The 57,671-nt window shown below is 70.5% G+C and carries 50 protein-coding genes (1 of these 50 running past the window's edge); 29 read left to right on the forward strand and 21 right to left on the reverse strand.

Going from position 1 to position 57,671, the window contains the following annotated elements:
• Positions 1-321: 321 nt before the first annotated feature.
• A complete protein-coding gene (locus ACIG5F_RS08945) occupies positions 322-1,797 on the forward strand; it encodes an FAD-dependent monooxygenase (RefSeq protein WP_396516900.1) in 1,476 nt (491 codons plus the stop codon).
• Between the two features lie 45 nt (positions 1,798-1,842).
• Here the strand turns inward: ACIG5F_RS08945 and ACIG5F_RS08950 are convergent, their stop codons facing one another.
• Positions 1,843-2,499 carry a response regulator transcription factor gene (locus tag ACIG5F_RS08950; protein WP_396516901.1) on the reverse strand — a complete coding sequence of 219 codons (657 nt, stop codon included), beginning with the start codon at positions 2,497-2,499 and terminating at the stop codon, positions 1,843-1,845.
• Entirely contained in the window at positions 2,496-3,626 is a 1,131-nt protein-coding gene (locus ACIG5F_RS08955) for a sensor histidine kinase (protein WP_396516902.1), read from the reverse strand. Before ACIG5F_RS08955 ends, ACIG5F_RS08950 begins: the two co-directional genes overlap by 4 nt.
• A gap of 86 nt (positions 3,627-3,712) precedes the next feature.
• On the opposite strand from ACIG5F_RS08955, the gene ACIG5F_RS08960 reads away from it, so the two are divergent.
• Positions 3,713-5,158 carry a DUF1349 domain-containing protein gene (locus tag ACIG5F_RS08960; RefSeq protein WP_396516903.1) on the forward strand — a complete coding sequence of 482 codons (1,446 nt, stop codon included), beginning with the start codon at positions 3,713-3,715 and terminating at the stop codon, positions 5,156-5,158.
• Here ACIG5F_RS08960 and ppk2 read toward each other — a convergent pair.
• Complete coding sequence (ppk2, locus tag ACIG5F_RS08965) at positions 5,137-5,931, reverse strand: polyphosphate kinase 2 (RefSeq protein ID WP_396516904.1); 795 nt, start codon at positions 5,929-5,931, stop codon at positions 5,137-5,139. The two genes, ACIG5F_RS08960 and ppk2, sit on opposite strands and share 22 nt — an antisense overlap.
• A gap of 69 nt (positions 5,932-6,000) precedes the next feature.
• Positions 6,001-6,447: a cyanase gene (gene cynS / locus ACIG5F_RS08970; protein ID WP_396516905.1), complete on the reverse strand. Its 447-nt coding sequence runs from the start codon at positions 6,445-6,447 to the stop codon at positions 6,001-6,003.
• Positions 6,448-6,558: 111 nt separating this feature from the next.
• Between cynS and ACIG5F_RS08975 the strand changes: the two genes are divergently transcribed.
• Positions 6,559-10,440, forward strand: coding sequence for a molybdopterin-dependent oxidoreductase (locus tag ACIG5F_RS08975; protein ID WP_396516906.1), 3,882 nt, complete (start codon positions 6,559-6,561; stop codon positions 10,438-10,440).
• Here the strand turns inward: ACIG5F_RS08975 and ACIG5F_RS08980 are convergent.
• Positions 10,437-11,810: a DUF4041 domain-containing protein gene (locus ACIG5F_RS08980; RefSeq protein WP_396516907.1), complete on the reverse strand. Its 1,374-nt coding sequence runs from the start codon at positions 11,808-11,810 to the stop codon at positions 10,437-10,439. The genes ACIG5F_RS08975 and ACIG5F_RS08980 overlap by 4 nt on opposite strands.
• A gap of 273 nt (positions 11,811-12,083) precedes the next feature.
• Complete coding sequence (locus ACIG5F_RS08985; RefSeq protein ID WP_396516908.1) at positions 12,084-12,638, reverse strand: hypothetical protein; 555 nt, start codon at positions 12,636-12,638, stop codon at positions 12,084-12,086.
• Positions 12,639-12,741: 103 nt separating this feature from the next.
• Between ACIG5F_RS08985 and ACIG5F_RS08990 the strand changes: the two genes are divergently transcribed.
• Genes ACIG5F_RS08990 through ACIG5F_RS09005 form a run of 4 tightly spaced genes read left to right on the forward strand, consistent with a single transcriptional unit; the run spans position 12,742 to position 16,966 of the window.
• Entirely contained in the window at positions 12,742-13,317 is a 576-nt protein-coding gene (locus ACIG5F_RS08990; protein ID WP_396516909.1) for a TetR/AcrR family transcriptional regulator, read from the forward strand.
• Positions 13,314-14,735, forward strand: coding sequence for an amidase (locus ACIG5F_RS08995; protein ID WP_396516911.1), 1,422 nt, complete (start codon positions 13,314-13,316; stop codon positions 14,733-14,735). The genes ACIG5F_RS08990 and ACIG5F_RS08995 overlap by 4 nt, the downstream gene beginning before the upstream one ends.
• A 3-nt stretch (positions 14,736-14,738) precedes the next feature.
• Positions 14,739-15,614: an alpha/beta fold hydrolase gene (locus ACIG5F_RS09000; RefSeq protein ID WP_396516912.1), complete on the forward strand. Its 876-nt coding sequence runs from the start codon at positions 14,739-14,741 to the stop codon at positions 15,612-15,614.
• Complete coding sequence (locus tag ACIG5F_RS09005; protein ID WP_396516913.1) at positions 15,611-16,966, forward strand: MFS transporter; 1,356 nt, start codon at positions 15,611-15,613, stop codon at positions 16,964-16,966. Before ACIG5F_RS09000 ends, ACIG5F_RS09005 begins: the two co-directional genes overlap by 4 nt.
• Here ACIG5F_RS09005 and ACIG5F_RS09010 read toward each other — a convergent pair.
• The 5 genes from ACIG5F_RS09010 to ACIG5F_RS09030 are packed head-to-tail and all read right to left on the reverse strand — an operon-like array spanning position 16,956 to position 27,850.
• Positions 16,956-20,675, reverse strand: a complete 3,720-nt coding sequence (locus ACIG5F_RS09010; RefSeq protein ID WP_396516914.1) for a glycosyl hydrolase family 28-related protein — start codon at positions 20,673-20,675, stop codon at positions 16,956-16,958. The two genes, ACIG5F_RS09005 and ACIG5F_RS09010, sit on opposite strands and share 11 nt — an antisense overlap.
• 17 nt (positions 20,676-20,692) lie before the next feature.
• On the reverse strand, positions 20,693-22,504 hold the full coding sequence (locus ACIG5F_RS09015; protein WP_396516915.1) for a DUF2264 domain-containing protein: 1,812 nt from the start codon (positions 22,502-22,504) through the stop codon (positions 20,693-20,695).
• Positions 22,501-25,449 carry an alpha-mannosidase gene (locus tag ACIG5F_RS09020; protein WP_396516916.1) on the reverse strand — a complete coding sequence of 983 codons (2,949 nt, stop codon included), beginning with the start codon at positions 25,447-25,449 and terminating at the stop codon, positions 22,501-22,503. Before ACIG5F_RS09020 ends, ACIG5F_RS09015 begins: the two co-directional genes overlap by 4 nt.
• 17 nt (positions 25,450-25,466) lie before the next feature.
• A complete protein-coding gene (locus tag ACIG5F_RS09025; protein ID WP_396516917.1) occupies positions 25,467-26,726 on the reverse strand; it encodes an enolase C-terminal domain-like protein in 1,260 nt (419 codons plus the stop codon).
• Positions 26,723-27,850, reverse strand: coding sequence for a LacI family DNA-binding transcriptional regulator (locus tag ACIG5F_RS09030; RefSeq protein ID WP_396516918.1), 1,128 nt, complete (start codon positions 27,848-27,850; stop codon positions 26,723-26,725). Before ACIG5F_RS09030 ends, ACIG5F_RS09025 begins: the two co-directional genes overlap by 4 nt.
• 181 nt (positions 27,851-28,031) lie before the next feature.
• Between ACIG5F_RS09030 and ACIG5F_RS09035 the strand changes: the two genes are divergently transcribed.
• From ACIG5F_RS09035 to ACIG5F_RS09070, 8 genes are read left to right on the forward strand one after another with little or no spacing between them, the layout of a single operon-like run.
• On the forward strand, positions 28,032-29,402 hold the full coding sequence (locus ACIG5F_RS09035; RefSeq protein WP_396516919.1) for an ABC transporter substrate-binding protein: 1,371 nt from the start codon (positions 28,032-28,034) through the stop codon (positions 29,400-29,402).
• A 4-nt stretch (positions 29,403-29,406) separates the two neighbouring features.
• Positions 29,407-30,315: a carbohydrate ABC transporter permease gene (locus ACIG5F_RS09040; protein ID WP_396516920.1), complete on the forward strand. Its 909-nt coding sequence runs from the start codon at positions 29,407-29,409 to the stop codon at positions 30,313-30,315.
• Positions 30,312-31,124: a carbohydrate ABC transporter permease gene (locus tag ACIG5F_RS09045; protein WP_396516921.1), complete on the forward strand. Its 813-nt coding sequence runs from the start codon at positions 30,312-30,314 to the stop codon at positions 31,122-31,124. Before ACIG5F_RS09040 ends, ACIG5F_RS09045 begins: the two co-directional genes overlap by 4 nt.
• On the forward strand, positions 31,124-31,936 hold the full coding sequence (locus ACIG5F_RS09050; protein WP_396516922.1) for an NAD-dependent epimerase/dehydratase family protein: 813 nt from the start codon (positions 31,124-31,126) through the stop codon (positions 31,934-31,936). Before ACIG5F_RS09045 ends, ACIG5F_RS09050 begins: the two co-directional genes overlap by 1 nt.
• Positions 31,933-32,532 carry a ThuA domain-containing protein gene (locus ACIG5F_RS09055; protein ID WP_396516923.1) on the forward strand — a complete coding sequence of 200 codons (600 nt, stop codon included), beginning with the start codon at positions 31,933-31,935 and terminating at the stop codon, positions 32,530-32,532. Before ACIG5F_RS09050 ends, ACIG5F_RS09055 begins: the two co-directional genes overlap by 4 nt.
• Positions 32,517-33,584 (forward strand): Gfo/Idh/MocA family protein, encoded by a 1,068-nt coding sequence (locus ACIG5F_RS09060; protein WP_396516924.1) that lies wholly within the window; start codon positions 32,517-32,519, stop codon positions 33,582-33,584. Before ACIG5F_RS09055 ends, ACIG5F_RS09060 begins: the two co-directional genes overlap by 16 nt.
• A complete protein-coding gene (locus ACIG5F_RS09065; RefSeq protein WP_396516925.1) occupies positions 33,581-34,684 on the forward strand; it encodes a Gfo/Idh/MocA family protein in 1,104 nt (367 codons plus the stop codon). Before ACIG5F_RS09060 ends, ACIG5F_RS09065 begins: the two co-directional genes overlap by 4 nt.
• Entirely contained in the window at positions 34,684-35,685 is a 1,002-nt protein-coding gene (locus tag ACIG5F_RS09070; protein ID WP_396516926.1) for a sugar phosphate isomerase/epimerase family protein, read from the forward strand. The genes ACIG5F_RS09065 and ACIG5F_RS09070 overlap by 1 nt, the downstream gene beginning before the upstream one ends.
• Positions 35,686-35,895: 210 nt before the next feature.
• Here ACIG5F_RS09070 and ACIG5F_RS09075 read toward each other — a convergent pair whose 3' ends face one another.
• Both ACIG5F_RS09075 and ACIG5F_RS09080 read right to left on the reverse strand, forming a co-directional pair.
• Positions 35,896-36,552, reverse strand: a complete 657-nt coding sequence (locus ACIG5F_RS09075) for a LuxR C-terminal-related transcriptional regulator (protein ID WP_396516928.1) — start codon at positions 36,550-36,552, stop codon at positions 35,896-35,898.
• Between the two features lie 92 nt (positions 36,553-36,644).
• A complete protein-coding gene (locus ACIG5F_RS09080) occupies positions 36,645-37,205 on the reverse strand; it encodes a TetR/AcrR family transcriptional regulator (protein ID WP_396516929.1) in 561 nt (186 codons plus the stop codon).
• A 46-nt stretch (positions 37,206-37,251) separates the two neighbouring features.
• On the opposite strand from ACIG5F_RS09080, the gene ACIG5F_RS09085 reads away from it, so the two are divergent.
• Entirely contained in the window at positions 37,252-37,689 is a 438-nt protein-coding gene (locus ACIG5F_RS09085; protein WP_396516930.1) for an SRPBCC family protein, read from the forward strand.
• A gap of 54 nt (positions 37,690-37,743) precedes the next feature.
• Here the strand turns inward: ACIG5F_RS09085 and ACIG5F_RS09090 are convergent, their stop codons facing one another.
• The 4 genes from ACIG5F_RS09090 to ACIG5F_RS09105 all read right to left on the reverse strand — a co-directional run bounded on the left by ACIG5F_RS09090 (position 37,744) and on the right by ACIG5F_RS09105 (position 43,599).
• Positions 37,744-39,150 carry an ankyrin repeat domain-containing protein gene (locus ACIG5F_RS09090; protein ID WP_396516931.1) on the reverse strand — a complete coding sequence of 469 codons (1,407 nt, stop codon included), beginning with the start codon at positions 39,148-39,150 and terminating at the stop codon, positions 37,744-37,746.
• A gap of 57 nt (positions 39,151-39,207) precedes the next feature.
• Positions 39,208-40,476, reverse strand: a complete 1,269-nt coding sequence (locus ACIG5F_RS09095; RefSeq protein ID WP_396516932.1) for a glycosyltransferase 87 family protein — start codon at positions 40,474-40,476, stop codon at positions 39,208-39,210.
• Between the two features lie 80 nt (positions 40,477-40,556).
• Positions 40,557-42,830: an FtsX-like permease family protein gene (locus tag ACIG5F_RS09100; RefSeq protein WP_396516933.1), complete on the reverse strand. Its 2,274-nt coding sequence runs from the start codon at positions 42,828-42,830 to the stop codon at positions 40,557-40,559.
• Positions 42,831-42,897: 67 nt separating this feature from the next.
• Positions 42,898-43,599 carry an ABC transporter ATP-binding protein gene (locus ACIG5F_RS09105; protein ID WP_396516934.1) on the reverse strand — a complete coding sequence of 234 codons (702 nt, stop codon included), beginning with the start codon at positions 43,597-43,599 and terminating at the stop codon, positions 42,898-42,900.
• 148 nt (positions 43,600-43,747) lie between these two features.
• Here ACIG5F_RS09105 and ACIG5F_RS09110 point away from each other — a divergent pair, with 148 nt between their 5' ends.
• The 4 genes from ACIG5F_RS09110 (at position 43,748) to ACIG5F_RS09125 (ending at position 47,994) form a co-directional block, all read left to right on the forward strand.
• Positions 43,748-44,929: a sensor histidine kinase gene (locus tag ACIG5F_RS09110; protein WP_396516935.1), complete on the forward strand. Its 1,182-nt coding sequence runs from the start codon at positions 43,748-43,750 to the stop codon at positions 44,927-44,929.
• The gene (locus ACIG5F_RS09115) at positions 44,926-45,576 is read left to right on the forward strand and encodes a response regulator (protein ID WP_396516936.1); all 651 of its coding nucleotides are present in this window, start codon (positions 44,926-44,928) and stop codon (positions 45,574-45,576) included. Before ACIG5F_RS09110 ends, ACIG5F_RS09115 begins: the two co-directional genes overlap by 4 nt.
• A gap of 173 nt (positions 45,577-45,749) precedes the next feature.
• Positions 45,750-47,222 (forward strand): sigma-70 family RNA polymerase sigma factor, encoded by a 1,473-nt coding sequence (locus ACIG5F_RS09120; protein WP_396516937.1) that lies wholly within the window; start codon positions 45,750-45,752, stop codon positions 47,220-47,222.
• A gap of 118 nt (positions 47,223-47,340) precedes the next feature.
• On the forward strand, positions 47,341-47,994 hold the full coding sequence (locus ACIG5F_RS09125) for a response regulator transcription factor (RefSeq protein WP_396516938.1): 654 nt from the start codon (positions 47,341-47,343) through the stop codon (positions 47,992-47,994).
• A gap of 44 nt (positions 47,995-48,038) precedes the next feature.
• Here ACIG5F_RS09125 and ACIG5F_RS09130 read toward each other — a convergent pair whose 3' ends face one another.
• From ACIG5F_RS09130 to ACIG5F_RS09145, 4 genes are read right to left on the reverse strand one after another with little or no spacing between them, the layout of a single operon-like run.
• Positions 48,039-48,680, reverse strand: a complete 642-nt coding sequence (locus tag ACIG5F_RS09130; RefSeq protein WP_396516939.1) for a hypothetical protein — start codon at positions 48,678-48,680, stop codon at positions 48,039-48,041.
• 14 nt (positions 48,681-48,694) lie between these two features.
• Positions 48,695-49,156 carry a papain-like cysteine protease family protein gene (locus ACIG5F_RS09135; protein WP_396516940.1) on the reverse strand — a complete coding sequence of 154 codons (462 nt, stop codon included), beginning with the start codon at positions 49,154-49,156 and terminating at the stop codon, positions 48,695-48,697.
• A gap of 1 nt (position 49,157) precedes the next feature.
• Positions 49,158-49,550, reverse strand: a complete 393-nt coding sequence (locus tag ACIG5F_RS09140; protein WP_396516941.1) for a PAAR domain-containing protein — start codon at positions 49,548-49,550, stop codon at positions 49,158-49,160.
• Complete coding sequence (locus ACIG5F_RS09145; protein WP_396516942.1) at positions 49,550-50,092, reverse strand: Pvc16 family protein; 543 nt, start codon at positions 50,090-50,092, stop codon at positions 49,550-49,552. The genes ACIG5F_RS09140 and ACIG5F_RS09145 overlap by 1 nt, the downstream gene beginning before the upstream one ends.
• 182 nt (positions 50,093-50,274) lie before the next feature.
• Between ACIG5F_RS09145 and ACIG5F_RS09150 the strand changes: the two genes are divergently transcribed.
• The 9 genes from ACIG5F_RS09150 to ACIG5F_RS09190 form a co-directional block, all read left to right on the forward strand.
• On the forward strand, positions 50,275-51,780 hold the full coding sequence (locus tag ACIG5F_RS09150; protein WP_396516943.1) for a phage tail sheath family protein: 1,506 nt from the start codon (positions 50,275-50,277) through the stop codon (positions 51,778-51,780).
• Between the two features lie 30 nt (positions 51,781-51,810).
• Complete coding sequence (locus ACIG5F_RS09155; protein WP_211766989.1) at positions 51,811-52,272, forward strand: phage tail protein; 462 nt, start codon at positions 51,811-51,813, stop codon at positions 52,270-52,272.
• Between the two features lie 73 nt (positions 52,273-52,345).
• Positions 52,346-52,735: a phage tail assembly protein gene (locus ACIG5F_RS09160; protein WP_396516944.1), complete on the forward strand. Its 390-nt coding sequence runs from the start codon at positions 52,346-52,348 to the stop codon at positions 52,733-52,735.
• A gap of 17 nt (positions 52,736-52,752) precedes the next feature.
• A complete protein-coding gene (locus tag ACIG5F_RS09165; RefSeq protein ID WP_396517349.1) occupies positions 52,753-52,896 on the forward strand; it encodes a DUF6760 family protein in 144 nt (47 codons plus the stop codon).
• A 430-nt stretch (positions 52,897-53,326) separates the two neighbouring features.
• Positions 53,327-55,120 carry a DUF4157 domain-containing protein gene (locus ACIG5F_RS09170; RefSeq protein WP_396516945.1) on the forward strand — a complete coding sequence of 598 codons (1,794 nt, stop codon included), beginning with the start codon at positions 53,327-53,329 and terminating at the stop codon, positions 55,118-55,120.
• A 10-nt stretch (positions 55,121-55,130) separates the two neighbouring features.
• A complete protein-coding gene (locus ACIG5F_RS09175; protein WP_396516946.1) occupies positions 55,131-55,595 on the forward strand; it encodes a phage tail protein in 465 nt (154 codons plus the stop codon).
• A 5-nt stretch (positions 55,596-55,600) separates the two neighbouring features.
• Positions 55,601-56,053, forward strand: coding sequence for a phage tail protein (locus ACIG5F_RS09180; RefSeq protein ID WP_396516947.1), 453 nt, complete (start codon positions 55,601-55,603; stop codon positions 56,051-56,053).
• The gene (locus ACIG5F_RS09185) at positions 56,050-56,838 is read left to right on the forward strand and encodes a LysM peptidoglycan-binding domain-containing protein (RefSeq protein WP_396516948.1); all 789 of its coding nucleotides are present in this window, start codon (positions 56,050-56,052) and stop codon (positions 56,836-56,838) included. Before ACIG5F_RS09180 ends, ACIG5F_RS09185 begins: the two co-directional genes overlap by 4 nt.
• On the forward strand, positions 56,835-57,671 hold the beginning of the coding sequence (locus tag ACIG5F_RS09190) for a phage baseplate assembly protein V (RefSeq protein ID WP_396516949.1). The gene runs 1,098 nt beyond the window's last position; 837 of the gene's 1,935 nt are visible here — the first part of the coding sequence; its start codon is at positions 56,835-56,837; its stop codon lies off the right edge, out of view. The genes ACIG5F_RS09185 and ACIG5F_RS09190 overlap by 4 nt, the downstream gene beginning before the upstream one ends.

Genomic DNA, 57,671 nt, shown 5'->3' on the forward strand with positions numbered 1-57,671 from the left:
GTCTGCCCACGCATCGTCAAACGGGCCATCTCCAAATACCAGGCCAGAGGACCGAACATCGACCGGACCAGCTACAAGGCCACCGTGGGCATCGACATCCTGACCCCGGCAGACCCTTGACAATCACCACAACCGCCTAACTACACGGCCTTGGGGCTAGCGCTGCGAGGGCTACGACCTGTACCGATCCGTTCAGGTCTCGGTCGAAGGGGCGCTCGACGGCGTGATCGAGTCCTCCTCGCTGGTTCTTGACCCGGCCTCGCGTTCGCTGCTACACAGGAATCGGACTTGTTCAGTGACCAAATCTGGAGGGTGGTCGGCATGGTCGACGTCACGATTGTCGGAGCGGGGCCGGTGGGCCTGTGGGCGGCTGCGGAGCTGGCGCGCCGGGGGGTCGAGGTGGTGGCGATCGAACGGCTGGACCGGCCGACGCCGTACTCGAAGGCGCTCACCGTCCATCCGCGCACGCTGGAGGTGTTCGGGCAGCGCGGCATCGCGCGGGAGGCGATCGACGCGGGCGTCAAGATTCCGAACGGCCACTTCGGGAACCTGAAGGACCGTATGGACTTCAGCGTGCTCGACACGCCCTACCCGTTCACCCTGCTGTACGCCCAGGAGGACACCGAGATCCTCTTGGAGCGCACGGCCCGCGCGCTGGGGGCGGACATCCGCCGTGGGCAGGAGGTGATCGCGGTGGCGGACAAGGGCGACGTCGTCGTCACGACGGTGCGTTCGGGGGACTCGACGTACGACATCGAGTCCACCTACCTGATCGGGGCCGACGGGGCCCACAGCTTCGTGCGCAAGACGATCGGTGTCGACTTCGAGGGCACGAGTCCGGCCAGGTGGGGCTATCTGGGGGATGTCGCCCTCGACAACCCGCCCGACCGGCTGCCACTCAGCGTGGCCAACGAGCGCGGCAACGTGCTGCTGGTGCCGCTGCCGAAGGACGGCCTGTACCGGTTCGTCGGCAACTCGACCACCCTGCCCGAGGACAACAAGCTGACGCTCGAGCAGTTGCGCACGGCGGTCGCCGACATCACGGGCGAGGACTTCGGGATTCGCGACCCGCTCTGGCTGTCCCGCTACGGGGACGCGGCCCGGCTCGTCTCGTCGTACCGGGTCGGGCGGATCTTCCTGGCCGGCGACGCGGCCCACATCCACCTGCCGGCCGGCGGCGTCGGCATGAACGTGGGCATCCAGGACGCGGCCAACCTCGCGTGGCGGATCGCCGACGTGATCGAGGGCCTGGCCCCCGACTCGTATCTCGACCAGTACCACGCCGAGCGGCGGCCGGTCGGCGTGGACCTGCTGGTCGCGACGCGGGGCCAGTCCGTGCTGTTCAACTACCGTGACGACGACGTCCTCGCGCTGCGCGAGCTGTTGTCGCACTTCATCGTCACCGTTCCCGCGTTCTCCAAGGCGCTCGCCGAACGCCTGGCCGGCTTCTCCGTCAAGTACGACCTGCCCGGGCACCCGCTGGCCGGCTCGCGGGCCCAGGACCTTCCCCTGATCGGCACCACGTTGTTCGATGCCCTGCACGACGCGCGGCCGGCGCTCGTCGCGTTGCCCGAGATCGCGGTCGACGACGACGAAGCGAAGGCCGCCTTCGCCGCACACGGGGTGGCGGCGTATTCGCTTGCCCCTCAGGAACGTCCCGAGTGGGCCGGGGTCACGGCGGCGCTGATCCGTCCCGACGGCTACGTCGCCTGGGCGACCGAGACCCGCGACTCCTCGGTGCGGTCGGAGATCCGCGACGCCGTGGTCACGCTGCGGCCGGGGCGGGTGCGTCAGTGAGGCCGAGGTGTTCATTTGCCCTGTGAAATTGGTCGTCGACCAATTTTAGGTGATGCGGTAGCCGATCCCCGGGGTCGTGGTGATGATGGGCGGGCTGCCGAGCTTGCGCCGCAGCCGGCCCACCGTCACCGTGACCGTGTTGGTGAAGGGGTCCGCGTTCTCGTCCCAGACCCGCTCCAGCAGGGTCTCCGTGCTGAGAAAGCCCGGGCTGGCCCGCAACAGGGCCTCCAGCACCGCGAACTCCTTCACCGACAGCGCTAGCTGCCGCCCGTCGCGCACCGCCGTGCGGCGCACCGGGTCCAGCTCGATGCCGGCCACCCGCACCGTCCGGGGCCGCGCGTCCGGCCGGCGGCGGGCCAACGCTCGGATGCGCAGGATCAGCTCCGGGAAATGGAAGGGCTTGGCCAGATAGTCGTCGGCCCCCAAGGTCAGCCCGCTCACCCGATCGCCCGGCGCCCCGGCGGCGGTCAACATCAGGACCATCGGCCGCACGGCTCGCTCGGTGATCATCTGGCACAGCGTGTCGCCGTGCAGGCCCGGCAGATCCCGGTCCAGCACCACCACGTCGTGCGTTGCCAACTCCAGTTTCGCCGCCGCCTCCAGGCCGTCGTGCGCGAGGTCCACGGCCATCCCCTGATCGCGCAGGCCCTCGGCGACGACCTCGGCCAGGGCATGGTCGTCCTCGACGACGAGGATCCTCATGCCGCCGCCCCCGGCAGCGTGACCGTGGCACGAAGGCCGCCTTCGGTGCGGGCGACCAGGGCGAGCCGGCCGCCGTGGGCCAGCGCGATGGCGGCCACGATGGACAGTCCGAGCCCGGCCGAGCCGGTGCGCTCGCCGCCGAGGCGTTCGAACGGCTGGGTCAGCCGCTCGACCTGACGCTGGTCCAGTACCGGGCCGCCGGTTTCCACGGCCAGCACCGCCTCGGCCTCCCCGGCCGAGCCGGTGATCTTGATCCAGCCGCCGTTCTCGTTGTGCGCCACGGCGTTGTCGACGAGATTGCCGACCAGCCGGGCCAGCAGCGCCGGGCTGCCCCTGGTGACCGTCGCGGCCGGCACGTCCACGTCCACGGCGAGGCCCTTCCGCTCGGCGTCGGCGGCGCGTTCCCGCAGGGCGGCGTCGACGAGATCGCCCAGGTCGACGGGATCGGCGTCGGCCATGGCGCCGTGCTGGGCCCGGGCCAGCATCAGGAAACCGTCGAGCAAGTGGTCGATCCGGTTCAGTTGCGGACGCAGCCGTTCGGCCAACGCGAGCGTGGAGGCGGCGGGGTCGGGCTTGGCCGCGGCGACGTCCAGCGACGCCCGCATCGTGGCGAGCGGCGTGCGCAGCTCGTGGGAGGCGTTGGCGACGAAACGGCGCTGCGCCGCGAACGACGCCTCCAGCCGTTCGAGCAGTTCGTCGATGGTGTCGGCCAGGTCCTTCACCTCGTCGGCCGGGCCGGCCACCGCCAGCCGCCGGTCCAGGCTGTCGGCGGAGATCCGCCGCGTCGCCGTGGTGATCAGCCGCAGCGGCCGCAGCACCCGCTGCGCCAGCGCCCGCCCGAGCAGCACGGAGACGACCGCCATCACGGCCAGCGCCAGCAGCGAGCCGGCCAGCAGCTGCCGGGTCTGCTGCGTGTGCACGTCGTCCAATTCCGCTTGCAGGGCCCGAATGTGCTGGAAAGCGGCGTCGAGATCGGGCCGTGTCGGGGATTCCGGGGCCATGGTCGTCATGCCGCCCCGGGACAGCAGGAAGGTCAGCACCAGCAAACCGACGCCGGACAACAGGAACACCACGGCGTACAGGAGGGTGAACCGGACTCCCACGGTCCCGCTGCGCAGCCTGATCACGCCACCAGCATGCCTCGGCCGGCCTAACACCGGGATGACAACGCCGGTTCGGGCCCTGCTATGCGCCGATCCGTAGAACCGGGGCCATGTCGACCACCGAACTCCTCCGGCGGGAGTGGTCCGCGTTCCGCCGTCCCGGCCGCCTTGTCGCCCTGGCCGCCGCCGCGCTCGCGATCATCGGCCTGGGCCTGCTGTACGCCGTCGCCACCCGCGCGTCCTGCGAAGGAACCTGCCCGGCCGCCCCCGTCGCCGCCGACGGCTCCGTCGTCAGCGACCGGTTCTGGTTCGTGCACCGGGATCTCGGCCGCCAGGGCAGCGTCACCGTGCGGCTGGCCTCGATGACCGGGACCATCACCTATCCGCCGCCCGACCACGACCAGATCGTGCCCGGGCTCGTGCCGTGGGCCAAGGCCGGCGTCATCGTCAAGGACGGTGTGCGGCAGGGCTCCGCCTACGCCGCGCTTTCGATGACCGGCAGCCACGGCGTGCACTTCCAGCACGACTACCGGTACGACGTCGCCGGCAGCGCCGGCAGTTCGCCGCGGTGGCTGCGGCTGACCCGCTCCGGCGACACCATCACCGCCTTCGATTCCGTCGACGGCCAGCAGTGGCACACCGTCGGGACCGCCACCCTCGCCGGCCTGCCCGACACCGCCCAGGTCGGCCTGTTCGCCACCTCTCCCGGCGATCTCACCGTGGACGGCCCGGTCGACCAGTTCCGCTTCTCCCAGGCCGTCGGCGTCTTCGACCATCTCGCCGTCACCGGCGGCTCCAGGGCCTGGCGCAGCGAGGCCGTCGGCGAGATGAACCACACCGACTGGGAGAAGCACAGCAACCCCTCCGGCTCGGTGGAGAAGGACGGCGTCACCACCGTCAGCGGCACCGGCGACATCGGCCCCCTGCCCGAGGACCCCGCCTTCGGCCCCCGGTCGCTCCTCCCCGGCCTCCTGATCGCGCTGATCATCGTGCTCATCACCGCCGCCGCTTACGGTGCGAAAACCGCGAGAGACAGAGCCGCGACTGCCGATGCTCGAGCGGCGCGGGCGGCGGTGATCGGGCTGGCCGCCTTCCTCACGACCCTCCTGTCCGCCGGCATCGTCGTGCCGGTTGGCCTGGCGATCCTGCGGGGCAACGGCATCGCGGTGCAGTCGGTGTCGGTGCTGACGGGGGCGGGAGTCGTGGTCGGGCTGGCGACGGTGGTGGGGCTGTGCGCTGTCTTCGCCTTCGGGCTTGGGGTGTGGTTGCGCCGGGGATGGGCGGCGACGGTGGTCGGGCTGGCGCTGGTCGCGGTGCCGTACGGGGTAACGGTGTTGCCGTTACTGTCCGACTCGGCGGCCGAGTGGCTGCTGCGGCTGACGCCGGCGGCGGCGTTCGCGGTGCAGCAGACAAGCACGGAGTATCCGCAGGTGACGGCCCACTACGCGCCGGCGGCGGGGTACTTCCCGCTGCCGTGGTGGCTGGGGCTGGCAGTGCTCTGCGGGTACACGGCGCTGGTCGGGCGAAGGGTGGTTCAGGCCAGCGAGGCGGCGTGATCGGGGACGAAGGTCTGGCTGTCCCTGGGCGGCCGCTGGTAGCCGGTTGACGGGGGCCGATCCGGCAGGCGCATCTTGGACCGCTTGATGTCGTGGTACGGGATCGAGGACAGCAGGTGGGCGATCATGTTGATCCGGGCCCGGCGCTTGTCGTCGCTCTCGACCACCAGCCACGGCGCCTCGGGGATGTCGGTGCGGGCGAACATCTCGTCCTTGGCCCGGGAGTAGTCCTCCCAGCGGGTGATCGACTCGGCGTCCATCGGCGAGAGCTTCCAGCGCCGCATGGGGTCGTCCAGCCGGTCGTGGAAGCGCTTCTCCTGCTGCTTGTCCGACACGGAGAACCAGTACTTGCGCAGCAGCAGGCCGTCCTCGACCAGCAGCCGCTCGAAGATCGGGGCCTGGCGCAGGAAACGCCGGTGCTCCTCAGGCGTGCAGAAGCCCATCACCCGCTCGACGCCGGCCCGGTTGTACCAGGAGCGGTCGAACAGCACGATCTCGCCGGCCGCCGGCAGATGGGCGACGTAGCGCTGGAAATACCACTGCGACCGCTCACGCTCGGTCGGCGCGGGCAAGGCGGCGATGCGGGCGACGCGGGGATTGAGGAACTCGGTGACCCGCTTGATGGCGCCGCCCTTGCCGGCGGCGTCCCGACCCTCGAACACCACGGCCACGCGCGCCTTCTCCTCGCGCACCCACTCCTGGAGCTTGACCAGTTCACCCTGCAGCCGCAGCAGCTCCGTCTCGTACAGCTCGCGGTCGAGTTTCTTGCTCATCCCGACATATCACCGCAGACGCGCCGGCCACGCCACCCGACACCCGGGCGGCGCGGCCGGCCGGCGGTGTCAGCCCCACTGGTACTTGAGGAACTTGCCGTCCAGGGTGACGACCACGCGCTCGCCGCCCGGGTCCTCCCGGCGGTCCACGTCGATCTTGAAGTTGATGGCGCTCATGATGCCGTCGCCGAACTTCTCGTGGATCAGCTCCTTGATGGTCGGCCCGTAGACCTGGAGCACCTCGTAGAACCGGTAGATGGTGGGATCGGTGGGCACCGGCTGGTCCAGCGCGCCCCGGGTGGGCTGGGCGACGAGCCCGGCGACCTCGTCCGGCCCGAGCTCCAGCACGCGGGCGGCGGTCTCGGCCTGCTCCGGGCTCATCGGGTGCTGGCCCAGCAGCGCGGCCGTGGCCCAGGCCAGCGGCGCGTTCAGCGTGTCGGCGAGGTGCTGCCAGGTCAGGCCCAGCCGGGCCTTCGCGGCCAGCACCGCGGCGGCGGTCTCCTGCTTGGTCGTCATGATCGCACGGTAGCGGCTCACCACGGCCGAAACGCGATTGTGCAGTAGATGTAACGGCTGCGGCCGGTCGCGTCACCACCGCGCAACAGCCCGTTCCTAGGGTTGGCGGCCGTGCCGGATTCGACGGTCAGGACCGTGTGCTCGTACTGCGGCGTGGGCTGCGGCATCGTGCTCACGGTCCGCGACGGCCGGGTGGCCGCGGTGGCCGGCGACAAGGAGCATCCGGCCAACTTCGGGCGGTTGTGCACAAAAGGCGCGACCAGTCACGACATGCTGGCCGCTCCCGGCCGGCTGACCACGGCGCTGGTCCGCGCCGAGCGCGCGGCCCCGGCCGAGCCGACCGAGGTGGACCGGGCGATCACCCTGGCCGCCGCCCGGCTGCGGGCGATCCTCGACGAGCACGGTCCGGACGCGTTGTCGTTCTACGTGTCCGGGCAGCTCACCATGGAGGCCCAGTACCTGATCACCAAGCTGGCCAAGGGATTCGTCCGCACCAACCAGATCGAGTCCAACTCCCGGCTGTGCATGGCCAGCGCCGGCAGCGGCTACAAGCTCTCCCTCGGCGCGGACGGCCCGCCCGGCTCCTACCAGGACTTCGAGCACGCCGACGTGTTCCTGGTGATCGGCTCCAACATGGCCGACTGCCACCCGATCCTGTTCCTGCGGATGATGGACCGGGTCAAGCAGGGCGCGAAGCTGATCGTCGTGGACCCGCGGCGCACGGCCACCGCGGCCAAGGCCGACCTGTTCCTCCAGCTCACGCCGGGCACGGATCTGGCGCTGCTCAACGGTTTGCTGCACCTGATCCACGCCGACGGGCGGGTCGACGAGGACTTCGTGGCCGCGCACACCGAAGGCTGGGCGGCGATGCCCGAGTTCCTCGCCGACTACCCGCCGGACGTGGTCGCGGGCATCACCGGCATCGCCGAGGACGACATCCGCACCGCGGCCGAGTGGATCGGCGCGGCCGGCAACTGGATGAGCTGCTGGACCATGGGCCTCAACCAGAGCACGCACGGCACGTGGAACACCAACGCGCTGTGCAACCTGCACCTGGCCACCGGGGCGATCTGCAAGCCCGGCAGCGGGCCGTTCTCCCTGACCGGGCAGCCGAACGCGATGGGCGGCCGGGAGATGGGCTACATGGGCCCGGGGCTGCCGGGCCAGCGCTCGGTGCTGTCCACAGCGGACCGAACGTTCATCGAAGAGCTGTGGCAGGTGCCGGCCGGGTCGATCCGCACCGAGGTCGGCCGGGGCACGATCGAGATGTTCGAGCGGATGGCCGCCGGCGACATCAAGGCGTGCTGGATCATCTGCACCAACCCGGTCGCGTCAGTGGCCAACCGGCGCACCGTGATCGAGGGGCTCGAAGCCGCCGAGCTGGTGATCACCCAGGACGCCTTCGCCGACACCGAGACCAACGGCTACGCCGACATCGTGCTGCCCGGGGCGATCTGGTCGGAGACCGAGGGCGTTATGGTCAACTCGGAGCGCAACGTCGTGTTGGCGCCCCAGGCCGTCGCCCCGGCCGGGCAGGCCCTGCCGGACTGGCAGCTGATCGCCCGGGTGGCGGTCGAGATGGGCTTTCCGTTCCACTACGACAGCGCCGAGCAGGTCTTCGAGGAGATCAAGCGGGCCGGCAACCCGTTCACCGGCTACGACCTGAGCGGCATCAGCTACTCGCGGCTGCGGGAGACCTCGGTGCAGTGGCCGGCCGCCGAGGGCGGCCCCGACCGCAACCCCATCCGCTACCGGGCCGGCGACTCGCTGGTTTTCCCCACCGCCACGGGGAAAGCCTCCTTCTTCGCCCGTCCGCACCTGCCGCCGGCCGAGCTGCCCGACGACGAGTTCCCGTTCACCCTGAACACCGGCCGGGTGCAGCACCAGTGGCACACGCTGACCAAGACCGGCAAGGTCGCCAAGCTGAACAAGCTCAATCCCGAGCCGTTCGTGGAGATCCATCCCTCCGACGCCGCGGTGATGTCCATTGTGGACGGTGACCAGGTGGAGATCGCCTCCCGGCGCGGGCGGGCGGTGCTGCCGGCCGTGGTGACCGACCGGGTCCGCCCCGGCTGCTGCTTCGCCCCGTTCCACTGGAACGACCTGTTCGGCGAGTACCTGAGCGTGAACGCCGTCACCAACGACGCGGTGGACCCGATCTCGTTCCAGCCCGAGTTCAAGGTGTGCGCGGTGTCCCTGGCCAAGGTCGCCGCCGCCCAGCCGATTGCGGCGTCTCCCGGCTCAGACCTGGCCGCCCTGCTCGGTGTGGCTGACATTCCCGTCCCCGATTTCACCGCCGCCGAACGGCAGTACTTGGCCGGGTTCGCCTCCGGGGTGGGAGCCGGCGGTGGGGGCGTGCCGGTGTTGCCGCCGCACGCGCCGATCGCGCCGTCGCGGGCGGCCTGGGTGGACGGCCTGCTGGCCGGCATGTTCTCGCGGGGATCAGGTGCCGTGGAACCTCTGCCGGGCAAGGAGATCGCGGTGCTGTGGGCCTCGCAGACCGGCAACGCGGAGCAGTTCGCGGCCGAGGTCGCCCGTCGCCTGGCCGAGAACGGCTGGCAGCCGGCCGTGGTCAGCATGGCCGAGGCGTCGGCCGACACCTTGCGGGCCGGTCCGCCGGTGCTGCTGATCACCAGCACCTTCGGCGACGGCGACGCCCCGGACAACGGGGCCCGGTTCTGGGATGAGCTGTCCGAACAGGACACCCTGGCCGGGCTGCGATATTCCGTGCTGGCTCTGGGCGACTCCAGCTACGACAACTTCTGCGGCCATGGCAAGCGGATCGACTCGCGGCTGCGGGAGCTGGGCGGCGTCCACCTGGTGCCGCGGGTCGACTGCGAGCCGGACTACCAGGCGACCGCGCGGCGCTGGCTCGACCAGGTGATCGTCGCCCTGAACACGACCCCGGCCCGGCACCGTGACATCGAGCTCGTCGGCAACCGGCTGCTCAGCCTGCCCGGCGCCGGCAAGGAGGTCCGCGAGTTCACCTTCGACGCGGCCGATCTCGCCTACGAGACCGGCGACGCGCTCGGCGTCCTGCCGGTCAACAGCTCGACTATGGTCGAGCAATGGCTCACCGCCACCGGATTGTCCGGCGGTGAAACGATTTCCCTCGATGGTAACGACTTCGCGCTGGCCGACGCGCTCCGTGCGGAGTTGGAGATCGCGCGGATCACCCCGGCGCTGCTCCAGTTCGTCGCCGAGCACAACGGCGACCGGGAGCTGCGGGACCTGTTGCGCCCCGACAACAAGGGCGAGCTGGCCAAGTGGACCTGGGGCCGGCACGCCGTCGACGTGCTGCGGGACCATCCGGTCCGAGCCGACGCGCAGGCCTGGGTCGAGGTGCTCAAACGCTTGCAGCCCCGGCAGTACTCCATTTCCTCCAGCCCGTTGGTCAGCCCGTCCCGGATCCGGCTGACGGTGTCCGTCGTGCGGTACGGATCCCATGGCGGCGTCTGCTCCACCTATCTCGCCGACCGCGCCGAAGGCTCCCCGGTCAAGGCGTTCATCCAGCGCTCGCCCCACTTCCGCCCGCCGGCCGACCCCACCCTGCCGATGATCATGGTCGGGCCCGGCACCGGCGTCGCCCCCTTCCTCGGCTTCCTGGAGGAACGGGCCGCCCTCGGCGCCGGCGGCCCCAACTGGCTGTTCTTCGGCGAACAGCGCCGGGCCACCGACTTCTACTACCGTGACGAGCTCGACCGCTTCCGCGCCGACGGCCTGCTCTCCCGTCTCGACCTCGCCTTCTCTCGCGACCAGCGGGCCAAGGTCTATGTCCAGGACCGCATGCGCGAACACGGCGCCCACCTCTGGCACTGGCTCCAGGACGGCGCGCACCTCTACGTCTGCGGCGACGCCACCCGGATGGCCAAGGACGTCGACCGCACCCTGCGCGAAGTCGTTGCCACCCACGGAAACATGACCACCGACAAGGCCGCCGCCTACGTCAAACAACTCACCGCCGACCGCCGCTACCTCCGCGACGTGTACTAGGCCGCCGGCACGCCTTCGGCCATGCGCCGGCTGGAACGCCATTCCTCCGCCTCGGGCTCCTCGACGTAGTCGACGAGGTTGTCCTGCAACCCCATGGCGCGCAGGACTTCCAGCACCTGGGCCGGCGTGACGTGGAAGAACTCGCGCCGCAGGTTCACCCGGTTGACCCGCTGGCCGGCGAGATGCTGGTGCAGGCGCGTCTCCAGGCTCACCGCGTCGGCGTCGAAGATCAGGGCGTGCACGTCGAACTTGAACGGGACCGAGGCGTCGCCGAGTTCGCGCACCCGTTCGGTGGGGTCCAGGCGCCGGGTCAGCCCGATCTTCACCATGTCCGGCCCGAACGAGCCCACGTTGGAGATCACGTAGACCCAGCCGGTGCGGACGTTGGCCGCCTGCTCCTCGACGTTCCTGATCGCGTCGTCGATCTGGCCGAGCTTGGACTCCGCCTCGGCGATCTTGGCCGCGTTGCCCGCGTCCGTCCACTTGGCCATGGCGGTCCGCCAGTGCGACTGCTCCTTGGCCAGCCGGGCCTTCTCCCGCTCGAACTCGCGCTGGGCCTGCGCCTCGTCCCGCTGGCGCTCGCGCTCCACGCGCACGCGCTCCTTCTCCTCATCGACCTTGGCCAGGTAGTCCGCGGTGAGGTCGAGTTCCTCCAGGCGCAGCCGGTGATAGCCGGCGGAGATCTGGATGTGCATGGTCTTGCCGAGCCGCGAGATGATGTCGCGGGTCTTATTCAGACGGTCCTTCGACGATTCGAGCCGATGCGGGCGCATGGACCGGACGCAGTTGTCGGCCTCGGTGTTGTAGGCGCGCAGCATCAGCTTCGAGAAGTCGCGGACCATGCGCTGGCCCTCGACGGCCGAGTTGTTGACCGTCCAGTTCGTCGTCGCCGTCACCGCGTGGTTGTTCTTGGCGGAAAGCTTGATCGAGTCTTTGAGCCGTTCCAGGGAAGTCTTGTAGGCGACGGAATCCGCCAGCCGGTGGCGGTACTCGTAGATCCCGGCCTCCTGGAGCAGAGCGATCTCCTGGGTCTCGACGATCTGCGTGCGAATCCCCTGCAACTCGCCCTGCGCCGAGTCGATCCGCTGCCCCACCCTGGCCAACTCGGCCGCCGCCTCGGCCTGCCGCTGTGCGCTGGCCGCCCGCTGCGACTCGGCCTCGCCGACGATCCCCGCCAACACCCGCCGGGCGTCCGCGATCTCGTTCTCGACGGTGATCGCGTCCTTGCCGCGCAGCTCGTCGTACCGACGTCCGGCCTTCTGCAACTGCTCCTGGAGACGCCGTTCGCGCTCGTTCGCCTGCCGCAGCTCGGCTTCCACCTGTTCGAGTTTCTTGCGGGCCCCGAACAGCCCCACTCGCTTGTCCGGCACTGGTGGTGTGGATTGGGCCGGCATTGTGGTGGGGACCGCGGCCGGAGTCGGCATACTGACAGGGGCGGGGGCGGCTGGCACCCACAGTTGCCAGCCCGCCGGGGGCTGCGGCCAGTCGGCCGGCGGTAGCCAGCCCTGCGGCGGCACCCAGCCCGCGGGCGCCGGCGGCCAGTTCGGTGGCGGATTGAACCGATACGTCATCACGTGCCCCTCCCGACCACAACAACGTCGTCTCGTGGCAGCGTTCCGTTACGGCGCGTGACAACGCCCGCGTCAGCCGGCGGAGAGGGTGGCCAACCGGCGGCGGATCGCGGCGAACTCGTGGCCAAGTCGGTCGTGGAAGACCGGGTTGGCCTGGGCGGTGCCGGCGAACCAGAGGCCGAAGGCGACTTCGCGGACGGCGATGAAGGTGTCCAAGGTTGCCGGGCTTTCGACGGGGCGGTGGGTGGTGTAGCCGTCGAGCAGGGCACTGCGGAGCCGGGCGTAATCGTCGTGCTCGAAGTCCCGGCGCAGGTCGGCTGGCAGCAGTTCCCAGACCTTTGCCGCGTTGACGCCGCCGTACTCCATGGTCTCGCCGAAGAAGGTTTCCCAGTCCCATCGGATGCGGACGAAGTCCGCCGGCGGCGACCACGTGTCGGCCTGGTTGCGCAGCCGGGCCATCGCCGCGCCCAGCAGCCGCAGATGTCCGGGCCGGGCCGACGAGGCATGGCGCCGGCCGTCCATCCAGCGCAGGAGTGAGCAGATCCGTCCCGATTGGACGGTCAGCTCGCCGTCACGGGTGGGCACCGGCTCCGGCACGGCGAGGTCGGTCTGGCGACTGTCCCACACGCCACGCCGTCGGGCGACCGAGTTGATGGCCGGTGGCTCTTGCGCTGGGCGGGCGGGGCGACCTCGCCTATTGCGCTACAACGTGTAGCGCATTGGAGGCGGCGTGGCGGGGCGACCCAGGGATCCGGGGCTGGAGAAGCGGCTGGTGGACGCGGCCTGGGAGTTGCTGCGCGGTGGCGGGTATGACGCGCTGACGTTGACGAAGGTGGCGGCGCAGGCGGGGGCGCACCGGACGGATGTGTACCGGCGGTGGTCGAGCAAAGCGCAGCTGGTGGTGGACGTGCTGGCCGAGCATCTGCCGCCGGTGGTGGATCCGGACGCGGGGACGTTGCGGGCGGACCTGAGGGCGATCGTGGACGACTTCGCGGAGTCGTGGTCGTCGTCCTGGATCGACGGGCTGATGGGGCTGACAGCGGACCTGCATCGGGACCCGGACGCGGAACTGGCGTTTCGGCGGATGGCGGAGGGGCGGGGGGAGCCGCTGCGACACGCGATCGTGCGGGCGCAGGGGCGGGGCGAGATCGGTGAGCTGCCGGACCTTTCCCTGGTGGCGGACCTGATCGAGGGGCCGCTGATGCATCGGCGGATGCTGGGCCGCCAGCCGTTGACGCCGGAGTACCTGGACGTCATCGCAGGCCTGGTTTACGGGGTGCTGACCGGGACCACGGTGGTCACATGAGTGGTGAACTGCATGAGTTGTCGGCGGCGGCGCAGCTGAAGGCCTTGCGTGGGCGTGAAGTGAGCTCCCGCGAGCTGACGGAGCATTACCTGGGGCGCATCGAGAAGCTGGACGGGGAGCTCGGTGCGTTCGTCACGGTGACGCCGGACCTGGCCCTGGCGGAGGCCGTGCGGGCCGACAAGCGCATTGCTCAGGGGGAGTGGTCGCCGCTGCTCGGACTTCCGTTGGGGATAAAGGACTTGTATCCGACGGCGGGAGTGCGCACGACGTTCGGCTCCGCTGCGTTGAGGGACTTCATGCCGGCGGCCGACGCGTGGACGGCGGGGTTGTTGCGGCAGGCCGGGGCGGTGCTGGTGGGCAAGACCAACACGGCGGAGTTCGGGGCCACCTGCTACACGGAGAACGACGTGACGGGGCGGCCGACCGTCACGCCGTATGACCTCAAGCGGTACGCGAGCGGCTCCAGCGGCGGGGCCGCGGCGGCGGTGGCGGCGGGGTTGCTGCCGCTGGCGCAGGCGGGCGACGGTGCGGGGTCGACCCGAACGCCGGCGGCGACCTGTCATCTCGTTGGAGTGAAGCCAAGTCGGGGGCTGGTCAGCGCCGCGGTGCCGCCGGCCTCGTTCGCCAGCACCACCATCGAAGGACCGATCGCCAGGACGGTGGCGGACGCGGTGCTGCTGCTGGATGTCATGGCGCAGCCGTGGTCCGGCGATCTGGACGGCTGGCGGCCGAACGGAAGTCTGATCGACGCGATCGAGGGGCCGCTGCGGATCGCGGTGTGGACCGAGTCCGGAGTGGACGGTTGTAGCCCGCATCCCGAGGTGGTCCGGGCCGTGGAGCGGACGGTGGATCTGTTGTGGGAACTGGGTCACGACGTCCGAGAGGTGCCGATTCCCGCTCGGTGCGGCGGTCCGGTGGGGTCCGCGTTGCGCACGTCGATCGCTTGTGCGGTCAACGCGGCGGTGCGGTCGCTGGTGCCGCCCGATCGCGTGGATGTGCTGCTGCCGTACACGCGGCACCTGCACGCTGAAGGGGAAGCGCTTTCCGGGCACGAACTCCATGCGGTGCAAGGAGTTCTGGCCCGATATGCCAGCGCTTTCCCAGCGGCGCTGGAGGGCTTCGACGTGGCGCTGACTCCGGTGACGAGCGGGCCGCCGGCGCCGCTCGGGCACTTCCAGGCCGACGGGGTGGCGGGGATCGCCGAGGCGATGCTGGCGTGGTCGGCCTACACCCCGTGGGCCAACCTCACCGGCCAGCCGGCGGTTTCCCTGCCGTCGCACCTCGACGGCGACGGCCTCCCGTACGGCGTGCAGTTGGTCGGCCGCCGGCGGGGCGACGCCCAGCTGCTCGCATTGGCCGCGCAGCTGGAAAAGGCAGGTCTGTGGAACGACATCCATCCGCCCAGTTGGGACCGGTGAGAGATGAACGAGAGCGACCTCGACCCCGGGGCGGGGTTGACCGAGAGATTCATCGCGTTGCCCGACGGGCGGCGGCTGCGAGCCGTCACGGCCGGCGAAGGAGACGGGCCGCTGGTCGTGTTCGAGGCCGGCATGAGCGCCCCGGCCGCGTCGTGGGTGCACACCCAGCGCGAGATCGGCGCACGCACCCGAACGCTGTCGTACGACCGGGCCGGTTATGGCGGGAGCGACCCGGACCGGCATGACCGCACCCTCGAACGGCTGGCCGACGACCTTGCCGGCCTGCTCGACGGCATCGGCGAGACACAGCCGGTCGTCCTCGTCGGGCACAGCTGGGGCGGGCCGATCATCCGGCTGTTCGCCGAACGTCATCCAGGGCGGGTCGCCGGCATGGTCTTCGTCGACGCCACCGTGGCCGAGATCATGGACGCCCGCGCCGCCCGGATTCTGCGCTGGTCGTTCAGCTTGCTGGCGTTGTTCCCGCGGCTGGCCCGTCGCACGGTTGTTCCCCTTATGTCCCAGGCGATCTCACCGTCCGATGTGGACGTCATGCTCCGGGACTACGCCTGCGCCCGCGCGATGCGGACCGGGCGTCGGGAGGCGGCGCAGGTCGTCCGAGCGCTGCCGACCATGCGTCGTCTCCAGGCCGCCGGGACGCCGGACGTGCCGACGATCTGCCTGCAAGCCGGGCGGATCGACCGCGGCATGGCGACGGCGCGCCCGCTGTTCAACCGGGTCACGGTCGCGCTCATGGCCGTCGCGCCGCACGGGCGGGTGGTCGTGGCCGAGGACACGGGGCACCTGGTCCCGCAGGAGAACCCGGCGATCGTGCGGGAGCTCATCCTCGAGGCCGTCGATGAAGTAACGGTGACACCGTGACATCCCTGGTCGATGCCGGCACCGGCCAGCGCCGCCTGCTCGGGGCCCTGGTCGGCGCCAACGCCGCCGCCTACATCAGCACCGCCGTGCCGCTCAACCTGGTGCTGGCCACGCACCTCACCGCGATCGCCGGGGCCGGGGCGACCTCCGCGTTCAGCCTCGTGACCGGCATCGGCGGTCTCGCCGGGCTGCTCGCGAACCCGCTCGGCGGCCGCATCAGCGACCGCACGGCGGCACGGTTCGGCCGCCGCCGCACCTGGATCGTCACCGGCGGCCTGGGGGCGGCCATCCTGCTGGTGGTCATGGGCTGGACCACCGCGGTGTGGCAGGTGGCCCTGGGCTGGGCGCTGATCATGGTGCTCGTCGGGTTCCAGCTCGCCGCGAGTTCCGCCTTGGCTGCGGACCAGGTGGCCCCGCAGCGGCGGGGGACGGTGTCGGGGGTGGTGGCCTTCGTGGCCCTGGCCGGCCCGGTCGTGGGCTTCGCCGTGGTGAGCGTCGTGCCCGCCCTGCCGTGGCTGCAATGGGCGGTGGTGGGCGGGTTGAGCGCGGCCGGCGTGCTCATGACCGCCCTGCTCGTGCGCGATCCCCGGCACCGGATCCCGGCCGGCGAACCGCGCCTCGGCCTCGCGGTTGTCCTGCGGTCGTACTGGGTCAGCCCGCGCCGGCACCCGGCGTTCGCCTGGGCCTGGGCGGTGCGTTTCCTGATCTCCGCCGCGTGGGCGTCCAACAGCTACCTGGCCTTCGTGCTCACGCAGCGCTTCGCCGTCGCGGCCGACGCGGTGGCGGGGATGATCTTCCTGTTGACGCTGGTCGGCATCGCCTGCGTCGCCGTCGTCGCGTGGCTGACCGGATGGCTGTCGGACCGGATCCGCCGGCAGAAGCCGTTCGTGTTCGGCGGTGGCCTGGTGCTCGCCGTCGGGCTGGTCGTGGTGGCGTTCTCCCCAGGCATCCCGGCCGTCTATGCCGGAGCCGCGGTCATGTCGCTGGGCTACGGCGCGTTCCTGGCCACCGATTTCGCGCTGTGCCTGCGAATGCTGCCCGACCCCGAGTCGGCGGGCAAGGACTTCGCGGTGCTCAACATCGCCGCCATCCTGCCGGCCTCGCTGGTGCCGTTCGTGGCCCCGGCCCTGCTCGCGGCCGGTGGATTCACCGCCCTGTTCGGCGGTCTCGCGGTGCTCGCCGTGGCCGGCGCGGTCGGCATCGCGCGCGTCCCGGACATCGGCCAGGAGGGGCAGGCCCGGTTCGCGGCGGTGAACCGCGGCGGGGGGGGGGGGGGGGGGGGGGGGGGGGGGCCGCCCGGGGGGGGGGGGGCGGGGCCCCCCCCCCCCCCCACGCCGGGGACTAGCGGGTGAAGTTGGCGGTCAGGGCGGTGTCAGCGGTGACGGTGAAGGTGTAGGTGGGCGAGGTGGAGACCTCCTGGCCGGCGACGGTCCAGTTGACGAAGTGATAGCCGGCGGCGGCCTTGGCGGTCGCCGTGACGGAGCTGCCGGTCTCGTACTTGCCGGGTTCGGTCTCGGTGCCGGCCAGCGACGCGGCCCCGCCGGCCGTCGCGGTGACGGAGACGGCCGACTGCACCATGTTGATGGCCATGACGTTGACCAGCTTGACCGGCCCGGTGCTGGTGGTTCCGTTGTAGCGCAGGAGGTTCAGCACGGTGGTGGAGCCACCGGCGGCCTTGACGGTGTAGCCGTCGGCGCCGAGGTTGTCGGTGCCCAGGTTGAAGACGTGCACATCTCCGGAGTTGACGACGAGGCCGTTGTGCAGGCCGTAGCCGAAGGCGTCGGTGATGGTCAGGTCGCGGGCGCCGTCGACGGTGATCAGGTCGGAGTACTTGCGGGTGTAGCCGTCGATGACCTGCGGGAACAGGGTGGACCCGGAGAACCAGTTGGGCAGGTAGAAGCCCAGCCGGGCGTAGGTGTTGCCGTTGGACAGCACGCCGTTGATGTGGCCGCCGGAGGACTGGCCGACGGTGATGCCGTGGCGGACGAAGGTGCCGGCGAGCTTGCCGACGACGAAGCCGTCGTTGCGGAAGGTGGACAGGTCGATGCCGTTGTAGGCGTTGGGCATGCCGACGTTGACGACATAGGTGCCGGCGCCGTGGCCGCGCACGGCGTACGGATAGGCGACGAGGCCGTCGGAGGCGGCGGGGTTCTGGCCGGGGTAGAAGACGCGCAGGCCTCGAAGGCCGGAATCGCGGCCGTTCAAGGTGATCAGCGCGGGATCGGTGTCGGGAGTGGCGGTGCCCCGGCCGGAGTAGGACATCAGCACGGTGCCGCCGCTCTTGCCGTCCTCGTCCCGGTTGGGCAGGGCGGAAGCGCCGCGCAGCTCGACGCCGGCGGGCACCACGAGTTGCCCGGTGACCCGATACCAGCCGGCCGGCAGGTAGACGATGCCGCCGCCGTCACGGCCGGCGCGGTCCAGGGTCTTCTGGATGCCGGGCGTTGCGTCGGCCGCGGGCACAAAACCGTTGCCGTGTGCGGCATCCGTGACGTAGAGGGCGTTGCGTGACGGCCGTGGCGCCGGCTGTTCGGCGTCGTAGGCCGGGGCCTTGCCAGCCAGCTGGTAGACGATGCCGGACAGCGCCCCGGTGACCTTGACGTCGGTCAGCTTGACGAAGCCGGCGGACTTGTTGGTGACGGCCCCGTCCAGGGTGCCGCCGCCGATCATCAGGCCCCAGCGGGAGTCGAACTGCTCGACGAGCAGGGCGGTGTCGGTGCGCTTGAGCTCGAGGCCCTGGAACGCGCCGGCGAAGTCGACCCGCTGGCCGGGCACGATGTGGATGCCGATGTGGTAGTCGGACGCCGAGAGCGTGTTGAACTGGTCCCACTCCAGGTCGCCGAGCACGAACCCGGTGCCGTGGGCCCGAGACCAAGCGTCCACAGTGGACCGCGAGGGCGGGTTGTACTGGCGCGGCGCGGAAGCCCAGTAGGAATTGGAGAAGGTGATGTTCTCCCAGGTGCCGACGTCGGCCCCGTTGTAGGCCTCCACCCCCTCGAACAGCGCCGTGCCACGGACATTGCGCACGGTGGCCGACTCGTGGGTCTGGCCGACGGCCGGGGGCCGGCCGCGTTCGTCGAGCATGGTGCTGATCCCGATGCCCCGGTACGAGTTGAGCATGGTGACGTCGGAAACCGTGCCCATCATGTAGTTCTCGTCGCTGGCCCACGCGCTGCCGGTGATCTCGAACGTGTAGCTGTACGGCACCGGCGACGCCGCGCTCTGGTGCGGGTAGTAGGTGGTCAGCCCGAGCACGCCGGCGCTGCCGCCGATCCGGAACAGCACCGGGCCGTTGTCGCCCGAAGGCAGGTCGGCGCTGATCACGGTGCCGTAGCTGCCATTCCCGTGATCGGGGTCGCGCCGGTCGCCGCGCAGCGTGCAGAACGCCGGCACGTCAACGGTGTCGGTGACGCGGTAGGTGCCGTCGGGCAGCCACACCGTGCCGCCGCCGGCGTCGTAGCAGTCGTACAGCGCGGCCTGCAACGCCTTGGTGGAGTCCTTGACCCCGCTGGGATCGGCCCCGGAGACGACGAAGTCGGCGATCACCGGGTCGGCCGTCGGGTACTTGGTCCTGATCAACTGCGGCTTGGGCGTGACCACCCGCTGGTTGCGGACCTGGAGGTCGCCGACGTTGGCGGCGCCGTCATAGGCCAGACGCACGTAGCGCGCGGTCACGGCCGGGAAGTCGGTGCGGGACTGGGAATTGGGGTCGGTGGCCCCGGATTCGCCGACCGTGGTGAAGTTCGTGCCGTCGACGGAGGTCTGCACCTTGTAGTCGTGCGAGAAGGCCTGGCCCCACTGGACAAGAACATCGCTGACCGGCTGGGCGGAGCCGAGGTCGACCTGGGTCCAGCCGGGGCCGGTGGCCAGCGGCTTGCCCGCGGCGACGTTGGTGTTCACGGCGGAGGCCTTGAACGCCTGGTAGCTGTCGTAGAGCGCCTGCTGCGCGGCCTTGACCTGCGCCGGAGTGGCGTTCGGGTCGTCGATCACGGCCTGGGCCTTGGCCAGCTGCACGGCGAAGGCGGCCTTGGACCCGGTCGGGTACTGTCCGTCCCGGGCACCCTCACGGGCCCCGTACTGAGTGAGGTTGGCCTGAGCCAACAGGGAACGCAGGCCGGCCTTGACGTCCAAAGTGGACGGGATCACGGTCACCCGCACGGCCGCGACCTTCACCTCGACGTTGGACCCGTCGTGGGCGATGCGGAAGTCGGAGCCGTTGGTGCGGTTGGTGAGAATGGCGTCGCTGAGCACGAAATCGTGCGTCTGCCAGGTTCCCGTGTCCCCGTAGTGCACGATCTCCGACGGCTTGAACTTCTGCGGCAGGTCGTTGCCGGGGGAGTCGTACTGGAGGTCCAGGGTTCCGTTGCCGGCGTCAAGGTAGTCGATGCTGACCAGCACGACGTTGGTGGTGTTGTACGCGTACGAGTCGGCGACGTTCATGTAGAGGTAGTTGGTGGCCGGCGCGGGCGAGGCGCCATTGGTCTGCCAGTAGCCGCGCCCGGCGGCGGTGCCGGTGACCAGCCCGCTGTCGTTGTCGCCGGCCCGCGGCGAGATGCCGGTGTTGGTGGCGTTGGGGCCCAGTGTCGCGGTCGGGCCGGCGGCGGTGATGCGGATCTGCGCCACGGTGATGTCCGTGACGCCGCCGGTGAGTCGAACGGAAGCCAAGGCCGGCAACGTGGTCGCGGCCTGCTTCCACGTGTTGCTGCCGGTCAGGGTCGCGACCGACGTGCCGTTGAGGCTCAGGGCCCCGGCGCCGCTGTCGTAGTAGGTCACCATGGCGACCACCGGCCCGGCGACCGAGTAGTCGGGGTCGGGCGCGAAGTCGAGGTGGCCGGTGCCGGCGGAAACGTCGGTCTGCCAATAACTGTGGCCGTCCACGGTTCCGGTCCGCAGGCCGGCGGCGTTGTCACCGGCGGTGGCGGTGACCCCCAGCGCCAGCGGGGTCGGGCCCAGATCGGCCCCGATCCCGTTGGGGTACCACACGGGCGCCGCGGTGGCCGGCCCGGCCAGCGCGGCGACCAACGCGACTAACAGTCCTAACAGGACCCATAACCGGCGGGTCATCGTTGACCTCCATCAGGTTAGACGGGCGGCATCGCCACCCGGTCAACACGGCCGTCAGGCCACCGGACCTCCACCGCGTCGGCGGTGATGTCCAGGGCTGGCAACGCTTCGAGCGGGGAACCGCCGAGATGCACGGCGGCGGCGTACACACGGCCGTACTCGACCTCGGCGGCGGTCAGCAGCACGGGAACCTCCGACACCGGCCCGAGCGGGTTGGTGTCCTTGCCCTGGCAGGTCTCGGCGATCTCGAACCCGGCCAGGTCGAACAGCGAGGAGTGCAGGCCCGAGTCCGGAACCGTCGCCCAGCCGCCGATCCGCAGCCGCCATCGTCCGGACTCGCCGGCCTCGTCGATCCGGACGAGTCGCACTTCGGTGGCGCCGCGGATCACCGAGGCGACGGTGATCCATGGGCCCAGCCTATACGTGGTTTCGGGGCCATGGAAGGGATCCCAGCTCTCGTCGGCGGGCCAATGCGCACGGCTGCGGGACACCCCGGGCGCAAGCGCTTGCAGGGGCCGGCGATGGGCGGCCCGGCCGTCGGCGTCGATCAGCGTGGCCGAGGAGTCCAGCGGCGGCGACATCTCCGGCGCGGCATGGGTGCTGTAGGCGATCCGCGCGTAGACGGGATCGTCGGTGGCCAGCTCGGCCGGGTCGATGTGGTCGCTGCCGTGGTTGAGAACCCGCACCACACCGTCGGCGACCGTGCCGGAAACCGTCCAGCCCGGGGCCGGCAGGTGAAGGACGAAGTCCTCCTGCTCCACCGGCAGCGCAACCTCCGGCGCGGTCCAGACCTCGTGGTCCGGCGGCAGCAGCAAGCCGGCGAAGCCCTTGCTGGCCCAGTACGGCGACGCCGGCCCGGAGTACACCTGCCGGATGCCGGGGAACTTGCCGTGCCAGCCCAGGGTCAGCAGCCCGTCGTAGTCCAGCGCCCCGGAGTTCATGAAGTGGTCCAGCATCAGGCCGCCAATGCGTCGGGTCTGTCCGGGCGGCAACGGGGTGGCGGCGTGCCGGGCGCCGATCCACAGTGGAGCCAGGGCGGCGAACCGGTAGGTCAGCGACCGCCCCTGGATGAGCGGCGACCCGTTGCCGCCGATCAGTCGCGCATAGTCGGAAAGGTACTCCCGCAAGCGTTTGCGGTAGCGGTCGGCCAGCTCGGTGTCGCCGGTGATCTCGCAGAACAGCAGCGGGTAGAAGTGCATGGCCCAGCCGCTGTAGTGGTCGAAGTTGCGCCGCTCGCCGCCGGACAGCCCGTCCGAGTACCAGCCGCCGCCCGCGTGCCAGAGATCCGTGCACGAGATGGCGTGGTCGAAGTCGTCCTGGCTCCAGGCCCCGCCGACGGATCGGGCGAACGCCCCGGTGACCGCCTGGAACCACACCCAGTTGTTGGCCGGCATGCTGTCGCCGACCATCGGGGCCAGCCAGTCCAGCAGTCCCTGCTGGGCCCGGGAACTCAGCCGGTCCCACAGCCATGGCCGGGTCAGGTGCAGGCCCAACGCGATCGACGCCGCCTCGACCTTGGCCTGCCCGCACTCCGCGAAGCGGGGCCAGCGGTCGGGATTGTCCGGGTCGACGCCGGCGGCCAGCCCCCGCGCGTACCACTCGGCGATCCTCTGTGGATCGTCGCCGGCCGCGCCGGCCAGGCGGAACGCGGCCAGCAGAAACGTGCGCGCGTAACCCTCCAGGCCGTCGCTCCAGCGGCCGCTGTGGCTGGCCGGCCCGGGCAGGTGGATCAACGCGTGCGTGTCGGTGGCCCAGGGGCGCACGGCCAGCAGCATCGAGTCGGCCAGGCGCTCCCATTCGGCGCGGGACGGGCTGGGGTGCACGATCACCTCTCCAAGCGCAGCGTGACGATCTGGAACGGGCGCAACGACAATTCGACCGCGTTGCCGCGGGAAGCCATGGCCTGTGACGGCCGTTCCAGCAGATCGGCCTCGAACGCCGTGGTCACGGGGAAATCGGCGGACACCAGCGCACGGGCCCGGCCGCCCCGGGACTCGTAGAGGCGGACGATCACCGCGCCGGACCGGTCGTCGGCCAGCTTCACCGCCTCCACCACCACGTCCGGGTTGTCCACCGACACCAACGGCTTGCCCCGCAACCGATCCGACGCCGGCCGCAGCGGCAGCGAGAAAGTGTAGCCGGCCGTGATCGCGTCGCCGAGATCGGCCGCCGGGCGCAGGCCGTAGCGGAAGGTGTGCCGCCCCTGATCCGCTTGTGGGTCGGGGCTGTGCGGCGACCGGAGCAGCGACAGCCGCACGGTGGTGGCGCGGCCGTCGGTGCTGACGTCGTAGCCGTAGGTGGAATCGGTGACCAGCGCGATGCCCCAGCCGTGCTCGCCGACGTGCACGAAACGGTGCGCCCACTGCTCGAACCGGGCCGCGTCCCAGCTGGTGTTCTCGTGCGTTGGCCGCCTGACGTGCCCGAACTGGATCTCCGCCGCGACCTCGGTGGCCAGCACGTCCAGCGGCCAGGCCGCCTTGAGGATCGTGTCCCGTTCCTGCCAGTCGATGTCGGTGTCGACCTCCAGCAGCCGAGAGCCGGCGGCCAGCCGCAGGTCCTGCGTGATCACCGAGCGCTCGGTTTCCCGCCGGACCCGGACGGTCGCCACCAGCGGCCCGTCGTCGACCAGCTCGACCGACACGGCGGTGTCCAGATCCCGGCGGACGCGGCGATAGGACGCGTCCAGGTTCCAGGCGCTCCACTTGACCGGATCGTCTGGATGGAGCTGAAGCAGGTTGCCGGCCGCGCCCGGGGCGATCGCCTCGCGGCCGGTGGCGTGGTCGCGGACCGAGCGGACCAGGCCATGCCCGTCGATCCGGACCGTGATCAACCCGTTGTCCAGCACGAACTTCCCGGTCGCCCGCACCGGATGGGCGTTGAACTCCAGGAAGCCGCCGACCCCGAGCGCCGGTGCCCGGCCGAAGGCCGCGTACCGGCCGTCGGACAGCCGCTGACCGGCGACCGGTGGCGGCACCGAGACGATCACGACCTCGCGGCGGTCACAAGGCGCGGCGTTGAGCAGCGCCGCACCCTCGCCGGCGCTGGCCGAGATCACCGCGTCGAGTCCACTGTGGATTTCCGTGTACGCCTGTTCGGCCTCGCGGTGCACCCAGGCGATGGACGAGCCGGGCAAGATGTCGTGGAACTGGTGCAGCAGCACCCTTTTCCACAGCGCGTCCAGCTCATCGTGCGGATAGGGCGTGCCGAGCCGGACCGCCGCCGACGCCGCCCAGAGTTCGGCGTGGCGCAGCAGGGCCTCGCTGCGACGGTTGCCGCGCTTGGTCCTGGCCTGGCTGGTGTAGGTGCCACGATGGGTTTCCAGGTACAGCTCGCCCCGCCACACCGGCGCGTCCGGGTACTCGGCCCGCGCCTCGCGGAAGAACTCCGACGGCGAGGCGATGCGGACCTTGGGCGATCCCTCCAGGTCACGCAGCCGCCGGGCCCGTTCCATCATCTCGCGGGTGGGCCCGCCGCCGCCGTCGCCGAAACCGAATGGCACCAACGACCGGGTGCCCACGCCCTTCTCGGCGTAGTTGGCCGCCGCGTGGGCCAGCTCCGCCCCGGTCAGCTCGGCGTTGTAGCTGTCCACCGGCGGGAAGTGGGTGAAGATCCGGGTGCCGTCGATGCCCTCCCACCAGAAGGTGTGGTGCGGCAGGCGATTGGTCTCGTTCCAGGACAGCTTCTGGGTCAGGAACCACTCGGCCCCGGCCAGCCGGGCCAGCTGTGGATAGGCTGCGGTGTAACCGAAAGAGTCCGGTAGCCAGACGCCATCTGTGCTCACTCCCAACTCGTCGAGAAAGAACCTGCTGCCGTACACCAGCTGTCGGGCCAGCGCTTCGCCGCCGGGCAGGTTGCCGTCGGCCTCCACCCACATGCCGCCAACCGGGACCCAGTTGCCGGCTTTCACCGCGGCCCGGATCCGTTCGTGCACCACGGGTTGGTGTTCCTTGAGCCACGCGTACTGCTGCGCCGAGGAGCAGGCGAAGACCAGTTCGGGATATTCCTCGGCCAGCGCCACGACATTGGTGAACGTCCGCGTGCACTTGCGGATCGTCTCCCGGATCGGCCACAGCCAGGCGGAGTCGATGTGCGCGTGCCCGACCGCGACCAGCGTGTGCTCGGACTCGTGGGCCTTGCGGGACAACAACGGCGCCAGCAGCTCGCGCCCCTCGGCGAACGGCAGGTCGACGCAGCGGTCCAGGGCCCGCAGGATTTCGTGCCGCCGCGCGGATTGCACCGGCAAGGCGTGCATGAGCTGGGACAACACCTCGACGTCGTGCATGAGGTGCCACACGTCCTCGTCGCGCACGGCCAGATCCGCTTGCCGCAGCTGGTAAAGGTGCTCGGCGCCGGCGGTGTCCAGCGAGCCGTGGTGGGTTCCCCGGCCGGCGCTGGCCACGATCGGCGGATTGGCCGCGGCCTCGACCACCAGCCGCACGTCGGGGCCGGTCACCGGCAGGCTGCGGTGATACGGGTGCAGCCCCTGGAGCGGATTGCCATCCACGTCAAGGACAAGCGCCTCGGCCTGGCCGCCCGGACCTCGCGTGAGGTCGAAGCCCAGGTCGAACACCGCCTCCACCCGGCGGCCGGCCCACTCCGCCGGAATCCGGCCGGAGGCCTCGAACCTGGTGGTGGACCAGGGTTCTCCCCAGGTGTCACCGACCCGCAGCGGGGCGGTGTCCAGGGCGATCCGCGCCGCGTGCAGGGCGGGGCGGAGCCGTTCGGCGAGGAACTTGGCGATGCGCTCCTCGACGGTCGTGCGGTCGTCGTGCATGCGGGGCGACCTCCGGCTCAGGGAGCTTCGAGACCTCCGTCCGGCCGGCGCACCCGCGCCGACCAGCGTTCGTGCAGGAACTTCGTCGGCGGGAACTTGGCCGCCGCGGCCTCGTCGAGGTCCACGCCCCAGCCCGGCTCCGTCGACGGGTGCAGGTGGCCGTCGCGAACCACCGGTGTGCCGGGGAAAACCTCGTGGGTGGCGTCGTTGTAGGTGTGGGACTCCTGGTAGCCGAACGCCGGCGTGGACACGTCCACGGCCAGGTTGGCCGCCACCCCGACCGGCGAGATGTCGCCGGGGGAGTGGAAGGCGGTGCGTACGCCGAGAAGCTCGGCCAGCGCCACCAGCTTGCGGGTCGGGGTCAGGCCGCCGACCGCGGACGTGTGCAGGCGCAACAGGTCCACGCCGCCGTCCTTGATCAGCCGGGCCGCGTCGGTGACCGAGCCGAGCTGCTCGCCGACGGCGATCGGCACCGGCGAGGCGGCCCGCACGGCCGGCAGCTGGTCGTAGTGCTCGGGCGGGATCACGTCCTCCAAAAAGGACAGTGCGTACGGCTCCAGCGCCCGGGCCAGCACGATCGCCTGCTTCGGCGTCAACCGGCTGTGCACGTCGTGCATCAGGCTCACCGCGCCGCCCAACCGTTCCCGGGCGGCGGCGAACAGCCGGGGCGTGTCGTGCAGGTACTGCCGGACGTCCCAGCCGTCCGGATGCGGCGACCGCGGGTAGCCGCCCCGGGTGCCCGGCGCCCCGTAGGTGCCGAGACCGGGGCCGCCGACCTGGAGCCGGACGTGCCGATATCCCTGGTCCAGCAAGGCTTCCGCGCCGTCCAGGGTCTCCTCGACGGTCGCGCCGGCGGCGTGGGAGTAGACCTCGACGCCGGCCCGGCTGCGGCCGCCGAGCAGCTCATGGACCGGCATCCCGGCCCGCTTGCCCATGATGTCCCACAGCGCCTGGTCGATGCCCGACAGCGCGTTGTTCAGCACCGGACCATTGCGCCAGTAGGCCGAATAGTGGATGAGCCGGGTGATGTCCTCGATGTCGGCCGGGCTGCGGCCGATCACCAGCGGACCCATGTGCTCGTCGACCGCCGCCGTCACCGCCGCGAACCGCTGGGTGAAGGTGGCGCAGCCGAGCCCGTACAGGCCGGGCTCGGAGGTGTCGACCCGCACGACGACGAGCGGAGTTCCCTCCGGCGCAGTGACAATCGCGCGGACGGCGGTGACCCTCACCGAGTCACGCGGCTCCCATGGCGGCAGCACCTCCGGCAGCCCGGTCATGACGCCCCCCGCTCCAGCCGGGACACCCGCAGGTAGCCCAGCGACGACTGTCGAGTTTGGAGTGTCACCGGCAGCACCAGCAGCTGCGTCTCGTTCGACGCGCCGGACACGCGGTCGTGCAGCAAGGTCATGGCCTGCCGCCCCATTTCCCGGGCCGGCAGGGTGATCGCCGCCGCGGTCAGCGGCAGCACGTCGAACGGGCCGGCGTCGTCCATGCCGGCCAGGTCGATGTCGCCCGGCACCTCAAGCCCCAGCGCCACCAGGTCCTGTGCGACGGTGGCCAGCGCGTATCCGTTGGAGCACAACAACACCGTCGGCGGCTGGCTGCTGTTCAACAGGTCGGTGAGCATGGCCCGCCGCGCCTCCGGCGGCTGGCCGTGGTAGCGGCGCAGCACGGTCAGGTCGGGCCGGACCGGAATGTCGTGCTCCCGCAACGCCTGCACGTGCCCGGCCAACCGGTCCCGGATGCTGGTCACGTCGATCTCGTCCCACAGCGTGGCGATCGTGCGGTGCCCGGCCTCGATCAGCGCGGTGGTCAGCTCGCGGCCGACGGCCATGTTGTCCGCCACCACGGCGTCCGTGGCCAGATCGGGGCGATAGCGGTCGACCATCACCAGCGGCACGCCCCGCCGCCGCGCCTCGGCGTACGGGGTGATCACGGTCGACCCCTCGGCCGGGTACACGATGATCCCGCTGACCTCGTGTTCCAGCGCGCCCCACAGGACCTTCTCCTCGCGCGCCGGATCGTTCTCGCAGTGGTTGAGGAACAGCCGGTATCCCAGGTCCGCGCAGACTTCCTCGATGCCGGTGAGGATCTGGCCGACGTGCGGGCCCTGGTTCTGCAACACGCAGGCGATGGTCTTGTTCGACGGGGCCGATGCGGCCGGCGGCCGGTCGGCCACGAACGTGCCCTGCCCGCGGCGGCGCACCACGTAGCCCTCGTTGGCCAGGTCGTTCAGCGCCCGCACGGCCGTGGCGTGGCTGACGTTGAAGCGTTCGCAGATCTCGCGCTGGGTGACGAACGGCCGGCCCGGCGCGTACTCGCCGGCGGCGATCGCGGCCAGCAGCTCGCGCTTGACCTGCTGGTAGAGCGGGGGCTTGTCGCCGCCGGTCGCCGCTGCCATCCGGGTTCGCCCTTCGAGATCACCTGGCTGGGAACCGGGTCACTTTAGCATGTCTAACCCACCCTGGAACCGGCGATGACCGGAACTGGACCGGTCCCGCTTGGCCTATTGACCGGTTAAACGGCCGTAACTATGGTCTGGCTCACTCGACCGAGGGACAGCCAACTTGGCGGAGGACGTCATGGGCACAAAGCGGTGCGGCGGAAGAGTCCTGGCGGTGGTGGCGGCCCTGGCCCTGCTCACCACGGCTTGCGGCGGCGGCAGCGGTTCCGGCGACGCGAACACGCTGACGATGTGGACGTTCAAACAGACCCATGTGAAGGCGCTGGAGACGGCCGCGGCCGCGTTCAAGGCGCAGACCGGCATCACGGTGAACATCACCGCCTACACGCCCGACGACACCTTCACCAGCAAGGTGCAGAGCGCCGCGGCCAGCCACGACGTGGCCGACGTGCTGGAGGTGCACGCGGCCGGCGAGGACCGGGTGCTCGGCGGCGCCGGCATCCTCGGCGACCTCGCGCCCGACATCAACGCCCAGTACAAGAGCCGCTTCCTCAAGGGCACCGAGGACACCGGCCTGATCACCGAGCAGGTGTACCAGGACTCGTTGAAGCCCAAGGCCACCGACCTCGGCGTCCAAAAGGGACAGTTGTTCAGCGTGCCCTTCACCGCCGGCACCTTCGGCATCGTCTACGCCAACAAGAAGGCGCTCACCGCGGCCGGCGTCGACGCGTCCAAGCCGCCGGCCACCTGGGAGGACCTGATCTCCTGGCTCAAGGCCACGCACGACAAGGACGCGCAGAACGGCGGCGTCACCGTCGGCCTGAAGAGCTCGTCGACCGGCTTCGACTGGGTGCTGGAGCCGATGGCGTTCGCGCAGCTGGGCCGCAAGGACTTCGAAGCCCTGTACGGCACCGACAAGTCCAAGTCCTGGGGCAGCGCCAACGGCCTGAAGGTGTTGCAGCAGTACGACCAGCTCACCCCGTACTGGACGGCCGGCACGCAGACGCTGGGCATCGACGACGCCGACCGCGCCTTCGCGCAGGGCAAGGCGGCCTTCGACATCGGCGGCACGTTCACCATCTCGGCCATCCAGCAGAACGGGATGAACCCCGAGGACATCGTCTCGTTCCCGATCCCGGCGCCGGCCGGCAGCGTGACCGGCGACTACAAGCTCCAGCCGTTCGCCCTGACTGGGCTTTCCGTGTCCGCGCAGACGCAGAAGCGTGACGCCGCCCTGAAGTGGCTGGACTTCCTCACGCAGAAGCAGCAGGCCGGCGCGTTCGCGCAGGCCGCGCTGGACCTGCCCGGCACCGATCTCGGCACGGACGCGGCCAAGCTGGTCGGGCCGTACCTGAGCTCGATGGAGACCGCCTTCGGCACCGGCGACGACGCCTGGAACGCGGGCGACAGCACGTTCAAGGGCCCGACCTGGGACATCCAGGTGGCCGGCGACATCCTGGTGAAGATGACGCCGCTCAAGGAGTTGGACCCGGCCGCGACCAACAAACAGATCGCGGACTACAGCGCCAGCGTGAACAGCGGGAAGTGAGCGGGTGGCGGCGCGTGTCCGGAGCCGGGAGGCTTTGACCGGTTATCTGTTCGTCCTGCCCGCGGTGGCCCTGTTCGCGGTGATGGGCGTCTACACCGTCGGCTACGGGTTGCTGCTGAGTTTCGCCCGGTGGAACGGGTTCTCGCCGAAGTGGACCTGGGTCGGGTTCGGCAACTACCTCGACCTGATCTACAACGATCCGGCGATCGCCCCGCTGGTGCAGGGCGCGGCGCTGCGCACGCTGGTGGTGATGATCGGGGTGCCGCTGCTGACCGTGCTGATCGGCTTTCCGCTGGCGGTGGCGCTCAACCGGATCACCTGGCTGCGCTCGGTGTTCCGCACGGTGTACTTCCTGCCCAACGTCACCGCCGGCATCGCCCTGTTCTACGCGTGGACCTACGCGCTGCAACCGGAAGGCTCGATCAACTTCATCCTGCGCAGCCTGGGGTTGGGCTCACTGGCCCAGCCCCAGGGCTGGCTGGGCAACCCGGCGACCGCGCTGCCGACGCTGATCGTGGTCATGTCGTGGAGCGCGGTGCCGGTGGCGATGGTGTTGTACCTGACCGGGTTGCAGGCGATCGACCAGTCGCTGATCGACGCGGCCCGGGTGGACGGGGCCGGCGGCCTGCGCACCATGACGAAGATCATCTGGCCGCTGCTGCTGCCGATCACCGGCGCGGTGATCATGCTCAACGTGCGGGACGCCATGCAGGGCTTCCAGATCTTCCTGCTGATGACCAACGGCGGGCCCGGCGGGCACACCCTGGTGCTCGGGCTCGAGTCCTACAACCTGGCCTTCGTCAACGCCGGCCGACCGACGCTGGGCCAGTCCAGCGCGTTGGGATGGTTGATGTTCGTGGTGGCGCTGCTGCTGGCCTGGGGCAACCTGCGCGTGCTGCGGAGCCGCACGTGAGGGCCCGGGTGGTCATGTACGCGATGCTGGTCGTGTACGCGCTGATCAGCCTGTACCCGTTCCTGCTCATGGTGTCCGGGGCGTTGAAGGACAGCAAGGAGATCCTCCAGGACGGGCACCTGATCCCGCGCGCCCCCACACTATCCACTTTGGTCAGCACGTGGAGCGACCTGCACTTCTTCACCTACTTCGGCAACAGCCTGATCGTCACCGGCTTCACCACGGTCGGCGTGCTGATCGTGTACTCGCTGGCCGGCTACGCCTTCGCGGTGCTGCGCTTTCCCGGAAACCGGCTGCTGTACGGCATGTTCCTGTCGCTGCTGTTCGTGCCGGGCGTGACCGTGCTGCTGCCGGTGGTGATCCTCCAGCAGAACCTGGGGCTGATCGGCACCTTCCCCGGCATCATCCTGCCCTTCGTCAACGGCACCGCGCCACTGTCCATCATGTTGCTCACCAACAGCTTCCGGTCGGTGCCGGGGGAGCTGAAGGAGTCGGCCCGCTGCGACGGGGCCGGCGAGCTGCGCACCTTCTGGTCGATCTACCTGCCGGTCTCGCGGCCGGCGCTGATCACCATCGCGCTGCTGACCGCCGTGCCCACCTGGAACGAGTACGTGCTGACCAGGGTGTCGCTCAACGACGCGTCGCGGTACACGCTGCCGCTGGCGTTGCAGAACCTCAACTCGTCCACCGCCCCGCAGGAGAACGTGCTGATGGCCGCGTCGCTGATCATCGTCATCCCGGTGATCATCCTTTTCGTGCTGCTGCAACGGTATTTCGTGAACGGGCTGCAAGGCGCGGTGAAGGGCTGATGCGGGTCCTGGTGACCGGGGCCGAGGGCATGCTCGGCGCCGAGATCGTCGAGCAGCTGGCCGGCCACGAAGTCCTGGCCCACGACCGCAACGTCGGCGACCTGCGGGACCGGGAGCAGCTGGAGCCGCTGCTGGCCGGGCTGGACGCGGTGGTGCACGCCGCCGCGCTGCCGTCCCCGCTCAGCGCGGCCGAGCCGGAGGTGTTCGGCAACAACGTGGACGCCACCTTCCAGCTGCTGGACGCGGCCGGCCGGGCCGGGGTCAAGCGGATCGTCTACGTGTCAAGCCTTTCCGCCGTCGGGCTGGCCTGGTCCACCCGGCCGCGGTCACCGGAGTTCGCGCCGGTGACCGAGCGGCACCCCTACGTCGGCGACGACGTGTACGGGCTGTCCAAGCTGGTCGGCGAGCTGATCGGGGAGACGGTCAGCCGGCGCTGGGGCAGCACGGTGATCAGCCTGCGGTTCCCGTTCATCGGCACCGGCGAGCGCCTTCGGGGCCAGTTGGAGCACGTGCGCCGCGATCCCGGCGCGGACCGGGCCTCGCTGTGGAGCTGGATCGACACCCGCGACGCCGCCCGCGCGGTGATCACCGCGCTGACCGCGCGGGTGGACGGGCACGCCCTGATCAACGTGGCCGCGCCGGACACGACCTCGCCGGTGCCGACCGTCGAGCTGATGCGGCGCTACCACCCGACGACCCGGCTGGATGGCCCGCTCGACGGGTTCGCCGTACCGTTCTCCCTGGAGCTGAGCCGGGAACTGCTCGGCTTCACGCCCGTGCACACCTGGCGTCCGATGAATGGGGGCACATGAAAACCGCGCTCGTGGTTCGTGGCGGCTGGCCGGGGCACGTGCCCGTGGCGGCCAGCGACCGCTATGCCGGGGAACTGCGGACCCTCGGCTACGAGGTGACCACCTCCGACACCCTGGACAGCTATCTGGACGCCGAGCTGGTGGGCCGGACGGACCTGATCGTGCAGTGCTGGACGATGGGCGAGATCACCGGGCCGCAGGTGGAGGGCCTGACCGCCGCGGTGCGGGCCGGGACCGGATTCGCCGGCTGGCACGGGGGAATCGTCGACTCGTTCCGCAACGAGACCCGATACCAGCTGATGACCGGCGGGCAGTTCGTCTACCACCCGCCGCAGTTCGTGGACTACACCGTGCGGGTCGACGGGGCCAAGTTCGACGTGCACACCGAGCAGTACTACGTGCACACCGATCCGGCGGTGGAGGTGCTGGCGGTGACCGACTTCGTCGAGGACGGCACCACCCTGCCGGTCACCTGGACCCGGAAATGGGGCGACGGCAAGGTTTTTGTCACCACCATCGGCCACAAGCTGGACGACTTCGACGTGCCGGAAGTGGACCGGATGATCATCGAGGGGATGTCGTGGGCGACTCGTTGAGGATCGGCATCGTCGGAGCCGGCAACATCAGCGGCCAGTACGTCAAGAACCTGCCGCGCCTGGACAACGTGCAGCTGACCCGGATCGCCGACATCGACGCCGGCAAGGCCTCGGCGCTGGCATCGGAAGCCGGCGTTCCGGCGTGCACGCCGGAAGAGCTGTATGCGGCGTCCGATGTGGACATCGTGCTCAACCTGACGATCCCCTTGGCCCACGCTTCGGTTGCGCTGGAAGCCATTGCCGCCGGCAAGCACGTGTACGGCGAGAAGCCGTTGGCCGCCGACACCGTCTCGGCCCGTGAGGTGCTGGACGCCGCTGCCGCGCAAGGGGTTGTCGTCGGCTGCGCGCCGGACACCGTGCTGGGCACCGGGGTGCAGACCGCCCGGGCCAGCCTGGACGCCGGCGACATCGGCGTTCCCGTTGCGGCGACGGCCTTTATGACCACGCCCGGACATGAACGGTGGCACCCGGCCCCGGAGTTCTACTACGAGCCCGGCGGCGGTCCGTTGCTGGACATGGGGCCGTACTACCTGACCGCGCTGGTGACGCTGCTGGGGCCGGTGCGCCGCGTGGTCGGCATGTCCTCCGCGCCGAGGCCCACGCGGGTGATCGGCAGCGGACCCCGGGCGGGGACGAGCATCCCGGTTCGGGTGGCCACGCACGTGACCGGGGTGTTGGAGCACGTCGGCGGCGAGCTGTCCACGCTGATGATGAGCTTCGACATCTGGGGCGCGCAGCTGCCGCGGATCGAGGTGTACGGCACCGAGGGCAGCCTGTCCGTGCCCGACCCCAACGGCTTCGCCGGCACCGTCCAGATCTTCCGCGAGGAGTGGGTCGACCTGCCGGTGCTGGCCGGATACCCGGACGCCGGCCGCGGCTACGGCGTCTCGGACATGGCTCGGTCCATTGTGGACGGAACGCCCCATCGGGCCAGTGGTGATCTGGCGTACCACGTGCTGGACGTGATGGAATGCCTGCTGCGGGCGGCCGAGACCGGCGAGTCCGTGGCGATCGGCAGCACCTGCGAGCGACCGGCGGCGGTGACGGCATGAAGATCGGCATGATCGGCTACGCCTTCATGGGGGCAGCCCACTCGCACGCCTGGCGCACCGCCGGCCGCTTCTTCGACCTGCCGGCCACGCCCGAACTCGCGGTGGTAGTGGGCCGTTCGGCCGACAAGGTGGCGGCCGCGGCGGCCAAGTACGGCTGGGCCGAGTCGGCCACCGACTGGCGGGCCGTGGTCGACCGGCCGGACATCGACGTGATCGACATCTGCACGCCCGGCGACAGCCACGCCGAGATCGCCGTCGCCGCCCTGGCCGCCGGCAAGCACGTGCTGTGCGAGAAGCCGCTGGCCAACACGGTCGAGGAGGCCTCCCACATGGCCGACGCGGCCAGGAGCGCCACCGGCCGGTCGATGGTGATGTTCAACTACCGCCGCGTGCCGGCGCTGGCCTTGGCGCGTCAGCTGATCGCCGAGGGCCGGATCGGGACGATCAGGCAGGTTCGGGCCCAGTACCTCCAGGACTGGTTGGTGGACCCCGACTTTCCGCTCACCTGGCGGCTGGACGCGGCCAGCGCCGGCTCCGGCGCGCTCGGCGATCTCGGCGCGCACAGCATCGACATGGCCCAGTTCCTGACCGGGCAACGGATTTCCGAGGTCGGCGGCGTGCTCCAGACCTTCGTCGACGAGCGGCCTCGCGGCGACGGCTCCGGCCGCGGACCGGTCACCGTCGACGACGCCGCGGTGTTCACCGCCCGTTTCGATGGCGGCGCGCTGGGCGTGTTCGAGGCGACCCGGTTCGCCACCGGCCGCAAGAACGCCATGCGGATCGAGGTCAGTGGCTCGCTCGGAACCCTGTCCTACGACCAGGAATCCATGAACGAGCTCCAGTTCTACGACGGCGCCGAGGACTCCCGCACCGCCGGTTTCCGGCGGATCCTGGTCACCGAGCCGACCCATCCGTACCTGGACGCGTGGTGGCCGCCCGGACACATCATCGGCTACGAGCACACGTTCATCCACCAGGTGCGGGACTTTGTCGTCGGAGTGGTCGAGGGCACGGAGCTTTCGCCGTCCTTCGACGAGGGTTTGCAGGTGCAGCGGGTGCTCGCGGCCGTGCAACAGGGCATTTCACTGAGGGGTGTGTGATGGTTCGTCCCGTGACGCTGTTCACCGGGCAGTGGGCCGACCTGCCGTTCGAGGAGGTCTGCCGGCTGGCTTCGGGTTGGGGCTACGACGGTCTGGAGGTGGCCACCTGGGGTGATCACTTCGACGTGCGGGCCGCGCTGGCCGACGACTCGTACCTCCCCAAGTTCAAGGAAACCCTGGCCCGGCACAACCTTCAGTGCTGGACGCTGTCGTGCCACCTGACCAGCCAGGCCGTCTGCGACCATCCCATCGACGAGCGGCACCAGAACATCCTGCACCCGCGGGTGTGGGGCGACGGCGACCCCGAGGGCGTGCGGCAGCGGGCCGCCGCCGAGATCGCCGACACCGCCCGGGCCGCCGCCGCGCTGGGCATCACCACGGTCGTAGGGTTCACCGGCTCGTCGATCTGGCACACCCTGGCCATGTTCCCGCCCGTGCCCGACTCGATGATCGAACGCGGCTACGCCGACTTCGCCGACCGGTGGAACCCGATCCTCGACGTCTTCGACGAGGTCGGCGTCCGCTACGCGCACGAGGTCCACCCCGGCGAGATCGCCTACGACTACTGGACCACCGTGCGCACCCTGGAGGCCATCGGGCACCGGCCCGCGTTCGGGCTCAACTTCGACCCCAGCCACTTCGTGTGGCAGGACCTCGACCCCGTCGGGTTCCTGTACGACTTCCGGGACCGCATCTACCACGTCGACTGCAAGGAGTCGGTCAAGCGCTTCAACGGCCGCAACGGCCGGCTCGGCTCCCACCTCCCGTGGGGCGATCCCCGGCGCGGCTGGGACTTCGTGTCCACCGGGCACGGCGACGTGCCGTGGGAGGCGTGCTTCCGGATGCTCAACAGCATCGGCTACGACGGTCCCATCTCCGTGGAGTGGGAGGACGCCGGCATGGACCGCCTCACCGGCGCCCCCGACGCCCTCGCCTTCGTCCGCTCCATGACCCGCATCGAGCCCCCCGAGGCCTCCTTCGACTCCGCCTTCAGCTCCTAACCCCCCTTTTCCCCACATGCGCTTCCTATATGGCATCTGAACCCACATGGGAAGCGCATGTGGCAACCGGCGGGGTGTTCGCCACATGCGCTTCGTATGTGGCGTCTGAACCCGTATGGGAAGCGCATGTGGCAGAAAGCGGCGGCTTCTGGCACATGCGCGTCATACTTGCCTCGGAGAGGCACATGCGGTCCGCATGTGCCGAAAGGGTCAGCCCGTTACCGAGGTGAGATGGCGGTGGCGGGCGCCGATGCCGGCGTCGCGGGCGCGGGCGATGGCCTCGGCGCGGTCGGCGGCCCGCAGCTTGGTGAAGATCGCCGAGATGTGGTTGCTGACGGTCTTCGGGGCCAGGTGGAGCTGGCGGGCGATGACGGAGTTGGAGCGGCCGTCGGCGATGAGGTCGAGGACCTGGCGTTCCCGGCGGGTGAGCTCGGGGAAGACGTCCTCGGCCCGGTGGGCGGGGGCGATGAGCAGCTCGGTGACCCGGTGGGCGACGCCCTCGCCGAAGATGGCCTCGCCGGCGGCGACGCCGCGCACGGCCCGCACGATCTCGGCGGTCTGGGCGGATTTCAGCAGGTAGCCGCGGGCCCCGGCGTGGATGGCCCGGTAGATGGAGTCATCGTCGTCGGCGAGAGTGAACACCAGCACCCGCACCCCGGGGGCGGCGCGCAGCAGCTCGCGGATGGCGGCGGCGTCGAAGTCGGTGACGATCAGGTCCGGCCGGTGCACGGTGGCGGCCCGGACGGCCTCGGCGGTGTCCTCGGCCTCCGACACGACCCGGATGTCGATCTCTGCCCCCAGCACGGCGTGCAACCCGTTGCGCACGATGTCGTGGCTGTCGGCCAGTACGACGGAGATGCTGCCCATGTTTCGCAGCTTGGCGTGACCATTCGTGACCGCGCCAGACCCTGTTCACAAAATGGGTCAACTTACCCATACGGCATGGGTAAACCCAGTCATCATCGCAGGCCGGAGACGTACTGGTCGATGAACAGGTCCATCGCCTCGGTCACCGCGGCCAGGTCGCCGGTGGCCAGCAGGTCCAGCAGCAGGCCGCGGGTGGTGGCCAACCCCAGCCTCGCATGGGTCAGCGCCGCCCGCTCGTCGAGTCCGTGACTCCGGGCCACGGCCGCCAGCGGCTCCAGCCAGGCGGTCACCACCTCCGGCAGCAGCGCCTCGGTGCCGGGACGGCCTTGCAGCGCCTGCCCGTACAGCTCGAAGAACAGCCGCTCGTTCGGGTACAGCGCGGGGTCGGTGAACCGCCGCCAGAAGGATCTGGCCAGCTCAACCGGGTCGAGCGTGGCGTCCAGGTCGGCCAGGGCCGACCGCTGGCGGGCCTCGACCTCGCGCACGATCTCCACCAGCAGGCCCTCCATGGAGCCGAAGTGGTAGATCAGCATCCGGTGGCTGGTGCCCAGCTCGGCGGCCAGCTGCCGCAGGCTGCGCCCGGTCACGCCGGTCCGCGACAGGTGGTCGACCGCCGCTTCGAGCAGCGTTCGCCGAGGGTCCTTGCGCTCCATTGAACCAGATGGTACATGTACCACTTGGTACACACGGGGAGGGGTCATGGGCATTCAGCGGGTCGACGCCCGGGGACACACCACCGCCAGCCCGGCGACGGTGCACGCGCTGCTGCGCGACGGTTCCACCTGGCCGTCCTGGAGCCGTATCGAGAAGTTCGACCTGGAACGGGCCGGCGCCGGCGGCGGGGAGTCGGTCGGGGCCATCCGCAACTTCCGCACCGGCCGGTACCTCATGCGCGAGCAGGTCGTGGAGATCGTGCCCGACCGGCGGTTCAGCTACGCCCTGCTGTCCGGCCTGGCACTGCGCGGCTATCGGGCCGACGTCGACCTCACCCCGGCCGGCGGCGGCACCGACATCCGCTGGAGCAGCTCGTTCCGGGCCAGGGTGCCGGGCACGGGCTGGCTCTACCGGCTGGCCCTGCAACGCATGACCGAGGCCTTCGTCCAGGACCTGGCCCGCGCCACCACCACCCCCACCTGAGCTTGGAAGGGGGCTTTCCTCCACTCCGAGTGGAGGAAAGCCCCCTTCCAAGCGTTAGAGGGGGTGCGGAGAGTGAGGGGTGAGGAGGGTGATGAGGGCGGGGTGGGACTCGTGTTCGGCCCAGCCCAGCGGGGTGGCGTCGAACCGGGAGTCGCGGATCGAGGGGTCGGCGCCGAGGTCGAGCAGCAGCTGGGCCATGGCCAGGTCGCCGTCGCCGGCGGCCTGATGAAGGGCGGTGCACCACGGCTGCTCGACGGGCACGTCGCCGCGGCCGAGGGCATTGACGTCGAAGCCGAGTTCGACCAGGCGTCGCACGGCGTCGAGACGGCCGTTGGCGGCGGCCCACACCACCAGTCCGGGTCGGGCGGCGCGGGCCTGGACCGCCACGGACGGATCGGCGTCGCCGCCGCTCAGCACGGCGGCCACGAACTCCGACACCGGATCCAGCTCCCCGGCGGGCGCGCCGGCCTGCTCCAGGTACGCGGCGATGTCGTTGTTGCCGTTCAGCAGCGCCAGCCGGACGATGCCGTCGGGAAGCTCAACTCCGTTGTCCACCAACAGATGCACCCGAGCTTGCTGGTTGTGGCTGACCGCCCACCGCAACAAACCCTGCACCAGTTGCATCGGCGAGTCGAGGCCCAGCCGGGCTCGCCACGGTCCGCCGTCGCCGCGCCCGAGGCCGTACCGGAACAGCAGCCGCAGATGGGAGTCGTCGACGCCGAACATGCGGTTGTAGAGGGTCTGCCCGTCGTTGGGCTCGGCCCCGGCCCGCAGCAGCATCTCGGCCAGCTCCAGCGCCTGCGGATGCCGGGGCTGCCGCACCGGCCCCTGCTCGCCTTCGCCGAACGCCCCGGTGAGCAAGGTGAACGGCGTGGTCAGCCCGCCCCACAGATATCCGGTGTTGGGATCGGCCCCGGCCCGGAGCAGGATCCTGGCTGTCCGCAGCGGATCGCGCTGTCGCACCCTTGAGTACGTCAGGTAGCACAGCGGTTCCCACGAATGAAGGCCGCCTTCGCGGCGCGCCAGGGATGGGTCTTCGGCCAGCAACGCTTCGACCCTGTCCGCGTCGCCGGCCGCCGCGGCGGCCCAGATGTGCGGCTCCGCCGGCAAGACGGCCGAGGCCCAGCGGGACGGGTCGTCCTCGGCGGAGTAGGTGAGGCAGGCCAACCGGCAGTATTCGTCGGACGGCGTGGAGATCGCTTGCACGCCGCGCCGGGGCCAGCGGTAGCGCTCGATGACGTCGACGTGCCGGCGAAGTTGAGCCCAGCTGGCGAACCCGTACTCACGGGCGATCACGAGCTGGGCCGTGGCCAGTGGGAACGGCTCCCGCGGGACGCCGTAGGAGTGGTGCACCCGGGCCAGCGCCTCGGCGTCCCCGGCGCGCACCGCCCGGTGCAAGGCCCGGGCCTGGCGCCGCAGGTGGTCAAGGCTGGGATCGTCGGGCAGCGAAAAGGTCGGCACAGCGACCTCCCTTCACAAGCCAGCTGTCCGCATCGCCAGGCTGAAAGGAGGTGCCGGCTACACAACCAGGGAACCGCTCAGGCGGGCTGAGCCCTTTCCGCGGACCGGCGGCTCCCTGCGAGCCGGCTCCGACGATACCGCATCGGCGTCGGCTCGGCGGGGTGCCAAGGCGAGCAGCCCGATGCCCAGCCAGACGTAGGCGTTGCCGAGGATGTGCTGCCACAGACTCCAGTCCAGTTCCCGGTCGTCGCCGTGGGGCAGCCACTGGAAGGGGGCGAGCCAGAACACGGCAGCGGCCGCGACCAGCGCCGGCGCCCATTTCCAGGCCCGGGTCAGCCACAGCTGCCAGCCCAGGGCCAGGAAGGCCGGCGCGGCCCAGACCCAGTGGTGGGACCAGGAAACCGGCGAGGCCAGCAGCCCGGCGACGGCGATGGCGGTCAGGGCGATGACGTCGTTGGCGGCGCGGCGGGCGGCCCGCCAGGCCAGGGCCAGCACCATGATCGTCAGCACCGCCCACAGCAGGGTCTCGACCACGGGCAGCGGGTGCAGGCGGTGCAGGAGACCACGGATGGACTGGTTGTTCATGTAGGCCAGGCCGCCGATGCGGCTGGGGTCGAACACGGTGCTGAACCAGTACTCACGGGAGTCGTTGGGGGCGAACAGGAATCCGACCAGTCCGAACGCGACGAAGGAGGCCATCGAGTGGGCGGCGGCCTTCCAGTCCCGCTTCACCAGGAAGTACAGCACGAACACCGCCGGTGTGAGCTTGATCGCCGCCGCCAACCCGACCAGCACGCCCCGAAAACGCTTGACGGCCAGGCAATCCACCACGACCAAGGCCATCAGCGCCAGGTTGACCTGGCCGTAGCCGAACGTCGACAGCGCCGGTTCCAGCGACAGCGCCAACACCGCGGCCGCCGGCCCGAGTGTCCACTTCAGACGGCGGTCGAGCCGGCCGGCGATCACCACCATTGCCGCCGTCAGCGCCAGGAAGCCGCCGGCGAGGACCACCGTGCTGGTCAGCCAGAACGGCATCGCGGCGAACAGGCTGAACAGCACGGCCGCCAGCGGGGGATAGGTGAACGGGAGGTTCGGCCCGGACAGCGGCCCCGGAAAGTCGTGGTACAGCGGCAATCCCTGAAGCCAGGCCAGGCCGCCGTTGCGGTACACCCGCAGATCCAGCATGTCGTCGCCGGCCAGCCAGACCAGGATGACCGGAATCGCGACGAGCGCGAACGCCCAGGCGGCGTAGACGATCCGCCGCGTCCGTTGCGTCATCGGCCGCCGATCGGTGGCGCGCAGCGCCCGTTCGGTAGGTGCACTCACGTTCTTTCCTTCGACTGGTTCCCGCTTGACATGAGTCGCCGGGCGAGCGCGGTGTTACGGCGTCGGTCGTGTGGCGTCGGTCACTCGGCGGCGTAGTCCTTGGCGCTGAAGGTCCGCAGCACCGGCCCGCAGGCGGCGGCCGCGGCCAGTGCGACCAGGAAGCCGGCGGCCGCCGGCGCGAGGATCCAGGGGCTGAGCAACGCCTCGCCCCGGCCGGAGATGCTGCCGACGACGCTGAGCAGCCCGATGCCCACGAGCATGCCGGCCAGGCTCGCGCCGAGAGTGGCCACCAGCACCGGCAGCACGACCTCGCGCCGCAACGCCCGGGCCAGCACCCGGACCGGTGTGCCGGCGGCGATCAGCGCGCCGAACGTGCGCCGCCGGTCGATCACCGAGCCGGCGGCGGCCACCGCCGCGCTGGCCCCGCTGAGCAAAGCCATGAGCCCCAACCCGATCGCCGTGGCCCGGCGCAGGTCGGCCAGCAGCGTGACGCCGCGGCTGGAGTCCCGGACGTTGTCGGACACCGGCACGTCGGGCAGCATCCGGACCACCATGGTGTAGACGGCGTCCCGATTGGACGGTGTTGTCGTGACCGCGGCGCCGGTCGGATTGGCGGCCAGGTTCGGGAACACCGCCGGGTCTATGACGATCAGCGAGGCGTAGCCGGTGATCTTGTGCACCGGCACGCCGGCCGGCAGCGGCTTGGCCGCCGGTTCACCTTCGATCGGCGTCCTGGTCTGCGGGGCGAACTCCGCCTTCTGTGGGGCATTCCCTTCGCCCGAAGGGAGGTACACGGCGGGACCGTCGGCACAGTCGCTTTCGGACAGTCCGGAAAGGACTTTGGCGGCGTCTCGGCACGGTGCGATGACCGCCTGGTAGCTCCGCTGGTAGTCGTCCCCGGTCGACCGCAGGTAGCCGCTCACCAACGGCACCACCTGGGCGTCCAGCTTGCGCTTGGCCAACTCCGACCGCAGATCGCCGACCGGATCACTGTTGCGCGCCACCGATTCGGCTACGACGGCCGAGTCCCGCCACGGCCCGTGGTACACCGACACCTGGTCCTCGATGCCGGGCAGCATGGTCAACGCCAGCGCGCTGGCGAACACCGCCACCACCACACCGGCCGCCGCGCGGAACGCCGCCACCGGGTCGCCCAGCAGCCGCCGCCCGGCCAGCAGTGTGGACGGCTTGCGCCAGCGGGCCACGAAATACCGTCCCACCAACGACGTCACCACCGGCCCGGCCAGCACCAGCGCCAGCGCGACCCCGCCCAGTCCGACCAGCACCGTGGTGAACCGGTCCAGGCCGGAACCCCGCATGGCGATCCGCATGCCGAACGCGAACACGCACCCGGCCGCGATCAGCCCCAACAGCCGGGCCGTGCTGACCTTGCGCCGGGACGATTCGGCGGCGGCCGTCAACGGCCGGTCGACGACGCGGCGCAGCCCCAGAACCGCCGCCCCGACAACGAGAACCGGCGCCAGCACCGCGATGAAGCCGACGAACAGCGGCCCGGAGGTGAAGTCGCCCGGCAGCCATGTGCCGCTGCCCCACGGGATCAACGCGGTCACATGGCTCAGCGGCTCGGCCGCGATCACGGCGATCACGCTGCCCAGCACCGCCCCGATCACCGTCTCCACCGCGGTCATCGCGATCACCTGAGCGGGCGTCGCGCCGGCCATCCGCAGCGCCGCCAGCCGCCGCTCCCGCCGGGTCGCGGTCAGCCGCGCCGCCGAGGCCACCAGCACCAGGCACGGCACGATCAGCACCACCATGCCGATCCTGGTCAGCAGGAAGAGGAGGTCGGAGTTGTCGGCCGCGTAACCGGTGAAGCCGCCGAAGCCGGACAGCGCCTGACCATTGACCGTGCCGGGCTCGTGGCCGACGATCACCACCAGCTCGTCCGGGTATTCCAGCGCCTGCACGCCCAGCTGGCCGACCACCCGGCCCGGGAACCGATCGCCGAGATTCTCCGGCGGGTTGGACCCGACCAGCTCCGCCAGCGCCGGCGACAGCAACACCTGGCCCGGCCCCGGGAACAGCGGCATGCCCGCCGCCAACGAGGGCTCGGTCCCCGGATGCGCCCGCGTCACGTCGAACCGCTGGATCAGCTTGCCACCGAACTGATCCTGGCTCGTCGCCAGCACGACCTGGGCCCGGGAATCCTGCTGGCTCACCACTCCGCCGTCGCGCCAGGCGATCCGATCCGCCCGCTGCTGCAACGCATGCGGCGCGGACGCCAGCCACAGCACCAGCGACACCCCCAATGCCACGCCCACCGTCACCAGCGCCGTGCCGACTCGGCTGCGGGAATCGTTGCGCAGCACCGCAAGCGCGATCCGAAAGACGCTCACACCGCCTCCTTCGTCGGCAGTGCGAGCGTGAAACGCGCTGTGCTGAATGATTCGCTCGCAAGCTCGCTCATGCGTAGACCTCTTCCGCGATGCGGCCGTCGCTCAGTTCCACGCGGCGCCGGGCCCGGGCGGCGATGGCGGCGTCATGGGTGACCACGACCACGGCGGCGTTGGATTCCAGGGCGGAAGTCAGCAGGGCGGACATCATGTCCTGGCCGGTGCGGCTGTCCAGGGCGCCGGTCGGCTCGTCGGCGAAGATCACGCGGGGGCGGTGGGCCAGCGCGCGGGCGATGGCGACGCGCTGGGCCTGGCCGCCGGACATCTCCCCGGGCCGCCGCCCGGCCAGGCCGTCCAGCCCGAGCTTGTGCAGCCAGTCGCGGGCGGTGGACACGGCCTCGTGGCGGGGCATTCCGCCCAGCAGCAGCGGCAGTGCGGCGTTCTCCTCGGCGGTCAGCTCGGCCACCAGCATGGTGGACTGGAAGACGAAGCCGAAGGCGGTCCGCCGAAGTTCGCTGCGCGCGGCCTCGGACAGCGTGCCGACCGACTGCCCGTCCAGGAACACATCCCCGCTGTCCGGCCGCAGAATGCCGGACAGCACCTGCAACAGGCTGGTCTTGCCGGAGCCGGACGGCCCCACCACGGACAGCACCTCGCCGGCCCCGATGGTGATGTCCACGTTGTTCAGGGCGTGCACGCCGCCGTACTGCTTGGTCAGGCCCCGCCCCGTGAGCACCGGTGCTGTCACCGTCGTCCCCTCCCGATCGTTCATGTCGGGAGAAGACGGTGCCGGAGCCCGGGTCTTCGCCACCTCGGCCGGCCAGACCGGGACTGTGAGTGTCCATCGGCCGAATGACTGATGCCGCGCCGAGCCGGTCGGCCGAGGTCGCAGGCGGGCGCGCGCCCGTAGTGTGTCCTTCGTGGACCGACTGCTGACGGCGCTGCGTGCCCCCCTGTTCATCGGGCTCGGTGTGGCCGCGGTGTACCTGCTCCAGACGCTGCCGTTCGTGGCCTTCGGCCGGCTGAGCACCCTCGTGGTGCAGCCGGTGATCATGCTGACCTGCGCGGCCGCGGTGATCTGCCTCAGGCGTCCGGTGCTGGCGGTGATGATCGCGACCATCTCGGCCGGTGTCGTCACGGTGGTCGCGCGGGACCTCCACATCGACCTGCCGACGGTGGCCGGTCCGCTCACGCCGGCCGAGTCGGTGGCCTTCCTGGTCATCATCATGGCGGTGGTGTTCCGCGGCGACGCGGTCGTCGCGATCATCGAGGTCGGCCTGCTCGGGGCCTCGGCCACGTTCGCCCTGCTGTACCGGGACGCCTACCCCCTCTACTCGACGACGCTGCGGCTCAACTTCGCGCTGGGCGTGGCGGTGGTCGGCGTCGCGGTGATGGTCGCCATCTACCTGCGGGCCCAGGCCGGCATGCGCCGCCGCGCGATGACCGCCGCCGTTACCGACGCGCAGCGGGCCGAACGGGTGGAGCTGGCCCGCGAGCTGCACGATGTCGTCGCCCACCACGTCACCGGCATGGTCGTACAGGCCCAGGCCGCGCTGGCCGTGGCCGAGAACGATCCGCTGGCCGCGCACCGGTTGCTGCCCGGCATCGCCAACTCCGGCACCGACGCCCTGGCCGCGATGCGCCGCCTGGTCGGCACGCTGCGGGAAAGTGAGCCCCTCTACACCGCGACCACCGATCTGAACTCCGACGTACAGGCCGCGGTGGACCGGGCCGCGCAGGCCGGCGTGCCGGTGCGGCTGCGCATCGACCTGCCCGATGCGGTGCCCCAGGAGGTCGGCCGGTCGGTGCTGCGGCTGGTCCAGGAGTCGCTGACCAACGTCTACAAGCACGCCAACGAGCCGACCGACGTGACAGTTGAACTGACCCGTACAGTTGCGGGGCTGCGGCTGCTGGTCCGCGACGACGGCAAGGGCGGACGGCTCGTGCCGGTCGGCGGCTCGGGTGGATACGGTCTGGTCGGCATGCGGGAACGGGTGGAGCTGCTGGGCGGCCTGTTCTCGGCGGGCGAGGTGGACGGCGGCTGGCAGGTGCTGGCCGAGCTGCCGCTGGAGAGTGCGACCAAGGGGGGAGGCGCGCGGTGACGGTGCGGGTGCTGATCGCGGACGACCAGGAGATGGTCCGGGTCGGGTTCCGGATGATCCTCGACAACCAGCCGGACATCGAGGTGGTCGCCGACGTGCCCGACGGGGTGGCCGCCCTGACCAAGGCCCGCGAGCTGCGGCCCGACGTCTGCCTGCTCGACATCCGGATGCCCGGCGTGGACGGCCTTGAGGTGACCCGCCAGCTGGCCGGGCCGGGCGTGGCCGAGCCGATGAAGGTTGTTGTCGTGACAACCTTCGACCTGGACGAGTACGTCTACGCCGTGCTGGAGAACGGGGCCTGCGGCTTCCTGCTCAAGGACGCCGGACCGGCCCTGCTGGTCGAGGCCGTCCGGGCGGCCGCCGCCGGCAACGCCCTGATCTCCCCGCAGATCACCCTGCGCATGCTCCAGCACTTCACCCGCCCCGCCGACGGCCCCGGCCCTGAGCTGGAGCTGCTGACCCAGCGCGAGCAGGACGTGGTGCGGGAGGTCGCCCGCGGCCTGACCAACACCGAGATCGCCGGCGCGCTGTTCCTGTCCCTGTCCACGGTCAAGACCCACCTCGCCTCCGTGCAGAACAAGATCGGCGCGCGGAATCGGGTGGAGATCGCCTCCTGGGCCTGGCGCACCGGCCTGGTCACGGCATAGGACATAGGAGTGTGCGGGCGCCGAGGCGGCCGCGAGGCCGCGCCAAGGGCACGCAATCCTCCTAGGAGACATCCGGGGGTGCCCATAGGGATTTCCCTAACGGCGATTCGGCCGCAGTCAAGGCTCCCTCCGGTCGATCGTCAATCCCGCGTTTCGCCCCTAGGTTTTCCCTTGTGCAGGACGCGCAGCTTGTCGGGGCCATCGCGGAAGGCGACCGGCAGGGGTGGGCCGAGCTCTACGAGAGGTACGCCGACCCCCTCTACACCTACTGTGTCTCACAGTTGCAGGATCGGGACGCCGCCGCCGACGTTCTGCACGACACCCTGATCGTCGCGGCCGAGCGGGTGACGCAGCTGCGCGACCCGGAACGGCTGCGTCCCTGGCTGTACGCGATCGCCCGCAACGAATGCCACCGCCGCCGGCGGGGTCACCGGCGGCTGGTCGCGCTGGAAGAGGCCGGCGACCTGCCGGAAGCCGGCGAGGACGTGGACAGCGGCCTGCGCCTGGACGAGATGCGGCAGCTGGTCCGCGACACGCTGGCTGGCCTGAACCCGGGCGAGCGGGAGGTCCTTGAGCTGGCCGGACAGCACGGCCTGGCCGGCCCGGATCTGGCCGCGGCGCTGGGCGTCTCGGTCAACCACGCCAACGCCCTGCTGTCGCGGGCCCGGCAGCAGTTCGAGAAGTCGCTGTCGGCGCTGGTCGTGGCCCGCACCGGCCGCGAGGCCTGCGCGGTGCTGGACGACCTGCTGCACGGCTGGGATGGTCGGATGACTCCCTTGCTGCGCAAGCGAATCGCCCGGCACATCGAGTCCTGCGACACGTGCGGGGAGAACAAGCGGCGGCGGGTCAACGCCAAGCAGCTGCTGGCGATGATCCCGCTGCTGGTGGCCGGCGGCGAGATCACCGACCAGGTGACGCAGGAGAACGACGATCCGGAGCTGGTCAGCTACCGGCGCGGGCTGGCCGACCGGGCCGGGCCGTACCGGCGGGACGGCTTCCCGGTGGGGCAGTCGCGGATGCGGCGGCCGCCGTGGATCACCATCGCCGCGGTGGCGGCGCTGCTGCTGATGTTGGGCATCTACGCCCTCATCCCGCATGCGGCCGATCGGCGCGAGGCCCTGCCGCCGACTCCGAGCACCAGCTCGGCCGGCTCGTTACCCGCGACCGTATCTGTGTCCGTGCCCGACTCGATCACGACTACTGTTGACACGACAACAGTGGCCCCGGCGACGACCACGACGATCCGGATCGCCGCCCCGCCGCCGAAACCAGTTGTCGTCACGACAACAACCACCACGACTCAGCCGCCGTCGAGCAGCAACCCGCCGTCCTCGTCGAGTCAGCCGCCGTCGAGCAGCAATCCGCCGGTGGGCACGTTCGGCGTCACGCCCCGCGAGGTCAACCTCAATTCGGGCAAGGCGGCCGTGACGCTCTCCGCCAAGGGCGGGGCGCTGTCGTGGGGGTGGAACAGCACCAACCAAAACGTAACGGTGACTCCGTTATCCGGCGGTATCGCGGCCGATCGGTCGGTTTCCGTCACCATTTCACTGAACGCGCCCGACAACAGTGGCCGGGCAACGGTGACGTTCACCGCCAGCAATGCCCAGACCGTCACCGTGAGTGCGAGTTGGAGCGTCATCTCGTGACCCGGTGAAGTCACCAAAATTTTCTCGGAAAAAGTTGTTGTTCCAGGTTCTCCAGGGGTCTCCCAGCTTCGGGTGCTCACTCCTGTGAGCGTCCGGCCTAGCGAAGGAGACAGGCGAGATGGAATTCGACACGGCGGCGACGACGCTGACCCGGGTGCCGGTGCTGGTGCGGGCCACGGATCCGATCCTGCAGGGCGGGGTCGCCGTCACGCTGCGCACGCGGACCGAGGTCCGGCTGGTGGACGAGGACAGCGAGGAAGCGAGATCGGCGGTGGTGTTCGTCGTCGCCGACCGGCTCGACGACCAGGCGGTGCGGCTGCTGCGCACGCTCCAGTGCGGCGGCCACAGCAAGATCGCGCTGATCGCCGGCCAGATCGACGACAACGAGATCCTCACCGCGGTGGAGAACGGGGTCTGCGCGGTGGCCCGGCGCAGCGAGATCAGCGCCGATGCCCTGGTGCGGCTGGCCCAGGCCGTCAACACCGGCGACGGCGCGCTGCCGCCGGACCTGCTCGGTCGCCTGCTCGACCGGGTGGCCCGGTTGCAGCGCAACGTCCTCGAACCGCGCGGCCTGCACCTCGGCGGCACCTCCGCCCGGGAGATCGAGGTGCTGCGACTGGTCGCGGAAGGCTTCTCCACCAAGGAGATCGCCGAGCAGCTGTGCTACTCGCAGCGCACCGTGAAGGCGATCATGCACGACATCACCAACCGGTTCCACCTGCGCAACCGGCCGCACGCCGTGGCGTACGCGCTGCGGGAGGGCCTGATCTGAGTGCTGGCACGGAGAAGGGGCGGCGCGGACGGCCGCCCCTTCAGTCAGTGCCAGTGTCCGGCGCCGGTGCCCACCACTTCGGCGTTGTAGTGCTGGTTGAAGCTGACCAGGTGGGAGAAGAAGCCGTTCAGCGTCACGTTGAGCTGGAACGGCAGGGCCGCGATGGGCCCGGAGGTGGCGTCGCCGCGGTTCATCGCGTGGTTGGGCACGGTCACCCGCACGTCCACCGAGAAGTCCGGCGGCAGGTAGTTGACCTGGATCCACGGCGCGACGTAGTCGAGGTAGCGGCCGACGCCGTTGTGGCTGGCGCCGTAGTAGTAGGAGACGCCGACCAGGAAGTCGTAGTCGGCCTGCCACACCCGCCACCACTCGCTGGAGGCCTTCCAGTGCAGGCTGATGTTGCCCGGCTCGGAGGCCCAGCCGGTCAACGCCATCGGGTCCACCCCGGCCGGCACGGCATTGGCGTACTCGGAGGCGTTGATGCTGGCGGTGTTGTGCATCAGCTCGATCACCGTCTTGCCGACGTTGACGATGCTGTCGACGACGCTGTCGCCGCCGATGGTCTCCTCACCCGGCCCGGTGCCGTGGAGTTGGTCGCTCGCGGTGTAGCTGGCGAAGCTGCCGGCGTCGGCCTGCAACGCCTGCGCGAACTCGTCCTGGCTCACCTGTGGTGTGGTGTCGGTCATCGTGTTCACTCTCCCTAGCGGGTCGCGAAGATGTTGGCGCGCGAGTTCGCGCCCAGCTCGAACGAGCGCTCGAACGTGTCGTAGTCCAGCTGGAGCGGACCGTGGATCGGGTCGTTGTAGTACATCCAGGTGCCGGCGGTGGTGCCGTCCGACCAGATGCCGTAGAGCACCACGGCGTGGCTGACGTGGCCGCCGCCCTGCTTGATCACGATCCACAGTGGACCGTGCTCGGACAGCTCGGTGACCCAGTACGAGGGCAGGCCGCAGGCCGGGTACACCTCGCGCACGCCCCAGTGCAGGGCGATCGGCTCGATGCGGTCCCAGGTCATGGCCACGTCCCGGTACTCGCCGAGCACCGTGTCCAGGTCGGAGCCGGCCAGCATGGCGATGCCGGCGGCCCAGCAGCTGGTGTTGTCGTGCTGGTAGACCATGCCGACGGTTTCGCTGTGGCTGAACGGTTCCCAGGGTTCTGTCATGTCAACCGCCGATCATCACGGTGCCCGCGCCGACGATGGAGCTCGTCGGGGCCGGGGCGGGGTCGTTGCAGGTGGTCACCGGGTCCCCGACGCGGGCGGCCGGCTTGTTGTTGATCATTACGGTGCCGCTGCCCTGGGTCACCGTGCCCTGGTTGGTCGGCGGCGCCTGGAACGGGCCGCCCTGCGGCACGTGCGGCGGCGAGTTGGTGGCGGTGCTGCCGACAGTCGCCGCCGGCATGCCGCCGATCATCACGTTGGCGCTGCACCCACCGGTGATCTTGCCGGCGAACGGGCTGGGCAGCGGCGTGGGCACCGGGCCACCGGGGGAGGGGATCATGTAGATGTGCGTGTCGGTGCCGACGACCTGGTCGCCCTGCTTGGCTCCGGGTGGCATCAGGTCTCCTCGATCCGCTTGCGGGCCCAGCGTTTCGCGTTGGCCGGGGGCGCCGGCGGACGCACCGTGCGCGCCACGCCCATGTGCATCTCGTCGGCCGGCTTGGCCAGTTCGGTGTCGAGCGGCGGCACATAGGCCGCGCCGACCGTGAGCACGAACCCGGCGCGTGGCGGGAAACCCCGTTCGCACGGCAGGCAATCGCCCAGCCGTAGCTCATAGGCCAGACCGGTGTCCTCGTCGGTCAACGCGATCAGCGCCTGCCCCAACAGGTCGTGCTCGGTCTCGGCGTCGGCCGCGTGGGCCTGGACCACATAGGACAGTTCGTAGCGGCGCGTCGGCGCGCGGCGGCCCAGTAGAGTGCCGTCCGCGTCCCGAACGTCGTCCCAGCCGGCTGACCGGCCGCGCGCGTCCTCCCGCAACCCGAACAGGGTCAACGAGACGGCGGCCAGCGGTTCGGCCGGCGCGCCGAGCAGAACGGCGGTGCCGTCCGGCAGCCGTTTCCGCAACAGGTCGCACAGCGACTGGTCAACGGTGGTGAGCACAGATCGAAGTGTCCGTGGCCGACGCCGGCGATCGCAGTGGCGGACAGGCGTCCCTTTGGCCCCGACCCGTTCGCCCCTAGGTGCAGTCCCGGCCGCCTTTAGTCCCGCACCCCGGTCGCTGGGAAGACCGCGCCCGGTTGGTCACGATGTCGTTGTCGCAAGTGTCTGTCAGGGAGGGCCCGATGCCAAGCAGCTACCTCGCGCCCGGCGTGTACATGGAGGAAGTGTCATCGGGTTCGAGGCCGATCGAGGCCGTCGGGACCGCGGTCGCCGCCTTCGTGGGATTCGCCGAGAAGGGGCCGGTCGACGAGCCGGTCCTGGTCACCAGCTGGACCCAGTTCAAGCGGTCGTTCGGCGACTTCGTGCCCGGCTACTACCTCGCGCACGCCGTCTACGGCTACTTCCTCAACGGCGGCGGCACCGCCTACGTGGTGCGGGTCGGGGGAGCCGGCGGTGACACCGCCCCGATCGCCGAGCTTCCGTCCGCTGTGGACGGTCGCGTCGCGCTGACCGTGTCGGCAAGACAGCCCGAGCTGACCGGGATCAGCGTCGAGGTGCAGCCGGCCGGCGAGCCCGCCGACGACGCCTTCAAGCTGGTGGTCAAGCAGGGCGGGCAGCCGGTCGAGACCTTCGACAACCTGACCACCCGCCGCGGCGCCAACAACGTCGTCACCGTGGTGCGCGCGCAGTCCAAGCTGATCACCGTCGAGGACACCAAGGGCAAGGCCCTGGCCGTGCCGCAGACCGGCGAGGTCGCACTGCCGGGCGGGGCCGCGGACGTGGTGTCCGCCGGCGACTACGTCGGCGATTCGGCCGACCGCACCGGCTTCGGCGGCCTGGAGGCCATCGACAACGTCACCATGCTGTGCGTGCCCGACCTGATGGCCGCCTACCAGCAGGGCAAGATCTCGCTGGACGACGTCAAGGCCGTGCAGCTGGCCATGATCGCGCACTGCGAGCTGATGGCCGACCGCGTCGCCGTCCTGGACACCCCGCCCGGCCTCAACGCCCAGCGGGTCAAGGAATGGCGGATGGACTTCACCGGCTACGACTCCAAGTACGCGGCCATGTACTGGCCGTGGATCAAGGTGGCCGACCCGGTGGCCGGCAAGCAGGTCTTCGTGCCGCCGAGCGGGCACATGGCCGGCATCTGGGCCCGCAACGACGCCAACCGCGGCGTGCACAAGGCCCCGGCCAACGAGGTCGTGCGGGGCGCGGTGACGCTGGAGCTCAACATCACCAAGGGGGAGCACGACACGCTCAACCCGGTGGCCGTCAACTGCATCCGGGCCTTCCCCGGGCAGGGCATCCGGGTGTGGGGCGCGCGCACCCTGTCCAGCGACCCGGAGTGGCGCTACCTCAACGTGCGGCGGCTGTTCAACTACGTGGAGAAGTCCATTCTTCAGGGCACCAACTGGGTCGTGTTCGAGCCCAACGACCCGAAGCTGTGGGACTCGGTCAAGCGCACCATCACCATGTTCCTGCGCCGGGTGTGGCGGGACGGGGCGCTGTTCGGGCGCACCCCGGCCGAGGCGTTCTTCGTCAAGTGCGATGAGGAGAACAACCCGCCGGACAGCCGTGACGCCGGCATCCTCGTCGTCGAGCTGGGCATCGCGCCGGTCAAGCCGGCCGAGTTCGTGGTCTTCCGCATCTCCCAGTTCTCCGAGGGCGCTTCGCTCGAAGAGTAATCCCCCCGAACCGTCCACAAAGGAGACACGATGCCCTCCGGACTCGGTCCCAACCAGCCGAGCGACGCGCTCACCGCGGCCCGCTTCTCCATCACCATCGACGGCTACGAGATCGCCTCGTTCGCCGAGCTGCTCGGCATCACCACCGAGGTCGAGGCGGTCGAGCTGATGGAGTCCACCGACAAGGCCGTGGTGCTCAAGAAACTGCCCGGCAAGACCAAGCCGCCGACCCTGGTCCTCAAGCGCGGCAAGAACTCCAGCATGGAGCTGTGGGCGTGGCACGAGGCCGTGCTCAACGGCGACATCGTGGCCGCCCGCAAGAGCTGCTCGCTGGTCATGTACTCCACCGACGGCAAGCCCGTCGCCCGCTACCACCTTGAGCACGCGTGGCCGTCCAAGCTGGAGATCGGCGGCCTCAAGGCCGGGGCCAGCGAGGTGCTGATGGAGACCGTGACCCTGGTCTGCGAGCACATCCAGCGGGTCGCGCCGTGACCGAGCTTGCGAGGGAACCATTCAGCACAGTGGCCTGGGTCGCAGACCCGCCGAGCGCCAGCGAGGTGGGACTGTGACCGCCGTGCAGGAGACCTTGCGCACCGAGTACCCGTTCACCCTGCCCCGCGGCTACGTCGACGAGAACGGCCGGGTGCACCGCAGCGGGATCATGCGCCTGGCCACCGCCCGCGACGAGATCACCACCCAGGCCGACCAGCGCTCCAAGCAGAACCCGGCCTATCTCACGGTTCTGCTGCTGGAGCGCACGGTCACCGAGCTCGGCGATCTGTCCGCTGTGGACACCTTTGTCATCGAGAACCTGTTCGCCTCGGACCTGGCGTTCCTCCAGGACCTGTACCGCCGGATCAACCAGGACGGCCACACCGAGGTCGCCGTGAGCTGCCCGCACTGCGGCAAGGACTTCGGGGTCGACATCGCCGGTGATGCGCCGGGGGGATCCTGACGTGCGCGGCTGACCGGATCTGGGAGGAAGTCGCGTACGTGGCCTACTACCTGCACTGGACCTTCGGCTCGATCCTCGACCTGGAGCACCCGGTGCGGCAGCGAATGATCGCCGAGATCGGCAAGATCCACACCCACCAAGCCGACAGTAACCCCCAGTAGTCCCCTACTGGCTAGTAAGGCTTGGAAGGGGGCCTTCCTCCACTCGGAGTGGAGGAAGGCCCCCTTCCAAGCGAAGCAGCGGTCACGGAGAGTTGAGGGAGGGCGGATGCGCTGGCCGTTTCGGAGACGGGGCGGGGAGGCGGCGGTGAACGCCGAGTCTGGCGCCGCCGGGACTGGTGGGGCCGGCGCCGCGATCGGCCCGGCCGGAGTCGACCGGCCTGGAGAGCCGGGAGTTGGCCTGCCTGGTGGGCCGGGGGTTGGCCAGGCTGGTGGGCCGGGGGTTGGCCAGGCTGGTGGGCCGGGGGTTGGCCAGGCTGGTGGACCGGGGGGTGGCCAGGCTGGTGAGACGGGTGCCGTCGAGCGGCCGCAGCATCGGGAGTGGTCGGGCCTTCCGCCGCTGCCGGGCACCTTCGGTGCGAAGGCGCCGCTGGTGATCGGCCCGGCTCCGGTGTTGCCGCCGCTGCCGGGGCGGCGGGAGCCGATGGCGGCGAGTGAGCCGGTGTTGCGCGGTTCGGTGCAGGGCATCGCCTCGGTGATCAAGCCGGTGCGTTTCGACCGTGAGGCGGCGGAGGTCGTGCACCGGCCGGTGCGCAGGCGAGCCGTGACGGTGACGCCGATCGAGCCGATGCCACTGACCTATGTGGACGATCAGCACGTCGAGGAGCCCCGCGAGCCCAAGGTTCCGCATCGCGCCCCGGCCTGGCTGCGCTACACCCCGCCGGCCTGGATGACGCAGCAGAACGACGAGCCGGCCGGCCTGCCGGATCTGGGACTCCCGCTGCCCATCATGGAAACGCCGGCGCCGCCACCTCCGCCACCAGTCCCGGTCGTGCGGCCGAGGCCGGAGCGTCGGGCCAACCTCGGCCAGAGCCGCCGGCTCGGCCTGGGCGCGCCGATCTCCGCGCCGACGCCGCAGGCGGCCGAGGAGTCGGCTCCTGAGGAGCCTGCCCCAGCGGCCGCGCCGCTGATCCACCAACTGGCGCCGGTTATCGACGAGCCGGCTCCGTCCACTGTGGTCGACCAGCCGGCCCCGGTTATCCACGAGTCGGTGCCGGCCGAGCTCGCGACGGCGATGCGCCAGACCCACGGTGTCGAGGTCGCGGATGTGCCGGTGGTGCGCGGCAAAGCCGTCTCGGCCGAGGCGCGATCCCATGGTGCGCGGGCGTTCACCCGCGCGGGCAAGGTGCATCTGCCGGACGAGGCCGGTCCCGTGACCTCGCCGAAGGCGCGGGGCTTGATCGCGCACGAACTCGTGCACGCGGTCCAGCAACGCACCCTCGGCCTGTCGTTGCCGTCCCCGTCTTCCGAGCACGGCCAGGCCCTTGAGGCCGAAGCCGTTGCCGCCGAACGCTTCTACGCCGGCGAAGCGCCGGAGCCGCCGCCTCTGATCCACGCCCCACGGCTCACCCCGAGCTTCGTTGCCGACACCCACACCCAGCTCGCTCCCACGGCCACGACCGCAACCACCCCGTCCGCCCCGCAGCAGGTGATCGACACCCGGGTTCGCGAGGAGGTCGACCGCGTCGCCACCGACACGGCCCGCCGCGTCGTCCAGCAGGAGTGGCAGAACCCTTCGCTCACCCCGCAACAACGCCAGGCCCTCGGCCTGCCGCCCCAAGGCCAGCAGCAGCAATCCCAGTCACCGCAGCAACAACAGCAAGCCGATCAACCCGATCCGACCGCCGGCTACCTCGAAGCGGCGGTGTTGTCGCGGCTACGGCCATCGGCCGCCCGGCACGCGCCGCCGAGCACAACACCGGCGCAGACAACCCAATCGTCCCACGGACCGTTGCCGCAGAGCACCGCGGCAACGGTTCAGCCGCAGTCCCAGCAGGGTGCCCAATCGCAACAGCAGCAACAGGACCAGGACCAGCCGGCCGACTCCACCGCCGGCTACCTGGAGGCCGCGGTGCTCGGCCGGCTCAGCCGCAACGGCCACCACCTGCACCGGGAAACCGGGCAACAGCAACAACAACCGCAGCAGCCGGCCACCCAGCAGCACGGTCAGACGTCCCAATCCCAGGCCACCACACCGACCACCGCCCACACGGCCGCGACCACCACGACCGCCAGCACCGCCGCCACCGCCCACCACCACGTCGACATCAACGACCTGGACCTGGAGGAGCTGTCGGCCCGCCTCTACACCCGCCTGCGCAGCCGGCTGCGGCTGGAGCTGCTGGTCGACCGGGAACGCGCCGGCCAGTTGTCCGACTACCGATAGGGGAGAAGTCATGCCACTCAACGACCAGTCGGTGATCGGCCTGGCCAACCGGTTCACCGTCAAGGTGACGCCGGGCGAACACGACCTGGGCAGCTGGACCAAGGCCGAGGGCCTGGACGTGACCTGGGACGTGGCCGACTACCGGGCCGGCGACGCCGGCAACCAGCGCTGGTACTTCCCGGCCGCCACCAAGTACAGCCACGTCCGGCTGTCCCGGGCCGCGGCCAAGGACGACTCGCAGAAGGTCAAGGACTGGCTCAGCCAGACCTCCTTCCACCACAAGGGCGGCATGGAGGTGCAGATCGTGCTGCACGACTCGTCCACGCAGAAGGTGCTGGACTGGCACCTGAAGAACGCGATGCCGGCCAAGTGGTCCATCGCCAACTTCGAGGCCGGCGGCAGCAACGTGGCCATCGAGACGCTGGAGATCGTGCACGAGGGCTTCCTCGACGACGACGTCAGCTACGGAGGCTGAGGACGATGCCGCTGACCCCGATGTCCATGCTGGGCCTGGTCACCCGCTTCCACGTCTCGGTCGACGGCGTCGACCTCGGCGGCTGGGCGCGCTGTTCGGGCCTGAGCGTGGACTTCAAGCCCGAACCCTGGTACGAGGGCGGCAACTACCAGCACCCGACCTACCTACCAGGGCAGCTGGAGTACCCGCCGATCACCTTGCAGCGAGCCATGAGCGCGCAGGACACGCCCCGCGTGCAGGCCTGGCTGAGCCAGAAGGCGCAGAGCTGGGTGAACGCCGACAACAGCGGCGGCGGTGGCACCGCCACGATCACCTTGTTCGACGCCAAGGCGGCCCGGGTGGCCAGCTGGACGCTGCGCAACGTGTACCCGAGCAAGTGGGACGGGCCCGAGCTGGATGCCAGAACTTTGGGCGTGGCAATAGAAAGCCTGCAACTCGTGCATGAGGGGTTCCTATGACCGGGGCACTGGGGGCGGTCGCCGCCGCCGCGGATATCGCTGCTGGCGCGGCGATCGGCGCGGCCATGCTGGCCGGGGCGCGCGTGCCGGCGCAGCTGCGCTGCACGGACCCGGCCAACTTCGGCCTGGTGCCGTTCGACTTCAACCCGTCGACGATCCAGATGTCGCGGCAGGGCCAGTACGGCAACCGGTCCACGCCGACCTCCTCCAACGGCAGCAGCAACGCCATGGTCACGCAGAACGTGCGCAACTCCAAGATCGTCATCAACAAGGTGAAGTTCGAGGGCGTGACCACCAAGATGCGCTGCGACACCCTGCTGGGATGGATGGCCCCGGGCAGCGCGCTCAACCTGGTCGGCATGGTGGCCGCGCTGGCCGGCGCCAACCTCACCACCGAGCCGCCGGTGCTGACCTTCCAGTGGGGTCCGCCAATGATCGGCTTCATGTACAGCGTGCGGATGACCGGCTGCGACATCACCTACGAGCGGTTCAGCCACGCCGGCATCCCGATCCGCGCCGTGCTCAACCTGACCCTGCAAGAGGTTCCGAGCCTGCTGGGCAGCCTGCCGATGAACCCGACCTCCGGCGGCCAGCCGGGCCGGCGCACGCACACCGTGGGGGAGGGCGAGAACCTCCAGTCGATCGCCACCGCCAACTACGGGACTCCCGCGCTGTGGCGGCGGATCGCCGAGGTCAACGGCATCGACGACCCGACCCGCGTGCGCCCCGGCACCACCGTGTACCTGCCCAACGCCGACGAGCTGACGTCCGGGAGCCCGCGATGATGCCCGGCGGCCTGATCGGCCAGTCCACCGCCATCGTCTGGCCGACGATCAAGATCGGCTCGATCGTGGGCCTGCCGCTTTCCCCGCTGGTGCAGGGCAATCTCGTGCGCGCGGTGGTGGACACCCACCTGCACCTGCCCGACATGTTCGAGCTGACCTTCCTGGACGAGGCCGGCACCGTCACCGACGACGCCGGCCTGGCGATCGGGGCCGGGGTGGAGATCCTGGCCGGCGACGCCACCAGCACCGGCACCACCTCGCTGATCAAGGGCGAGGTCACCGCCATCGAGGCGATCTGCGCGGATTCCTTGATATACACCGTGATCCGCGGCTACGAGAAGGCCCACCGGTTGCAGCGGGCCCGCCGCACCCGGACCTTTCTCAACATGAAGGACTCCGACATCGCCCGGCAGATCGCCAACCACGCCGGGCTGGACGTGGGCTCGATCGACGAGTCCGACACCACCCACACCCATCTCGCCCAGGTGGCCCAGACCGACTGGGACTTCCTGGTCGCCAGGGCCAGGGAGATCGGCTTCGAGACCGGCGTGGTCGGCGGGGAGTTCTTCTTCCGCAGGGCTTCCGGCCAGCCCAGCGGCGGCGGCCTGCTCGACACCCTGTCCAGCCTCACCGGCATCGGGGCCGGCCCGACGCTGACGTTCAAGGACAACCTGGTCACCTTCCTGCCCCGGATCTCCGCCGCGAACCTCACGCCGGACGTCGAGGTCCGGGTCTGGGACGCCAAATCGGCCCGGGTGGCCGTGGGTTCCGCGTCGGCGGCCACCGGCACCGCGCAGATCGACGGCGAGGAGCCGGGCCAGCTGGCCAACTCC

The organism is Kutzneria sp. NPDC052558, assembly GCF_044547355.1.
Taxonomy (GTDB): domain Bacteria; phylum Actinomycetota; class Actinomycetes; order Mycobacteriales; family Pseudonocardiaceae; genus Kutzneria.

Excerpts from the sequence above, each read along its gene's own strand:
- ACIG5F_RS09135 (WP_396516940.1), bottom strand. The coding sequence starts at position 49,156 with ATGACAGAACCCTGGGAACCGTTCAGCCACAGCGAAACCGTCGGCATG.
- ACIG5F_RS09050 (WP_396516922.1), top strand. The coding sequence starts at position 31,124 with ATGCGGGTCCTGGTGACCGGGGCCGAGGGCATGCTCGGCGCCGAGATC.
- ppk2 (WP_396516904.1), bottom strand. The coding sequence starts at position 5,931 with ATGAGCAAGAAACTCGACCGCGAGCTGTACGAGACGGAGCTGCTGCGG.
- ACIG5F_RS09125 (WP_396516938.1), top strand. The coding sequence starts at position 47,341 with ATGGAATTCGACACGGCGGCGACGACGCTGACCCGGGTGCCGGTGCTG.
- ACIG5F_RS09150 (WP_396516943.1), top strand. The coding sequence starts at position 50,275 with ATGCCAAGCAGCTACCTCGCGCCCGGCGTGTACATGGAGGAAGTGTCA.
- ACIG5F_RS08945 (WP_396516900.1), top strand. The coding sequence starts at position 322 with ATGGTCGACGTCACGATTGTCGGAGCGGGGCCGGTGGGCCTGTGGGCG.
- ACIG5F_RS09130 (WP_396516939.1), bottom strand. The coding sequence starts at position 48,680 with ATGACCGACACCACACCACAGGTGAGCCAGGACGAGTTCGCGCAGGCG.
- ACIG5F_RS09030 (WP_396516918.1), bottom strand. The coding sequence starts at position 27,850 with ATGGCAGCGGCGACCGGCGGCGACAAGCCCCCGCTCTACCAGCAGGTC.
- ACIG5F_RS09000 (WP_396516912.1), top strand. The coding sequence starts at position 14,739 with ATGAACGAGAGCGACCTCGACCCCGGGGCGGGGTTGACCGAGAGATTC.
- ACIG5F_RS09010 (WP_396516914.1), bottom strand. The coding sequence starts at position 20,675 with ATGACCCGCCGGTTATGGGTCCTGTTAGGACTGTTAGTCGCGTTGGTC.
- ACIG5F_RS09105 (WP_396516934.1), bottom strand. The coding sequence starts at position 43,599 with ATGAACGATCGGGAGGGGACGACGGTGACAGCACCGGTGCTCACGGGG.
- ACIG5F_RS09075 (WP_396516928.1), bottom strand. The coding sequence starts at position 36,552 with ATGGGCAGCATCTCCGTCGTACTGGCCGACAGCCACGACATCGTGCGC.
- ACIG5F_RS08995 (WP_396516911.1), top strand. The coding sequence starts at position 13,314 with ATGAGTGGTGAACTGCATGAGTTGTCGGCGGCGGCGCAGCTGAAGGCC.
- ACIG5F_RS09180 (WP_396516947.1), top strand. The coding sequence starts at position 55,601 with ATGCCGCTGACCCCGATGTCCATGCTGGGCCTGGTCACCCGCTTCCAC.
- ACIG5F_RS09020 (WP_396516916.1), bottom strand. The coding sequence starts at position 25,449 with ATGCACGACGACCGCACGACCGTCGAGGAGCGCATCGCCAAGTTCCTC.
- cynS (WP_396516905.1), bottom strand. The coding sequence starts at position 6,447 with ATGACGACCAAGCAGGAGACCGCCGCCGCGGTGCTGGCCGCGAAGGCC.
- ACIG5F_RS08960 (WP_396516903.1), top strand. The coding sequence starts at position 3,713 with ATGTCGACCACCGAACTCCTCCGGCGGGAGTGGTCCGCGTTCCGCCGT.
- ACIG5F_RS09140 (WP_396516941.1), bottom strand. The coding sequence starts at position 49,550 with ATGCCACCCGGAGCCAAGCAGGGCGACCAGGTCGTCGGCACCGACACG.
- ACIG5F_RS09065 (WP_396516925.1), top strand. The coding sequence starts at position 33,581 with ATGAAGATCGGCATGATCGGCTACGCCTTCATGGGGGCAGCCCACTCG.
- ACIG5F_RS09035 (WP_396516919.1), top strand. The coding sequence starts at position 28,032 with ATGGGCACAAAGCGGTGCGGCGGAAGAGTCCTGGCGGTGGTGGCGGCC.
- ACIG5F_RS09085 (WP_396516930.1), top strand. The coding sequence starts at position 37,252 with ATGGGCATTCAGCGGGTCGACGCCCGGGGACACACCACCGCCAGCCCG.
- ACIG5F_RS09055 (WP_396516923.1), top strand. The coding sequence starts at position 31,933 with ATGAAAACCGCGCTCGTGGTTCGTGGCGGCTGGCCGGGGCACGTGCCC.
- ACIG5F_RS09155 (WP_211766989.1), top strand. The coding sequence starts at position 51,811 with ATGCCCTCCGGACTCGGTCCCAACCAGCCGAGCGACGCGCTCACCGCG.
- ACIG5F_RS09070 (WP_396516926.1), top strand. The coding sequence starts at position 34,684 with ATGGTTCGTCCCGTGACGCTGTTCACCGGGCAGTGGGCCGACCTGCCG.
- ACIG5F_RS09175 (WP_396516946.1), top strand. The coding sequence starts at position 55,131 with ATGCCACTCAACGACCAGTCGGTGATCGGCCTGGCCAACCGGTTCACC.
- ACIG5F_RS09185 (WP_396516948.1), top strand. The coding sequence starts at position 56,050 with ATGACCGGGGCACTGGGGGCGGTCGCCGCCGCCGCGGATATCGCTGCT.
- ACIG5F_RS09080 (WP_396516929.1), bottom strand. The coding sequence starts at position 37,205 with ATGGAGCGCAAGGACCCTCGGCGAACGCTGCTCGAAGCGGCGGTCGAC.
- ACIG5F_RS09025 (WP_396516917.1), bottom strand. The coding sequence starts at position 26,726 with ATGACCGGGCTGCCGGAGGTGCTGCCGCCATGGGAGCCGCGTGACTCG.
- ACIG5F_RS08950 (WP_396516901.1), bottom strand. The coding sequence starts at position 2,499 with ATGAGGATCCTCGTCGTCGAGGACGACCATGCCCTGGCCGAGGTCGTC.